Origin of the sequence: uncultured Ilumatobacter sp. (genome assembly GCF_963980585.1) — a bacterium.
GTDB lineage: Bacteria > Actinomycetota > Acidimicrobiia > Acidimicrobiales > Ilumatobacteraceae > Ilumatobacter_A.
This window is the reverse complement of the sequence record NZ_CAXCAM010000013.1, coordinates 1-55998: the sequence shown is the minus strand read 5'-3', so window position 1 is coordinate 55998 and position 55998 is coordinate 1. Positions and strand designations below refer to the sequence as shown.

56 protein-coding genes and 1 tRNA gene (1 of these 57 only partly in view) are annotated in these 55998 nt (G+C 63.6%); 34 read left to right on the top strand and 23 right to left on the bottom strand.

Annotation, left to right across the window (positions count from 1 at the left end; all coding sequences use genetic code 11):
* A protein-coding gene (locus tag ACH2DW_RS06300; RefSeq protein ID WP_394928873.1) for a PEP-utilizing enzyme crosses the window boundary here: on the top strand, positions 1 to 1261 show its 3' portion. The gene continues 491 nt to the left of window position 1, outside the view; only the last 1261 of its 1752 coding nucleotides appear in the window; its start codon lies off the left edge, out of view; its stop codon occupies positions 1259 to 1261.
* Between the two features lie 72 nt (positions 1262 to 1333).
* Here ACH2DW_RS06300 and ACH2DW_RS06295 read toward each other — a convergent pair whose 3' ends face one another.
* The 4 genes from ACH2DW_RS06295 to ACH2DW_RS06280 all read right to left on the bottom strand — a co-directional run bounded on the left by ACH2DW_RS06295 (position 1334) and on the right by ACH2DW_RS06280 (position 5977).
* Positions 1334 to 2590, bottom strand: a complete 1257-nt coding sequence (locus tag ACH2DW_RS06295; RefSeq protein ID WP_394928872.1) for an acyl-CoA dehydrogenase family protein — start codon at positions 2588 to 2590, stop codon at positions 1334 to 1336.
* A 109-nt stretch (positions 2591 to 2699) separates the two neighbouring features.
* A complete protein-coding gene (locus tag ACH2DW_RS06290) occupies positions 2700 to 4553 on the bottom strand; it encodes an amidohydrolase (RefSeq protein ID WP_394928871.1) in 1854 nt (617 codons plus the stop codon).
* Positions 4554 to 4586: 33 nt separating this feature from the next.
* Positions 4587 to 5174: a carboxymuconolactone decarboxylase family protein gene (locus ACH2DW_RS06285; RefSeq protein WP_394928870.1), complete on the bottom strand. Its 588-nt coding sequence runs from the start codon at positions 5172 to 5174 to the stop codon at positions 4587 to 4589.
* On the bottom strand, positions 5174 to 5977 hold the full coding sequence (locus tag ACH2DW_RS06280) for an esterase/lipase family protein (protein WP_394928869.1): 804 nt from the start codon (positions 5975 to 5977) through the stop codon (positions 5174 to 5176). The genes ACH2DW_RS06285 and ACH2DW_RS06280 overlap by 1 nt, the downstream gene beginning before the upstream one ends.
* A gap of 66 nt (positions 5978 to 6043) precedes the next feature.
* Here ACH2DW_RS06280 and ACH2DW_RS06275 point away from each other — a divergent pair, with 66 nt between their 5' ends.
* Positions 6044 to 8368: an arylsulfatase gene (locus ACH2DW_RS06275; protein ID WP_394928868.1), complete on the top strand. Its 2325-nt coding sequence runs from the start codon at positions 6044 to 6046 to the stop codon at positions 8366 to 8368.
* A gap of 3 nt (positions 8369 to 8371) precedes the next feature.
* Here ACH2DW_RS06275 and ACH2DW_RS06270 read toward each other — a convergent pair whose 3' ends face one another.
* The gene (locus ACH2DW_RS06270; protein ID WP_394928867.1) at positions 8372 to 10144 is read right to left on the bottom strand and encodes an aminotransferase class V-fold PLP-dependent enzyme; all 1773 of its coding nucleotides are present in this window, start codon (positions 10142 to 10144) and stop codon (positions 8372 to 8374) included.
* Positions 10145 to 10308: 164 nt separating this feature from the next.
* Between ACH2DW_RS06270 and ACH2DW_RS06265 the strand changes: the two genes are divergently transcribed.
* Positions 10309 to 11682 carry a glutamate decarboxylase gene (locus tag ACH2DW_RS06265; RefSeq protein WP_394928866.1) on the top strand — a complete coding sequence of 458 codons (1374 nt, stop codon included), beginning with the start codon at positions 10309 to 10311 and terminating at the stop codon, positions 11680 to 11682.
* A 41-nt stretch (positions 11683 to 11723) separates the two neighbouring features.
* On the opposite strand, the gene ACH2DW_RS06260 is transcribed toward ACH2DW_RS06265, so the two are convergent.
* Positions 11724 to 13382, bottom strand: a complete 1659-nt coding sequence (locus tag ACH2DW_RS06260) for a wax ester/triacylglycerol synthase family O-acyltransferase (RefSeq protein ID WP_394928865.1) — start codon at positions 13380 to 13382, stop codon at positions 11724 to 11726.
* A gap of 119 nt (positions 13383 to 13501) precedes the next feature.
* Here ACH2DW_RS06260 and ACH2DW_RS06255 point away from each other — a divergent pair, with 119 nt between their 5' ends.
* The 12 genes from ACH2DW_RS06255 to ACH2DW_RS06200 all read left to right on the top strand — a co-directional run bounded on the left by ACH2DW_RS06255 (position 13502) and on the right by ACH2DW_RS06200 (position 24973).
* Positions 13502 to 14095, top strand: a complete 594-nt coding sequence (locus ACH2DW_RS06255; protein ID WP_394928864.1) for a hypothetical protein — start codon at positions 13502 to 13504, stop codon at positions 14093 to 14095.
* A gap of 128 nt (positions 14096 to 14223) precedes the next feature.
* On the top strand, positions 14224 to 15342 hold the full coding sequence (locus ACH2DW_RS06250; RefSeq protein WP_394928863.1) for a phosphate/phosphite/phosphonate ABC transporter substrate-binding protein: 1119 nt from the start codon (positions 14224 to 14226) through the stop codon (positions 15340 to 15342).
* A gap of 93 nt (positions 15343 to 15435) precedes the next feature.
* Positions 15436 to 16212 (top strand): phosphonate ABC transporter ATP-binding protein, encoded by a 777-nt coding sequence (phnC, locus tag ACH2DW_RS06245; RefSeq protein ID WP_394928862.1) that lies wholly within the window; start codon positions 15436 to 15438, stop codon positions 16210 to 16212.
* A gap of 10 nt (positions 16213 to 16222) precedes the next feature.
* The gene (gene phnE, locus ACH2DW_RS06240; protein ID WP_394928861.1) at positions 16223 to 17041 is read left to right on the top strand and encodes a phosphonate ABC transporter, permease protein PhnE; all 819 of its coding nucleotides are present in this window, start codon (positions 16223 to 16225) and stop codon (positions 17039 to 17041) included.
* Positions 17041 to 17931 (top strand): phosphonate ABC transporter, permease protein PhnE, encoded by an 891-nt coding sequence (gene phnE / locus ACH2DW_RS06235; RefSeq protein ID WP_394928860.1) that lies wholly within the window; start codon positions 17041 to 17043, stop codon positions 17929 to 17931. The genes phnE (ACH2DW_RS06240) and phnE (ACH2DW_RS06235) overlap by 1 nt, the downstream gene beginning before the upstream one ends.
* Before the next feature lie 3 nt (positions 17932 to 17934).
* A complete protein-coding gene (locus tag ACH2DW_RS06230) occupies positions 17935 to 18594 on the top strand; it encodes a hypothetical protein (RefSeq protein WP_394928859.1) in 660 nt (219 codons plus the stop codon).
* Between the two features lie 61 nt (positions 18595 to 18655).
* Entirely contained in the window at positions 18656 to 19441 is a 786-nt protein-coding gene (locus tag ACH2DW_RS06225) for a VIT1/CCC1 transporter family protein (RefSeq protein WP_394928858.1), read from the top strand.
* Positions 19441 to 20640: a phosphatidylserine/phosphatidylglycerophosphate/cardiolipin synthase family protein gene (locus ACH2DW_RS06220; RefSeq protein ID WP_394928857.1), complete on the top strand. Its 1200-nt coding sequence runs from the start codon at positions 19441 to 19443 to the stop codon at positions 20638 to 20640. The genes ACH2DW_RS06225 and ACH2DW_RS06220 overlap by 1 nt, the downstream gene beginning before the upstream one ends.
* A gap of 38 nt (positions 20641 to 20678) precedes the next feature.
* On the top strand, positions 20679 to 21917 hold the full coding sequence (locus tag ACH2DW_RS06215) for a peptidoglycan DD-metalloendopeptidase family protein (RefSeq protein WP_394928856.1): 1239 nt from the start codon (positions 20679 to 20681) through the stop codon (positions 21915 to 21917).
* A gap of 72 nt (positions 21918 to 21989) precedes the next feature.
* The gene (locus ACH2DW_RS06210; RefSeq protein WP_394928855.1) at positions 21990 to 22391 is read left to right on the top strand and encodes a CBS domain-containing protein; all 402 of its coding nucleotides are present in this window, start codon (positions 21990 to 21992) and stop codon (positions 22389 to 22391) included.
* A 6-nt stretch (positions 22392 to 22397) separates the two neighbouring features.
* On the top strand, positions 22398 to 23330 hold the full coding sequence (locus tag ACH2DW_RS06205) for an ATP-binding cassette domain-containing protein (protein WP_394928854.1): 933 nt from the start codon (positions 22398 to 22400) through the stop codon (positions 23328 to 23330).
* Positions 23327 to 24973, top strand: a complete 1647-nt coding sequence (locus ACH2DW_RS06200) for an ABC transporter permease (protein WP_394928853.1) — start codon at positions 23327 to 23329, stop codon at positions 24971 to 24973. Before ACH2DW_RS06205 ends, ACH2DW_RS06200 begins: the two co-directional genes overlap by 4 nt.
* A 31-nt stretch (positions 24974 to 25004) precedes the next feature.
* Here the strand turns inward: ACH2DW_RS06200 and ACH2DW_RS06195 are convergent, their stop codons facing one another.
* Together ACH2DW_RS06195 and ACH2DW_RS06190 are read right to left on the bottom strand one after the other, a co-directional pair.
* Positions 25005 to 26168: an acyl-CoA dehydrogenase family protein gene (locus ACH2DW_RS06195; RefSeq protein WP_394928852.1), complete on the bottom strand. Its 1164-nt coding sequence runs from the start codon at positions 26166 to 26168 to the stop codon at positions 25005 to 25007.
* Between the two features lie 55 nt (positions 26169 to 26223).
* Positions 26224 to 27276 carry a phosphotransferase family protein gene (locus ACH2DW_RS06190; protein WP_394928851.1) on the bottom strand — a complete coding sequence of 351 codons (1053 nt, stop codon included), beginning with the start codon at positions 27274 to 27276 and terminating at the stop codon, positions 26224 to 26226.
* A gap of 120 nt (positions 27277 to 27396) precedes the next feature.
* Between ACH2DW_RS06190 and ACH2DW_RS06185 the strand changes: the two genes are divergently transcribed.
* A complete protein-coding gene (locus ACH2DW_RS06185; RefSeq protein WP_394928850.1) occupies positions 27397 to 28905 on the top strand; it encodes a N,N-dimethylformamidase beta subunit family domain-containing protein in 1509 nt (502 codons plus the stop codon).
* Positions 28906 to 29054: 149 nt separating this feature from the next.
* Positions 29055 to 30569, top strand: a complete 1515-nt coding sequence (locus tag ACH2DW_RS06180; RefSeq protein ID WP_394928890.1) for an SDR family NAD(P)-dependent oxidoreductase — start codon at positions 29055 to 29057, stop codon at positions 30567 to 30569.
* Here ACH2DW_RS06180 and ACH2DW_RS06175 read toward each other — a convergent pair.
* On the bottom strand, positions 30548 to 32131 hold the full coding sequence (locus ACH2DW_RS06175) for a glutamate synthase-related protein (protein ID WP_394928849.1): 1584 nt from the start codon (positions 32129 to 32131) through the stop codon (positions 30548 to 30550). The two genes, ACH2DW_RS06180 and ACH2DW_RS06175, sit on opposite strands and share 22 nt — an antisense overlap.
* Positions 32132 to 32314: 183 nt before the next feature.
* On the opposite strand from ACH2DW_RS06175, the gene ACH2DW_RS06170 reads away from it, so the two are divergent.
* Positions 32315 to 33406 carry a pyridoxal-phosphate-dependent aminotransferase family protein gene (locus ACH2DW_RS06170; RefSeq protein WP_394928848.1) on the top strand — a complete coding sequence of 364 codons (1092 nt, stop codon included), beginning with the start codon at positions 32315 to 32317 and terminating at the stop codon, positions 33404 to 33406.
* Positions 33407 to 33433: 27 nt separating this feature from the next.
* Here ACH2DW_RS06170 and ACH2DW_RS06165 read toward each other — a convergent pair whose 3' ends face one another.
* From ACH2DW_RS06165 to ACH2DW_RS06155, 3 genes are all read right to left on the bottom strand, one after another.
* The gene (locus ACH2DW_RS06165; RefSeq protein WP_394928847.1) at positions 33434 to 34651 is read right to left on the bottom strand and encodes a CaiB/BaiF CoA transferase family protein; all 1218 of its coding nucleotides are present in this window, start codon (positions 34649 to 34651) and stop codon (positions 33434 to 33436) included.
* A 160-nt stretch (positions 34652 to 34811) separates the two neighbouring features.
* Positions 34812 to 35210, bottom strand: coding sequence for a hypothetical protein (locus tag ACH2DW_RS06160; protein WP_394928846.1), 399 nt, complete (start codon positions 35208 to 35210; stop codon positions 34812 to 34814).
* Positions 35180 to 35677, bottom strand: a complete 498-nt coding sequence (locus ACH2DW_RS06155) for a phytanoyl-CoA dioxygenase family protein (protein WP_394928845.1) — start codon at positions 35675 to 35677, stop codon at positions 35180 to 35182. The genes ACH2DW_RS06160 and ACH2DW_RS06155 overlap by 31 nt, the downstream gene beginning before the upstream one ends.
* A gap of 50 nt (positions 35678 to 35727) precedes the next feature.
* On the opposite strand from ACH2DW_RS06155, the gene ACH2DW_RS06150 reads away from it, so the two are divergent.
* On the top strand, positions 35728 to 36618 hold the full coding sequence (locus ACH2DW_RS06150) for a MaoC/PaaZ C-terminal domain-containing protein (RefSeq protein WP_394928844.1): 891 nt from the start codon (positions 35728 to 35730) through the stop codon (positions 36616 to 36618).
* Positions 36619 to 36670: 52 nt separating this feature from the next.
* The gene (locus ACH2DW_RS06145) at positions 36671 to 37477 is read left to right on the top strand and encodes an LLM class flavin-dependent oxidoreductase (RefSeq protein ID WP_394928843.1); all 807 of its coding nucleotides are present in this window, start codon (positions 36671 to 36673) and stop codon (positions 37475 to 37477) included.
* Positions 37478 to 37479: 2 nt separating this feature from the next.
* Here the strand turns inward: ACH2DW_RS06145 and ACH2DW_RS06140 are convergent, their stop codons facing one another.
* Both ACH2DW_RS06140 and glsA read right to left on the bottom strand, forming a co-directional pair.
* The gene (locus tag ACH2DW_RS06140) at positions 37480 to 37707 is read right to left on the bottom strand and encodes a hypothetical protein (RefSeq protein ID WP_394928842.1); all 228 of its coding nucleotides are present in this window, start codon (positions 37705 to 37707) and stop codon (positions 37480 to 37482) included.
* A gap of 29 nt (positions 37708 to 37736) precedes the next feature.
* The gene (gene glsA, locus ACH2DW_RS06135; RefSeq protein WP_394928841.1) at positions 37737 to 38705 is read right to left on the bottom strand and encodes a glutaminase A; all 969 of its coding nucleotides are present in this window, start codon (positions 38703 to 38705) and stop codon (positions 37737 to 37739) included.
* Between the two features lie 105 nt (positions 38706 to 38810).
* Between glsA and ACH2DW_RS06130 the strand changes: the two genes are divergently transcribed.
* The 3 genes from ACH2DW_RS06130 (at position 38811) to ACH2DW_RS06120 (ending at position 41822) form a co-directional block, all read left to right on the top strand.
* Complete coding sequence (locus tag ACH2DW_RS06130; RefSeq protein ID WP_394928840.1) at positions 38811 to 39761, top strand: phosphatase PAP2 family protein; 951 nt, start codon at positions 38811 to 38813, stop codon at positions 39759 to 39761.
* A 77-nt stretch (positions 39762 to 39838) separates the two neighbouring features.
* Positions 39839 to 40336, top strand: coding sequence for an ABC transporter permease (locus ACH2DW_RS06125; protein WP_394928839.1), 498 nt, complete (start codon positions 39839 to 39841; stop codon positions 40334 to 40336).
* 103 nt (positions 40337 to 40439) lie between these two features.
* Complete coding sequence (locus ACH2DW_RS06120) at positions 40440 to 41822, top strand: phytanoyl-CoA dioxygenase family protein (RefSeq protein WP_394928838.1); 1383 nt, start codon at positions 40440 to 40442, stop codon at positions 41820 to 41822.
* Between the two features lie 42 nt (positions 41823 to 41864).
* Here ACH2DW_RS06120 and ACH2DW_RS06115 read toward each other — a convergent pair whose 3' ends face one another.
* Complete coding sequence (locus tag ACH2DW_RS06115; protein WP_394928837.1) at positions 41865 to 42188, bottom strand: hypothetical protein; 324 nt, start codon at positions 42186 to 42188, stop codon at positions 41865 to 41867.
* A gap of 211 nt (positions 42189 to 42399) precedes the next feature.
* Here ACH2DW_RS06115 and ACH2DW_RS06110 point away from each other — a divergent pair, with 211 nt between their 5' ends.
* Complete coding sequence (locus ACH2DW_RS06110) at positions 42400 to 43347, top strand: oxygenase MpaB family protein (protein WP_394928836.1); 948 nt, start codon at positions 42400 to 42402, stop codon at positions 43345 to 43347.
* A gap of 79 nt (positions 43348 to 43426) precedes the next feature.
* Positions 43427 to 43765, top strand: coding sequence for a DoxX family protein (locus ACH2DW_RS06105; protein ID WP_394928835.1), 339 nt, complete (start codon positions 43427 to 43429; stop codon positions 43763 to 43765).
* 23 nt (positions 43766 to 43788) lie between these two features.
* On the opposite strand, the gene ACH2DW_RS06100 is transcribed toward ACH2DW_RS06105, so the two are convergent.
* Positions 43789 to 44163, bottom strand: coding sequence for a DoxX family protein (locus tag ACH2DW_RS06100; protein WP_394928834.1), 375 nt, complete (start codon positions 44161 to 44163; stop codon positions 43789 to 43791).
* Positions 44164 to 44327: 164 nt separating this feature from the next.
* Between ACH2DW_RS06100 and ACH2DW_RS06095 the strand changes: the two genes are divergently transcribed.
* The 4 genes from ACH2DW_RS06095 to ACH2DW_RS06080 are packed head-to-tail and all read left to right on the top strand — an operon-like array spanning position 44328 to position 47005.
* Complete coding sequence (locus ACH2DW_RS06095) at positions 44328 to 44561, top strand: hypothetical protein (protein ID WP_394928833.1); 234 nt, start codon at positions 44328 to 44330, stop codon at positions 44559 to 44561.
* On the top strand, positions 44558 to 44752 hold the full coding sequence (locus ACH2DW_RS06090; RefSeq protein ID WP_394928832.1) for a hypothetical protein: 195 nt from the start codon (positions 44558 to 44560) through the stop codon (positions 44750 to 44752). The genes ACH2DW_RS06095 and ACH2DW_RS06090 overlap by 4 nt, the downstream gene beginning before the upstream one ends.
* Positions 44753 to 44762: 10 nt before the next feature.
* Positions 44763 to 45968 (top strand): lycopene cyclase family protein, encoded by a 1206-nt coding sequence (locus ACH2DW_RS06085; RefSeq protein ID WP_394928831.1) that lies wholly within the window; start codon positions 44763 to 44765, stop codon positions 45966 to 45968.
* A gap of 5 nt (positions 45969 to 45973) precedes the next feature.
* Positions 45974 to 47005: a Brp/Blh family beta-carotene 15,15'-dioxygenase gene (locus ACH2DW_RS06080; protein ID WP_394928830.1), complete on the top strand. Its 1032-nt coding sequence runs from the start codon at positions 45974 to 45976 to the stop codon at positions 47003 to 47005.
* A gap of 15 nt (positions 47006 to 47020) precedes the next feature.
* On the opposite strand, the gene ACH2DW_RS06075 is transcribed toward ACH2DW_RS06080, so the two are convergent.
* Positions 47021 to 47812, bottom strand: coding sequence for a B12-binding domain-containing protein (locus tag ACH2DW_RS06075; protein WP_394928829.1), 792 nt, complete (start codon positions 47810 to 47812; stop codon positions 47021 to 47023).
* Between the two features lie 115 nt (positions 47813 to 47927).
* Here ACH2DW_RS06075 and ACH2DW_RS06070 point away from each other — a divergent pair, with 115 nt between their 5' ends.
* Both ACH2DW_RS06070 and ACH2DW_RS06065 read left to right on the top strand, forming a co-directional pair.
* The gene (locus ACH2DW_RS06070) at positions 47928 to 48746 is read left to right on the top strand and encodes a bacteriorhodopsin-like (RefSeq protein ID WP_394928828.1); all 819 of its coding nucleotides are present in this window, start codon (positions 47928 to 47930) and stop codon (positions 48744 to 48746) included.
* 78 nt (positions 48747 to 48824) lie between these two features.
* Complete coding sequence (locus tag ACH2DW_RS06065) at positions 48825 to 49181, top strand: WhiB family transcriptional regulator (protein ID WP_394928827.1); 357 nt, start codon at positions 48825 to 48827, stop codon at positions 49179 to 49181.
* A gap of 11 nt (positions 49182 to 49192) precedes the next feature.
* Here the strand turns inward: ACH2DW_RS06065 and ACH2DW_RS06060 are convergent, their stop codons facing one another.
* Positions 49193 to 50392 (bottom strand): hypothetical protein, encoded by a 1200-nt coding sequence (locus tag ACH2DW_RS06060; RefSeq protein WP_394928826.1) that lies wholly within the window; start codon positions 50390 to 50392, stop codon positions 49193 to 49195.
* 70 nt (positions 50393 to 50462) lie between these two features.
* Positions 50463 to 50693: a GDP-mannose 4,6-dehydratase gene (locus ACH2DW_RS06055; RefSeq protein ID WP_394928825.1), complete on the bottom strand. Its 231-nt coding sequence runs from the start codon at positions 50691 to 50693 to the stop codon at positions 50463 to 50465.
* 187 nt (positions 50694 to 50880) lie between these two features.
* Here ACH2DW_RS06055 and ACH2DW_RS06050 point away from each other — a divergent pair, with 187 nt between their 5' ends.
* Together ACH2DW_RS06050 and katG are read left to right on the top strand one after the other, a co-directional pair.
* A complete protein-coding gene (locus tag ACH2DW_RS06050; RefSeq protein WP_394928824.1) occupies positions 50881 to 51330 on the top strand; it encodes a Fur family transcriptional regulator in 450 nt (149 codons plus the stop codon).
* 26 nt (positions 51331 to 51356) lie between these two features.
* Entirely contained in the window at positions 51357 to 53516 is a 2160-nt protein-coding gene (gene katG, locus ACH2DW_RS06045) for a catalase/peroxidase HPI (protein WP_394928823.1), read from the top strand.
* Between the two features lie 108 nt (positions 53517 to 53624).
* Here katG and ACH2DW_RS06040 read toward each other — a convergent pair whose 3' ends face one another.
* Together ACH2DW_RS06040 and metA are read right to left on the bottom strand one after the other, a co-directional pair.
* Positions 53625 to 54170 (bottom strand): hypothetical protein, encoded by a 546-nt coding sequence (locus tag ACH2DW_RS06040; protein WP_394928822.1) that lies wholly within the window; start codon positions 54168 to 54170, stop codon positions 53625 to 53627.
* Between the two features lie 291 nt (positions 54171 to 54461).
* Entirely contained in the window at positions 54462 to 55361 is a 900-nt protein-coding gene (gene metA / locus ACH2DW_RS06035) for a homoserine O-succinyltransferase (protein WP_394928821.1), read from the bottom strand.
* Between the two features lie 6 nt (positions 55362 to 55367).
* On the opposite strand from metA, the gene ACH2DW_RS06030 reads away from it, so the two are divergent.
* Positions 55368 to 55631, top strand: coding sequence for a hypothetical protein (locus tag ACH2DW_RS06030; protein WP_394928820.1), 264 nt, complete (start codon positions 55368 to 55370; stop codon positions 55629 to 55631).
* Here the strand turns inward: ACH2DW_RS06030 and ACH2DW_RS06025 are convergent.
* The gene (locus tag ACH2DW_RS06025; RefSeq protein WP_394928819.1) at positions 55628 to 55864 is read right to left on the bottom strand and encodes a hypothetical protein; all 237 of its coding nucleotides are present in this window, start codon (positions 55862 to 55864) and stop codon (positions 55628 to 55630) included. The genes ACH2DW_RS06030 and ACH2DW_RS06025 overlap by 4 nt on opposite strands.
* A 56-nt stretch (positions 55865 to 55920) precedes the next feature.
* Positions 55921 to 55993, bottom strand: a tRNA-Arg gene (locus tag ACH2DW_RS06020).
* Between the last annotated feature and the right edge of the window lie 5 nt (positions 55994 to 55998).

Genomic DNA, 55998 nt, shown 5'->3' with positions numbered 1-55998 from the left:
CGACCTCGCATCGATGAGCGATCAGGAGTTGCTCGACTACACACTCTCTCTCGCCGACGAGCACTTCGAGAAGCTCTTCACCGAGCACATCTTCATCTCATTCCTTGCAACGTTGCCGATTGGCATCATCACGGCTGTCTGCACTGCAGTCGGCAAGCCCGAGGCCACGTTGAAGCTGCTCGCGGGGCTCGGTGACGTCGAATCTGCCGCACCGTCGATGCAGATGTGGAGTCTCGGCCGCCTCGTCGTGGAGTCGAACGAACTGATGGCGATGTTCGACGCTGGTTACACCGGCCTCAACGCCCGTCTGCGGGCGAGCGACAGCGAGGCTGCGCTCGGGTTCGTCGCTGCGTTCGATTCGTTCTTGTTCTCGTACGGCTGCCGCGGTCCGAACGAATGGGAGGCGCGCTCTCCCACCTGGGAGACCGAGCCGGATCTTGCACTCGCGGCCATCGATCGGATGCGCTTGTCGGACGCATCTGCTGCGCCGCAACTCCACAACGACGACCGGCGCGCCGAACGCGAGTCACTCGGCGCCGAGATCGCCGCGATGGTCGAGGGCGATCCGGAAACCCACGGACAGTTCGTTGCAGCGCTCAACTCCGCAACCGTGTTCATGCCCGGTCGAGAGCGGACCAAAACGAACAACATCAAGCTCGTTCACGAACTGCGTGTCGCCTTGCATGAGATCGGCCATCGTCGCGTGCAGGCGGGAACGTTCCACAAGCACGACGACTTCGGCTTGTTGACCCGGCCCGAGCTCAAGAACGAGGTGGCGAACCCGGGCACCTACACCGACCAACTCGCCGATCGCGAGGCGTTGCTGGACGAGGTTGCAGCGCTCCAGGAACCCTTCCTGTTCCACGGCGGCCGTCCCGACATGGCCACGTACCCACGTCGCGACGCTGTTGAAATTGTTCCGGTCGTCGGGGGCGAAATCATCCAGGGCGTCCCCGGCTGTCCCGGTCAGTACGAGGGCATCGCCCGCGTCGTCACCGACTCACACGATCCAACCGCACTTGATCCGGGCGACATCCTCGTTGCCCCGATCACGGATCCGTCGTGGACTCCTCTGTTCGTGCCAGCCGGCGGAGTGGTCGTCGACGTGGGCGCACCGTTGAGTCACGCCATCATCGTGAGCCGCGAACTGGGCATCCCGTGCGTGGTGTCGGCAACCGACGCCACCAAACGCATCCCCGATGGTGCGACCATCCGAGTCGACGGCGACACCGGCGCCGTCACCATCCTCGCGCTGCCCTAAGGGCTGCCCCTCAACCAACGCGTCGGGCCGTTGCGGCCTCGCCAGGTAATCAGAACGAGTGGAGAGCCCGGACTATCCCTTGGCGCGGCCGGTGATGCCGAACAACTTGCCAGCGACTTTGCGGATCTGGATCTCGTCGGACCCTTCGGTGATCCGGTAGCGACGGTGGTGCCGGTAGATGTGTTCGAAGGGCATGGCCCGGTTGTACCCCATGCCGCCACAGGTCTGCATGGCTTGGTCTGCCGCATCGCAGGCGAATCGGTTGGCGCGGTAATTACACATGGCTACCTTGTCGGTGATCTCCATATGGTCGACGCCGCTGTCGAGTTGCCACGCCGTCTTCCAGATCAGCGCGCGGAGCATTTCGGCTTCGGTCGCGAGTTCAGCGAGCGGAAACTGGATGGCCTGGTTGGTCGACAGCGTTTTGCCGAACACGGTGCGTTGGTTGGCGTAGGCGACCGCTGTGTCGATGCAGTGCAGTCCAGCGCCGAGCGACGAGGCCGCTTGGCGAATCCGGTTTTCGTGCACGAACAGTTGAGCAGTCATCAGCCCGAGGCCCTCGTCGCCGAGGATCGTGTCGTTGTGGACCCGCACTTCGTTGAGCTTCACGTGCGCATGGTCGGTCGGCATGTTGAACGTCCACATGAACTCTTCAATCTTGAAACCGGGTGAATCGGTCGGCACGATGAAGCAGGTGATGCCGCGACCGTCGCCGGGGTTGCCGGAGGTCCGGGCGAAGATGTAGTCGTGCGTTGCGTGGTGCAGCCCGGTGTTCCAATACTTCTCACCGCTAATCACCCACTCGTCGCCGTCGCGGGTCGCCGTGGTCTCCATCCACGTAGCGTCCGAACCATGCAGTGGTTCGGTCAACCCGAATCCGATGCGGGCCGTGCCCCCGAGCATCTTGGGGATCCACTCCGCCTGCTGCGCAGGTGATCCGTACTTCTCCATCATCAAGACGGTGACGAGGTTGCCGACGATCGAGCTCTCGTTCTGGAGGTCATTGTGCAGCCCAAGGCCCTTGCGCGCGAGGTGCTCACGAACGATCGCCATTTCGAGACTGCCAGCATCCTTGCCGCCGAATCGTTCGGGCAGCTGGTGTCGGTAGTAGCCAGCCTGGTCTGCCGCGACTCGCATCCGTCGCAGGAGGCCTTCCCACTCGGCGTTGGGGAGACCGTCGCGATCCCAGTCGGTACGACTGTCCTCGCGTCGATGATCGAAGAACCGGATGTTGTCGTCTTCGCCCTCCATCGGCTTGATCACATCGATGATGAACTGGTCAAGCTCTCCGAGGAACTGCTGCGTCGAAGCCGGAATGTCAAAGTCCATCGCCCGAACGTATCGGTCGACTCTCACCCAGCTTCCACTGAGCCCGCACCCGCCCGGGTCGCGATGACGTTGACCCCCGCCAGCGCGGGTCAACGTCATCGCGACCGGGTTAGGCGATGGAGCGCAGCACGGCGCGGGCGACGTCGCAGATGCAACCGGCACCACCGTGATCGTCGTGCGCGCCGGAGCCGGCGATGAGCTGCAGCGCACCGGGACCACGCGATGCAGCCGCAGCAGCTCGCTCGCGGACGTCGTCGGGGACGGCGAACCACTCGCCACGGAACACGGTGCCGATCACCTCGATCTCGTCGAGTCGGATCGGTGCAGCATCAAGCGGGTTTTCGTCGACGACGGTGAAGTTGGCGATCTTGCCGACTTTGATCGAGCCCAGGTCATCCTCCTTGCGCCACGAGTGCGCGGCATCGATCGTGACGGCTCGCAACGCCTGCTCAATGGACAGCCGTTGCTCGGGTGCAGCGACGCGACCGGACTGCGTGACGCGGTTGACCGCACACGACATCATGCCGATCGGATCGCTGCGACCCATCGGCAGGTCGGAGTGAAAGGACAGCGGCACACCGCGCTCCAACACCGACCGATTGCGCGTCATCAGGTCGGCACGCTGAGGGCCGAGGCCGACCTCGCCGAACTTGTCAGCGAATCCGACGGGGTAGTACGGGTTCGAACTGACGATGCACCCGAGCGCAGCGATGCGATCGACCTGTTCTTCAGTTGAGTTGGCGAAGTGCACGATGACCGTCCGGTGGTCGTCGCGCGGCGTTTCGGCCAGCCGCCGTTCGACCATGTCGAGCACCATGTCGAGGCCAAGGTCGCCATTGACGTGGACGTGGATCTGGAATCCGGCGTCCCAGTACAGCTTCGAGCGTTCCTCGAACATGTCTGGCGGCATGATCCACTCGCCGTGGTGATCGGGATTCGCATTGCCGTCGCGATCGAGGTAGGGATCACGCATCTGCATCAGCTGGCTGATGATCGCACCGTCAGCAAACAGCTTGACCTGCTTCGGGAAGAATGCGAGCCGGTCAGTGTGGTCCGGGCCGTCGGGGGCCATGGCGTACTCGCGCTCAGCTCGAGCGAGCGTGGTGTCGTGAGCCATCTGCTGCTCGGCGGGGCCACGACCGTCGGTGAGGAAGTAGCTGAAGAACGGAGTGTCGTCAGCTCCGAGAATCTCTTGGTACAGCTCCCACGCTCCGGGCACAAGAATTGCGCCGGGCTCGTTGAATGCCGTCACCCCGTTCTGGTGGAGGTAGCGGACCATCTGATGCAGGCCGTGGATCAGCCGTTCGGGGCTGAACAGCATCGGGGTGAGTTGGCGGAACAACAGGTTGAAGAAGCCGCGCTCCCAGAAGTGGCCTGACTCGACGTCCGCGGTCGCGAGGACCTCGGGGTCGATACCGTCGCCCCAGCCGTCGTCCAGAATGCCGAGCGACTGGAGGCCAGCGGTGTTGAGGTAGAACTCGTGGCACGAGCGTTGCCACACACCGATGGGACGAGTGGCGCTCACCGAGTCGAGGACCTGCCGACTGAGGTCGCCGTGCCAGAGCTGGTGATAGCCCCACGAGAACAGCCAGTCGTCGTCGCCTGCGCCGTCGGCTCGGGTGCGCTGGTCGGCGCTGCGTAACGCGTCCACGTACTCCTCGTGGGTGTTCGCCGCCGGGTAGGTGCGATCGGGCAGCACCCAGTCTTCGGTCGCGATCACCTCCGTGGCCAACGTCGTCGCCCCGAGGATCGGATGGAGGTGCTGGTCGATCAGCCCCGGCAGTACCACTCGATCGGCGAATGTGTCGTCGATGACATGGGGGTGATCGCCGACTGCGGCCTCAACGTCGACACGACTCCCCACCGCGACGATGCGGCCATCTTCGACGGCCACTGCCTCGGCGCTCGGTTGCGTCGAGTCCATCGTGACGATGGTGCGAGCGGTGAAGACGGTAACGGTCACCAGTCAAGCCTCGCGGATCGAAGGATCAGATCGTCAGGCGTGGTTGCCAGGTGTCCAGCCACGATCGGCGAGCACGGAGTTGCCGAAGTTTGTCGGGCTTTCCTCAAGCGTGGTCGCGATGGTGTCGTTCCACCGGTTGAGGTACCCGAAAAACGAAGCAACTGCCACGATCGCGGCGAGCTGATCGTCGGTGTAGTGCTCGCGAGCAGCGGCAAACATCTCGTCGGTTGCCCCGTTCGGCACACTGCCGCTGCCCTGGGCAATCCGCAGGGCAGCCCGCTCGGCCTCAGTGAACAGGCTGCTGGTTTCGTACTCCCAGATCACCGCAAGCTTCTCGCCGTCGACGCCATTGCGTTCTGCGGTGTGACCCGTATGCGCCTGGCAGTACTGACAACCGGCAGCTGTGCTCGCAACGTGGGCGACCATCTGACCGAGTTCGCGGGAGATGAGGCCATTGCCGAGCACTGCCGCGCCGAGCCCTTGGAACGCTGGGAGCAGGCCGGGCACGCGGGCCATCGTGAACATTGAATTGGGGACGAACCCCATCATCTGCTCGACCATCGCGAAACCGGCCTCATGTGCGGCCAACTCGTCGCGCGGAAGCGGCTCGATGCGCGCCATCAGGCAGCGCTTCCCGGTAGCCGCGTCGGGTCAAGATTGTCTGCCGGCGGGTAGGCGCCACGCAGCAGCAGCGGAGCCCTGAAGGACCGCCACGACCCTGCGGGCTGGGCAAGTCGGTCAGCGACCGCGTAGATCACCGAGGTGTTGAACCCGAGCCCGATGTGGCTCCCGACGACCCGGATGTTCTCGGTGGTCGCGGTCTTGCGAACCAACGACGATTGCCAGTTCACGACGCCGTCGGTCCGCGAGTAGACCGACGTGGCGGGGACTTCAAGGTGGGGGCGGAACGCTGCTCGAACATCGCGCGTGAAGGTCGGCGAGTGCAGCGGACGAAGCCGTTTCCAAATCTGCTCAGCACCCGACGAGTCGTTCTCAACCATTTGGATCGGCGAGCCCAAGGTGATCACTTGGCGAACGGCATGCGGCGCGGCGCGGGCCAACTCGCGCGCATAGATACCACCGAGGCTCCAGCCAATGAGTGTGATCGGAGCGCCCGCTTGGCGGTGTACTCGCTCGAGGAGGTCGCCAAGGCCACCGAGGATCTCGTGGGTCGGGCCCAGGTTCTGGCCGAGGCGCCATCCGTGGGCGTGATATCCGAGGTCACGCAAGAGATGGCGCAGAGGTCGCGTCGACCCGTCGCCGGCGGTAAATCCCGGAAAGACGATCACGTGATGACCGTCGCCCTTGGGCAGCCGGCGCAGCAGCGGTAGTGCCGCCGTCATCAGGGCGCGTTCGTTGAACGCTCGGACTTCCAGTACGGACATCCATGATGGTGGCGCCGCGATTGCAGTCTTTTCGCTCATCTGTCCCCCCAGATTGCGGTCCGTTGGACCATGGCGTGTGACCGTAGTAGCTGTCACGCTAGGACGATGAGTCATACACCAGGCCTTCCGATGGATCACCTTCCACCCGATCCGGTTCCGTTTGGTGGCGTGGTCGCCAACACCTACGCGGAATCGACACCGGATTGGCCGCCACCGGTCCGGCCACCGGCAGGTGCACCGAACATCGTGTTGATCATGGTCGATGACCTTGGCTTCGGTCAGCTGTCGAGTTTTGGCGGACCAATCGAGGCCCCGCACCTCTCTGAGCTCGCCGCCAACGGTCTGCGGTACAACAACTTCCACACGACTGCGTTGTGCTCACCGAGCCGCGCGGCACTGCTCACGGGCCGCAACCACCACTCGGTTGGTTTCGCGACGATTGCCGAGATGGCCAGCGGCTTCCCCGGCGCCAACTCGTTCCTGCCGAAATCGGCGGCGTCGATCGCCGAGGTGCTGCGCCAGACGGGCTACGCCACCTACTGCGCCGGCAAATGGCACCTGACACCGACGAGCGAGCAGACCGCTGCCGGCCCGTTCGATCGTTGGCCGCTCGGGCTCGGTTTCGAGCGGTTCTATGGATTCCTTCCTGGCGAAGTCGACCAATGGCATCCGATGATGACCGTCGACAACCATCGGATCGAGACGCCGACACATGGCCGTCGAAACCCGGACGGGTCAACGAACGATTACCACGTCAGCGAAGACATCGTCAACGCGTCCATCAAGATGCTGCGCGACCAACAGCAGGTCGCGTCCGGGCGTCCGTTCTTCCTGTATCTCCCTTTCGGCGCACCCCACTGTCCGTTCCACGCGCCGCCCGAATACATCGACCACTACGCCGGACGATTCGATGACGGCTGGGACGTCCACCGCCAGGCCACCTACGAACGGCAGCTTGAGATGGGCATTATTCCGGAGGGCACCGATCTCCCACCGCGCAATCGTGCTGTCTCGGCGTGGGAATCCCTCGACCCCGAGGCGCAACGGCTCTATGCGCGCCTCCAGGAGACGTTCTGCGGTTTCGTCGATCACACCGACGCACAGATCGGTCGGCTGATGGATGCGCTGCGCGAGCTCGGTGTGTTCGACGACACTGCGGTGATCTTTCTCAGCGATAACGGCGCGTCATCGGAGGGCGGCCAGCACGGCACGACGAACACCGAGCGGTTCCGGAACCTCATGTTCATGGAGGTCGACGAAATGGTCGACGACATCGACCACATGGGCAGCCGCCACACCGACCCGCACTACCCGATTGGGTGGAGCCAAGCAGGCAACGCCCCCTTCCAACGGTGGAAGCGCGACACCCATCGTGGCGGCAACACCGACCCGATGATCATTCACTGGCCCGCGCAGATTGCCCCGGAGGATCGTGGGTCGATTCGTAGCCAGTACCACCACATCACCGACCTCTTTCCGACACTGCTCGATCTGGCCGGGCTTCCTGTGCCGGGGCGAGTCAACGGTGTCGACCAGCAGCCGCTCGAAGGGGACAGCTTCGCGGCCACCATCACGAACGGCGACGCGCCGAACGTGAAGGCCACCCAGTACTACGAGATGCTGGGGAGCCGCGCGATCTGGCACGAAGGTTGGACGGCGGTGACCTGGCACAAGCCCGGAACGGACTGGGCCGACGACCCGTGGGAGCTGTATCACCAGGACGCGGACTACAGCCAGGCTCATGACCTCGCCGCCAAACATCCCGAGAAGCTCGCTGAGTTGATCGAGTTGTGGTGGGAAGAGGCCCGCGAGCACAACGTGCTGCCACTTGACGATCGCGGCCGCGAACGGTTCATCGATCCCACTCGTCCGGCGGCGAGCGAAGATCGCGAGGTGTACCGCTACTACCGCGGGACCACTCCAATCCCGAATCCGTCACTCCCCGTCATCCTCAACACGCCGCACACGATCACTGCGCGCCTCACCGCGCAGTCGGGCGATGAAGGAGTGCTCGTGTCCCAGGGTGGCGAACTCGCGGGCTGGGTGTTGTTCGTGCAGGATGGCCGAGCGCACTACATCCACAACGTGCTCAAGATCGAGATGACCGAGGTGGTCAGCGCTGAACCACTTCCGACCGGGCGCGAGATCGAACTCGCCGTCGTCTACGAGCCGATTGAACAGGGATGGGGCCGTGCGACGATGACGGTGGACGGTGTCGAGGTCGGCGTGAACGAGCGGATGCGGATCACCCCAATGGGGTACTCGATGGTGCAGGAAGGCTTCGCTGTCGGCAAGAGCTGGGGCACCCCGGTTGCCTTTGACCGCTATCAGGGGGTCTATGAGTTCACGGGCGATCTGCGCGTGGTCGAGATGCGCACCGACCCGTCGCGTCAGGTCTGGACCCCGCGACCCGAGTGGAAGATGTCATAACGGTCAGCCCGCGACGCGGTGGGCACGCCCTGACCGCGAGACGGAGTTGGGATACGGAAACCAGCGCAGCTGCTCGAAGTCATCGGTGGTTTGCGGTGCGGTCCAGTCCCCCACCGGATCGTTCGCTGCGGCGACGCAGTGGGCACGTGCCGTGCGCAGATGAGCGGAGAGGTTGCTGGGCCCACGCGTCCGTCGGTTCTCGTAACGCATCTGGCCGTCTGCATACGAGACGCCAAACAGTGACATCGCCGGGTCCGTCCGCGCAGCGCGGTGATGCCAGAGACCGGTGTCTGGCTCGAAGCGATACTCCGGCATCAAGGCCGCGCCGTGTTCGGCGACGATGTGGACGGCGTCGACGATGTACCGGAACGTCTCTTCGTCGATGAAGTAGTTGAAGTTCACACGCACCCAGCCGGGTTTGATCCCCTCGCAGCCACGATTGATCTCGCGTTGAAATGCGTGCGAGCGATCGATGTCGATGCCGAGCAGCCGGTGACCGTATGGCCCCGCGCACGAGCAGCCGCCGCGCGACTGGATGCCAAACAGGTCGTTGAGCAGTGCGACCACGAAGTTGTGATGGAGGTACTTGCCGTCGCTTCCGGAGCGGACGACGAAGGACACAATCGACAGTCGTTCCGCCTGGTGGTTGCCGAGCACCAGGACGTTCGAGTCAGCGTCCCACGAATCGATCGCCCGGCTGACAAAGTCATGTTCGCGCCGTCCGATTGCGCCAACCCCCACGGCTTGCTTCAGCTGGAACACCAGCCCGGCACGAATCGATTCGACGATGGCGGGCGTGCCTGCCTCTTCGCGGTGTTCAACCCCCGGGTGGTAGTCGTGTTCATTGGTGTTCACATAGGTGACCGAGCCGCCGCCGGGGACGTCCGGCACCCGATTCGCAAAGAGCGTTCGACGGGCCACCAACACCCCTGGTGTTCCAGGTCCGCCGATCATTTTGTGGGGAGAAATGAACACGGCGTCCTTGTACGCGAGTGACCCATTGGCGTCGTGCTCAATGGCGGCGGCACTGCCCATCTCGATCCCGACATATGGTGCTGCTGCCGCGAAGTCCCAGAACGCAAGGGCTCCGTGGCGGTGCAGCATCGACGACACAGCGTCGGCATCCGTGACGATGCCGGTGACGTTCGACGCTGCTGAAAACGATCCGATCTTCACCGGCCGTCGGGCATGACGGGTCGGCTCTTGCTCGAGGTGGTCGAGGCTGATGTGGCCGTCGGCGTCCTCGTCGATGATGATCACGTCGGCAATGGATTCCCGCCATGGCAGCTCGTTTGAATGGTGTTCATACGGCCCAATGAATACGACCGGGCGATCGTCCTCAGGGATCTGAGCGGACAGGTTCCAGCGGTCGTCGAGTACTGATGGGATCCGCAACCCGAGAACGCCGATCAACTTGTCGATGGCACCGGTCGCTCCGCTTCCACAGAAGAGCACGGCGTGTTCGTCGGTTGCGCCGACACACGATGCGATGATCGAGCGTGCCTCTTCACGGAAGCGCGTCGTCTGGAGTCCCGTCCCGGAAGCCTCCGTGTGCGTGTTCGCATACAGCGGGAGCACGATGTCTCGGAGGTAGTCCTCGATGAAGCGCAGCGAGCGACCTGACGCGGTGTAGTCGGCGTACACCACTGGGCGGGGTCCGAACGGGCCGTCGATGATCTCATCGCCACCGATGATCGAGTCGCGAATCGTCGACACCAGGCGGTCGGTCGCCCGCAGGTTCCGTTCCTCGGTCTCGTGGGGGCGATGGGCGTCCATGGCCCCATTCTGGCTGTTCCCCGAAAAGCGCCGACAGAGTCGGACGTCCTACCGAACTCATCGCGCGGACGGTCGCGGGCATCGACGGGGCACAGTCCTGAGCGAGCATCTACGGTTGCATCCTGCGCCGAACGATTCCGTTCGCCCATCCGAAGGAGCCACCGTTGGTCCACCGACACATCTCGAACGACGAAATGCTCGATCCCGCATACGCCGGCCGATTCGCGCACGCACCGATTCCCAAGAATCGGATGCCAGAGAACGAATCGCTGGCGGGATCCGTGTACCGGATGATCCACGACGAACTCCTGCTCGACGGAAGTTCGCGTCTGAACATGGCGACGTTCGTGACGACGTGGATGGAGCCCGAGGCCGAGCAGTTGATGGCCGAGACGTTCGACAAGAACATGATCGACAAAGACGAGTATCCGCAGACGGCGGAGATCGAGCGGCGTTGCGTGAACATTGTTGCGGACCTGTTCCACGCGCCGAATAAAGGCGATGCCATCGGAGTCTCCACAATCGGGTCGAGCGAAGCGGTGATGCTCGGCGGACTGGCCATGAAATGGAAGTGGCGTCAACGCCGGGAGGCGGCGGGTCTCTCTCTCAGTCGGCCAAACATGGTGATGGGATCGAACGTTCAGGTCGTGTGGGAGAAGTTCTGCCGGTACTGGGACGTCGAGCCCCGTTACGTTCCCGTCACTGCCGACCGGTTCACGGTGACGCCTGACGACGTCATGCAGCGCGTCGACGAGAACACGATCGGTGTGATCCCGATTCTCGGCACGACCTACACCGGCGAGTACGAACCGGTCGCCGAGATCCACGACCGCGTGGTTGCGTACAACACCGAGCACGGAACGGATATCCCGATCCACGTCGATGCAGCGAGCGGAGGGTTCGTCGCCCCATTTCTGGATCCCGACCTCATCTGGGATTTTCGTCTCCCTCAGGTGAAGTCGATCAATGTCTCGGGCCACAAGTACGGCCTCACCTACCCCGGCATCGGGTTCGTGGTCTGGCGATCTGCCGACGACTTGCCTGAGGAGCTGGTGTTCCATGTGAACTACCTCGGTGGTGACATGCCGACGTTCACGCTGAACTTCTCACGGCCCGGCAATCAGATCATTGGCCAGTACTACAACTTTGTCCGGCTTGGACGGGACGGGTATCGGCGAATCATGGAGTCGCTCCGGGCCACCGCGCTCCATCTCTCCTCGGCCATTGCAAAGCTCGGCCCCTTCGACGTCGTCAGCGACGGTTCGGCGATCCCGGTTCTTGCATTCAAGATGAACGCGTCGGCCGGATTCACCGTGTTTGATGTCTCTGACCGGCTGCGGGCCAACGGCTGGCAGGTTCCCGCGTACACGATGCCGGCTGACGCCGAGGACGTCGCCGTGCTGCGCATTGTGGTGCGCGAGGGGTTCGGGATGGACCTCGCTGACATGCTGCTCGACTCGATCGGCAAAGCCGTCGACCACCTCCAGCAGTACCCGCCTCCGCACGCGCAGTCCGAACCCGGCTTCAACCACACCTGAACCGGCCGGCTCACCGCCGTCTCGGGTGATGACTGCGGTGGTTACTTCTTTTTCGCGGCCTTCTTCTTCGCCGCAGCTTTCTTGGCAGGAGCTTTCTTCGGCGAAACTGACCGCCGCTTGGTGACCGCCCGCTTGACAGCGACGCGTTCTTTGATCTCTTCGCTGCTCGGCTCGACCGGGTCGACGCCGTCGCCACCGTGACGCATTGGTGGCGGGGGCTGCGGGACGGCCCACTCGGCGCCGGTTGCCTCGAAGAGACGTTCCACTTCGGCGATGTGGAGATCGACGAGATGCCACAGATCAGGTATCAGCTCTCGATCGGAGATGAGTCCGAAGTCCATCCGGTCGGCGTATGAATGCACGGTGATGTTGAGGCCGACCCCATCGGTGATCGTCGACACGGGGATGTAGGCGTCGAGCTTCGCTCCGGCGAAGTACAGCGGCTGCCGGGGCCCTGGGACGTTCGAGATCACCACGTTGATGGGGCTGTTCACGCGGTCGGCCAGCTTGAGTCGCGAAACGAGACGGATTGCTGACGCGGCGACGACCGGGGAGGTGTAGTCGGTGGCTTGGCCAAGCGCTTCGGCCGGCATCAGGTCGAATTGGTGCTTACCGACATTCATCGCTTCGCGGCACAGCGCTACTCGCTCGATCGGGCCCGCGCAGTTCGTCGGGAGGTCAGCGACGATGGCTGAGACGCGGTTGGTCCACGGGTCTTCTTCGTCGCCGGTTCGAATCGACACGGGCACCATTGCTCGGAGCGGCACATCAGGCAGTGCATCGTTTTCGATGAGGTAGGAGCGCAGTGCACCGGTACAAATGGCCATCACGACATCGTTGAGCGTGCCGCCGGTTGCGTCCTTGAGTCGCTTGAGGTTCTCGAGTGATGTCGACCGCATCGCGAAACGACGGTCCGGGGTCACTGACGCGTTCCACGGTGTGGGCGGTGCCGACGTCAGTGGCAACGACACCCGCTCGTTGGACCGGTCGCTGGTGGGGTCCGAGCGGCGCGCGATCGCTCCGAGCGTTGAACGCGCTTGGGTCGCGATCCCACTGACACTGGTGATGCCGGCAGCATCGGCGAAATCGCGCACCACATTCAACGACAGTCGCACCTGTCGAATCGGGTTGATTGCGAGGTTCTTGGCGGCGGTCTGCAGCATGTCGCTGCGACTCGGCGGCTCTTCACCGACCCACTCGCGATGCTCGAGCGGGTAGATCGCGTCGGGCGAATCATCGGTGAACATTTTGAGCATGATCACGCCGGAGGCGCCGTCGATCGTGGCGTGGTGCGTCTTTTGCAGCAGCGCCCAGCGGCCATCGGCCAGGCCCTCGATGACGTACGCCTCCCACAGTGGGCGCGAACGATCCATTTTGCGGCCGACGATACGAGCGACCTGCTCGGCGAGCTGGTCGGCTGCGCCGGGTGGGGCGAGGCCGATGTGACGTACGTGGAAATCAATGTCGAAGTCCGCGTCCTCGATCCAATAGGGACGGTCGAGTTCAAACGGCACCTCGACCACCTTGCGGCGGAGCGGCTCGAGGTGGCCGACCATGATGCTCAACCGGTTTCGCACCTCGGTGAACGGGTCGAAATCCGCCGACGGGCGCTCGTAGATGCTCAGCCCGTTGACGTGCCCGTAAGTGTTCGGCGTCTCCATCAGCAAGAAACTGACGTCGAGTCCGGTGAGCTGCTTCATGTGCGATCCCCTTCAGCATGACGTTGATCGATGAGCAAGCAGCCTCGCCGCCCGATCTGGCGAAAGTCAAAACCGACCGTCGTTGCAGGACTCTCGCGAAGAGCTGCCATCATGCGGTCGTGGCACGAACAAGACTCCGACTCGGCATCGATCTGGACGGCGTGGTGGCCGACTTCAACGGCGGGTGGACGCAGTTGCACAACAACGAGTTCGGCGGACGCCTCACCCCTGACCTGGTCACGTCGTGGGACGGTCTACACACGCTGGGCGGGTTCGATGACATGGAGGATTTCTGGGCCTGGGCTCGCGGCAACGACGAACGACCGTCGATCTTTCGCCATTTGGACCTGCTCCCTGGGGCACTTGACACACTCCGCGCGCTCGACGCCGAGGGACACCGGGTCGTGATCGTCTCGACAAAACCCGACTGGGCTGTCCACGAAACGATGCACTGGTTGGCTGACAACGAGATCCCCACACGTGAGGTGCACCTCACGTTCACGAAGTATCTCGTCGACTGCGACGTGTACCTCGACGATGCACCTGGTGTCCTCCCCGAGTTGGTGGAACACCACCCGGATGCACTGGTCTGCAGGTTCGTTCGCCCGTGGAACCAACCGGTTGCCGGCGCCGTCGATGTCCGCGATTGGTCGGAGTTTCATGCGATCGTCACCGAGCAGACACCTCGCCGCGCGACTGGTGTCGCCGATTGACCTAGCCTCGCAGTTGTCCTGCAACGACGGTGCCTGGGCGGGCCGTCGCGATCAGGGGGAGACAACATCCGCCTCGCTCCGTCTCACCACGGTGTCCCGCCCCTCAACTGCAAGAGAAAGATGTGAACATGACCCGATCACTGACGAAGCGTTCCTTCGTCGCACTCGCCGCAAGCGCCGCACTGGTACTCGCTGCATGCGGCAGCGATGATGATGCTGCTGACGCACCATCGACCGAAGCACCCGCTCAGACCGACGCACCGGCCGACGCCGCAGCACCGGTGGAGACCGACGCACCCGCTGACACCGCAGCGCCAGCCGATACCGCAGCACCTGCTGATGACGTCGACCGTGAAGGCTGGCCCGACAAGCTCGTCTTCACGCTCACGCCGAGCCAAGAGACCGGCGGGCTCATCGAGACCGCACAGCCACTCGCCGACATGCTCGGTGAGCGCCTCGGCCTCGAAGTCGAAGCACTCGTGCCGACGGATTACTCCGGCGTCATCGTCGCCCTCGAGTCTGGGCAGGCACAGGTTGCCGGTGGTCTCGGACCGCGCCAGATGGTGCAGGCCGAAGAGCAGGCCGGCGCCGAGCTGATCCTGCAGGCCGAGCGTTTCGGTTCGCTGCTGTACGTGACGCAGTGGTTCACCAACGACCCCGACACCTACTGTGATGACACTCCGGTGGCCGACGAAGACGGCTTCTTGTTCTGCAATGGCGTCCTCGACGCCGAGAGTGCAGCCGATGGCCCGATCGGCGCCGACAAGCTGGCGCTGCTGGAAGGCAAGACCGTGTCATTCGTCGACCAGGGTTCAACCTCTGGCTACGCCATCCCGGCCCTCCAGCTGGACGAAGCTGCCGTCGATCCGATCGACGGCATCAACGGCCTCTTTGCCGGCGGTCATGACAGTTCGGTCCAGGCCGTGTACGACGGTGATGCCGAAGTCGGCGTCTCGTTCAACGACGCCCGTGGCCAGATCGAAGAGACGAGCCCTGACGTCGGCGAGAAGGTCGTCGTGTTCGGTTGGTCCGGCCCGATCCCGAACGACGGCTTCGCCGTTGCCGGTGACCTCCCCGAGTCCCTCGTCGCAGCCATTACCGCTGCGTTCGTCGACATCGCCGCAACCGAAGACGGCGCGACTGTCCTCGACGAGCTCTACGAGATCGACGGCCTCGTGCCGGTGACCTCAGCAGATTTCGACGTCATCCGTGACCTCGAAGTCAAGCTCGGCGACGTTCTCGAGTGATCTGCTCGCCGGTGTGACATCTGGTGCCTGGCACCAGATGTCACACCGGCATGATCCTCCCGTCCGTTCCACTCGATCCAGGTCCTGCCACCCATGATTCGTTTCAGCAACGCCAACGTCACCTACCCCAACGGGGTGTCGGCAATGAAGGACCTTGATCTCCAGATCGATGACGGCGAGTTCGTCGTCATCGTTGGCCTCTCCGGGGCCGGCAAGTCCACGCTTATCCGCGCGATCAATGGCCTCGTGCCGCTGACAAGCGGCGAACTGGAGGTCAACGGGCATGAGGTCCACGACCTCAGCAGTTCCGGAATGCGCGAGCTGCGCTCCGATATCGGCATGATCTTCCAAGGTTTCAACCTGGTCGACCGCACCACCGTGTTGAAGAACGTCCTGATGGGTCGGCTCCACAAGGTGTCGACCTGGCGGACATTGATCGGCAAGTATCCGCAGGCCGACATCGACATCGCGGCCCGGGCACTCGCACGTGTCGAGATCATCGAAAAGACCTACACGCGCGCCTCTGACTTGTCCGGCGGGCAACGTCAACGCGTCGGCATCGCGCGCGCCCTCGCTCAGGAACCCTCGATCCTCCTCGCCGACGAGCCGGTCGCCTCGCTCGACCCGCCCACGAGCCACGTCGTCATGCGCTATTTGCAACAGATCAGCCGAGATCTCGGCATCACCACCATCGTCAACCTGCACTTCCTTGACCTCGCAACGGCGTACGCCGACCGAATCATCGGGCTGCGCGACGGGGCACTTGTTTTTGACGGACCGGGGAGCGAGTGCGACGAGACAGTGTTCGAGAGCATCTACGGACGCAGTCTCACCGCTGACGACACGATGGCGAAGCAAGCCGCTCTCTGAATCAGCCCGGATGACCATCGTGAACGAAACGGGCCCGACTGCGGTGCCTGAACTCCCGGCGAAGCCCGGTCCATCGGTGTTCGCCGTCGGCACGGCCATCGGTGCCATCGTGCTCACGATCGTCTGTGCCAGGAGCGTCGGGTTCTCCCTCAACGAAATCGTCACCAACTTCACTCGGAAGAACTCGGTGGTCGAAGGCCTCCTCAATCCCGATTGGGGCCAGATCTGGTCGCGCCGTTCGCGGTCCGCGTTCGTCGAAACGCTGCAGCTCGCCGTGCTCGGCACGGCAACAGGCGCAACAGCGGCACTCCCACTTGCGCTGTGGTCGACAACGTTCGGCAACCCCAACCGTTGGCTCCGACTCATCGTGCGCAGCTTCAACAACGTCATCCGGTCGATCCCCGACCTGCTCTGGGCGTTGCTGTTCGTCACCGCCGTCGGCATCGGCGCACTCAGCGGCTTGCTGGCGCTCTTCTTCTTCTCGCTGGCCGTGACCACCAAGCTCACCTCTGACACCCTCGATGGCATCGACATGGGGCCGATCGAGGCAGCCAACGCGGCCGGCGCGAATCTGAACCAGATGCTGCGCACTGCGGTCGTGCCGCAGATCCTGCCGTCATACACGTCCTTCGTGCTCTACAACTTCGAGCTCAACTTGCGCGCCTCGGCCGTGCTCGGCCTCGTCGGTGCGGGCGGCATCGGCGCGCGCATCGAGTTCTTCCGTGGTCGTGGTGACTGGGAGAAGTTGTGGGGCCTCGTCGTCATGTTCTTCCTCGTCGTGTTTGTCGTCGAACGCATCTCGGTCACGCTGCGCCGGAGGCTCGTCTGATGACGGAGTCGAAGTTGCGCGTCAGCTTGATGCCGACACCGCCAGAGGGTGTTGAGCTGCCGGACAAGCCCCGTGCGACGTTCCGCTGGGTCTCCACGGCGATCGTCATCGCGCTCGTGTGGTGGTCGGCGACGGGTATCGATGCGAAGTGGTCGCGCCTGCTCGAAGCCCCTGGGGACATGTGGACGCTGTGCCGCGTCATGTTCAGCAATATGGAGGCGAGCGACATCCCCGAGCTCGTCGCCGCAATGTGGGAGTCGATCGCCATTGCCTGGCTCGGCACGATCATCGCAGCGCTCTTCGCCGTTCCTATGTCGTTCCTCGCAGCCGAGAATCTGGTCGGCAAGCCAGTGGCGTGGATCACCCGCCAGATCTTCAACCTGCTGCGTGCGATTCCCGAGATCATCTTGGCGTTGGCATTCATTCCGATTTTCGGTCTCAAACCCATGGCTGGCGTGCTGGCAATTGGCGTGGGGTCGATCGGCACGCTCGGCAAGCTGTTCTACGAGATCATCGAAGGCATCAACAAGGGCCCGCTCGAAGCAGCGGACGCCGTCGGCGCGTCACCGCTCCAGCGGTTGCGGTGGGGAGTGCTCCCGCAGGTCACCCCAGAGATCACGTCGTTCCTGCTCTACCGTTTCGAAGTCAACATTCGCGCATCGGCCGTGCTCGGCCTCGTCGGTGCCGGCGGCATCGGATCCGACCTTGCAGAGGCGCTGAAGTTCAAGGACTTCGGCACCGCTGGTCTGGGATTGATCATCGTCGTGTTGGGCACCATCTGCGTCGACACGGTGTCGGGGGCGGTGCGGCGCCGCATCGTCAGCGGCAAAAAGGCGATGCTCGACGTCGAGCACGAGGCCTTGCTGAACGAAGGCCGCATGGGCGTCTGACGCATGGCCGACCTCACACCACTCCCAGAGTTCATTCTCGGCGTCGATCTCGATGGCGTGGTGGCGGACCATACGTTGCGCTTCCGCGAGATCATGGCCGAGTTGCGCGGCGTGGAGCCTGAGACGATGCCGCTCGAGCGGTCGTGGGATTTCGCCGAGTGGGGCTTCAAGCCCGACGAGTACGCGCACTACCACCGCATTGCGGTGATGGAACATGACATGTTCGCCACGATGCCGGTGATCGCCGGCGCGGCCGAGGCGCTCTGGCGCCTCAGCGACGCCGGAGTGTGGATTCGCATCATCACGCATCGGCTCTACGTGCACTGGGGCCACGCAAAGGCAATTGCCGACACCGCCACATGGCTCGACACGCACCGCATTCCATATCGCGACCTGTGCTTTCTGGGCAAAAAGCCTCAGGTTGAGGCGAGCGCGTACATCGACGACGCCCCGCACAACGTCGAACAACTGCGTTCGGCGGGCAACACGGTGATCACGTTCGAACAGCCATACAACCGCGACATCGATGGCTTACGTGCCGCGAACTGGAGTGAAGTCGAAGCAATCGTGACCGAACTCGCTGCTGGGCACGTCGGGCAATTTCATGCTCAGCTCCCAGGGATCGACGCCGGCTCAGACCGCCTCAACCGCAACCGGCCGTAACCAACGGCTCGGCGGGCAACGTCGATGTGGGACGCGCCGGTCTGCGGGTACCGTGTTGGTCATGTCCGCTGATGTCACCGATCATGACGCCGGGTCCGGTCAGGAAAAACACGTTCACGAACACGAACACTCCCATGGGTCGGGCCACAGCCACATGGTCCATCGCCACCGAGACGTCACGGGCGGCACAATTCGTGCTGCGGTGTTCGGCGTCAGCGATGGCCTGGTGTCCAACGTTGCGCTCATCCTCGGCGTCGCTGCTGCCGCTTCGACACGCGAGAGCGTGCTCATCGCAGGTGTTGCCGGCTTGCTCGCAGGGTCAGCCTCGATGGCTGCCGGTGAATATGTGTCGATGAAGGCCCAGGCCGAGTTGGTCGAGCGTGAACTCGACATCGAACGACTTTCAATCGCCAGGCAGCCCGAGATGGAACAACGCGAGCTTGCCGCGATCTACCGCCAACGTGGTGCAGACGCGGAGACTGCGCGCCGAATGGCTGAACAAGTCCACGAGAATCCTGAGGTGGCACTCGACGTGCACGCTCGCGAAGAGCTTGGCGTCGATCCCGACGGGACCGGGAACGCCGGCTCCGCCGCACTCAGCTCGTTCATCGCCTTCGCTTTCGGCGCGCTCATTCCGCTGTTCCCCTGGTTCTTCTTCGAGGGCAATGGCGCCGTGATTGCTTCGGCCATTCTCGGGCTGGTTGCAACAGCCTGCGTGGGCGCAGTGCTCGCACGCTTCACCGAACGATCGATGATCCGCACAGCCGGCCGCCAGATGAGTTGGGCGATTGGAGCGTGCACGATCACGTGGGTCATCGGTAGTTGGCTCGGTACCGCGGTCGGTTGATGAGTCGGGCGTCGTCGACCACCGGCCCGGCGCTGGCCAGCGCCGGTGAATGGGCCGACCGCGTCCATTCGCTGCTCGGTCTCCACGCGACGGAGGGCAACACGGTCGATGTCCTGCGCAACGGCGACGAGATCTTCGGTGCGATGCTCGATGCCATCGATGGAGCTGAACAGACGGTCGACATCGTCACCTTCGTCTTTTGGAGCGGCCATGTCGCGGACCGCTTCGCGCAAGCACTGGTCGGTGCGGCAAACCGTGGATGCCGGGTCCGGGTATTGGTCGACGCGCTTGCCGAACGCAAGCTCGATTCCCAGGTGATCAACACGATCAAGGGCTCAAGCTGCGAGTTGCGCTGGTTCCGGCCGTTCACTGACGAGAAGATTCCGCAGCTGAACGGCGCGAACAACCGCACGCATCGCAAAATCCTTGTGGTCGACGGCACCGTTGGTTTCATCGGCGGCGTCGGGATTGCCGACGAGTGGTCCGGCAACGCACGCAACGAGCACGAGTACCGCGATACGCATCTGCGAGTCCGCGGGCCGGCAATTGCGGGGTTGCAGGCCGGCTTCATCGACAACTGGGCCGACCACAACCACAGCGGCTTCGACCCGATGTCTGAGTCGGTTATCGACTCGCGTCCCGCAGGCACGACGGCGTGTGCTGTTGTGCAGGCTGCTGCCGAAAACGGATCCAACGACATCTGGCGGCTGATGATCACGCTCATCGCGTGTGCACAGCAACGAATTCGTATTGCATCGGCGTATTTCAATCCGGGCGAACAGCTCACTCAGGCATTAGTCGACGCTGTGGAACGTGGGGTCTCGGTCGACATTATGCTTCCCGGCACGCACGCTGACAAGCGCTTCATTCAGATCACCGGTGAGGCGTCGTACCAGCGTCTGCTGCAAGCCGGCGTGGTGTTGCGTACGTACGAGGTGTCGATGATGCACGCCAAGGTGATGACGGTCGACGGAACCGTCGCTTCAGTGGGTTCAGCCAACTTCAATCAGCGGTCGCTGCGTCACGACGACGAGGCGAACATCGTTGTCTTCGACCCCGACGTCGTCGCGGTGCTCGATCGTCACCTCGACGAGGATCTCGAACACTGCGTGCTGCTCGATCCACAGGAATGGGCCGATCGTGGGCTCTTCCAGCGAGTTGCTGAACGAGTCACCGAAACCGTCAACCACTGGCTCTGACGGACACCGCCTCGCGCTGCGCTGTATCGTCGCGTTCCGTGACGTCGCCCCGCTCGCTCTGGTCGCGTCAGTCGACGCGCCGCCTCGCCGCCGCAACGGTGGTGCTGACGCTCGGGCTGTCTGCGGTGGGCTCGACCATTCCGGTCGAGGCGCAGACCGACAGCGAGGCAGCCCGGCAGGCCGCGCGCGAGATCCAAGCCGCCCGCGATCGAGCCAACGAGGCCGCACAGGCGTTGTTCGATGCTGAGTCGTTGATCGACACGCTGAGCCTGGAGATTGCCGAGGCCCAGCGGGAACTGACAGCAGTTGAAGCCGAGTCAAGTGAGATGCGCCGGTCACTCGAAGCATCTGCGGTGCGTCGCTTCACGCAGTCAGGAGGGTCCAGCTTCATTCTGCTCGGCGACCTCGACGAGGCCAACGACGAACTGACTGCCGAAGTGCTGACTGCAGTCACTGTCGAGGCCGCAACGGTTGAACTCGACGACTTCGATGCCGTGATCAAGGAAGTCGACGAAGCCCGCACCCGCCTCGAACGGCGTCAAGCCGAGGCGGAACAGGCGTCAATCGACTACGCCGCCTTGCAGCAGCGAACCGAAGACGAGATCGCCCGACTCATCGAAGTTGAGGAACGGCGGCAGATCGACGAAGCAATCGAACGCGAGTTGCAGCGCCAGCGCGAGGAACGGGCGCGCCAGGATGCAGCCGCGGCCCAGGCCGCAGCCGATCGTCAATCCGCCGCATCGGCCGCGGCGGCCAGTTCGAACAGCAACTCGGGATCATCCGGATCATCGGGAAGCTCCGGTTCGAGCGGCGGAAGTTCCGGCGGCAGTGCCGGGAGTGGCAGCTCGGGTGGAAGCGCCCCACCGGCGACTTCGCCGCCATCAAACGCTGGTCGGGGGATGACCTGCCCGATCCGCGGCAACTATGCGTTCGCGAACACGTGGGGAGCCCCCCGCTCCGGTGGGCGCCGCCATCAGGGTGTCGACATGATTGCGCCATCAGGCACCACGCTCGTGGCGGCTGAATCAGGCACCGTTCGATTCTCCACCAACCGCCTGGGCGGCAACGCCGCCTGGGTCACCGGCAACAGCGGCACGAAGTACTACTACGCACACTTGCTGGGCTTCACAGGCGGCAACCGCTCTGTCTCTCAGGGCGAGCAGATCGGCACCGTCGGCCAGACCGGCAACGCGGGCACACCTCATCTCCACCTCCAGATCCATCCCGGCGGCGGCACTGCTGTCAACCCGTACCCATACGTCCGCGCCGTCTGCTGACACCCGCCGCTGACACACGGACAGGACCTTGTTCTCTGGCCGCGGGTCGGCGACATATTGCATCATGGAGTCATGAGCGACGCAGAGATGTTCTTCGCGGTGCGCCCCGTGAAATCGGTGGCGAGTGACCGCATCACAACAATCGATCCGGGGGCAACGCTGCGCGCTGCCGCTGCATCGCTCGCCGAGGATGACGTGAGCCTCCTCGTCGTCGGGACGCGCGACGCCGTCGAAGGGGTGGTGTCCGAACGCGACATCGTCCGAGCGGTCGCTGACGATGTCGACCTCGACACCGCAACCGTTGCATCGATCGAGAGCGACCACCTTCTTTGGGCAACGGTTGATTCGACGATCGCCGACGTCGCGGCGGAAATGATGGAGAACTACATCCGTCACATTCTTCTGCGCGATGAAACCGGAGCGCTGTACGGCATCGTCTCGATGCGCGACCTCCTCGTCGAGTTGCTCGACTAGTTGACGATGTCCGACCCACGCGGCGCCGACTCGGCGATCATCTCGTTGGTGAACGTCGCCAAGGCCTTTGGCCCGACCCGAGCACTTGACGGGCTTGATCTCCGCGTCGAGCCAGGCGACGTCCACGGGTTTCTCGGCCCGAACGGGGCCGGCAAGACCGTCACGATTCGCGTGCTGCTCGGGCTCCTTCGGGCCGACAGTGGCGTGGCCCGGCTGTTCGGCGCGGACCCGTGGGCTGACGCCGTGGAGCTCCATCGCCGCCTCGCTTATGTCCCTGGGGATGTGAATCTGTGGCCCGGGCTGTCGGGCGGCGAGATCATCGACCTGCTCGGGCGGCTGCGCGGTGGCATCGATCATCGACGCCGTGATGAATTGATCGCGCGATTCGCACTCGACCCGCGCAAGAAGAGCCGCACCTATTCCAAGGGGAATCGGCAGAAGGTCGCACTGATCGCTGCGCTGTCGTCGCGCGTCGATCTGCTGCTCTTAGACGAACCCACATCGGGCCTCGACCCGCTGATGGAATCGGTCTTTCAGTCGTGCATCCTCGAAGCCACTGCCGACGGAACGACGGTGTTGTTGTCGAGCCACATCCTTGCCGAGGTGGAGGCCCTGTGCGACCGCGTCACGATCATCAGGCAGGGTCGAGCGGTACAGCACGGCACCCTCGATGAGCTTCGTTCACTCACCCGCACCAGCATCGATGTACGCACGCGGGTGCCACTGACGGACTTCGACACTCGAGCGGGCGTCCATCGGGTCCGTGTCGACGATGACCGACTCCGCTTCGACGTCGACGGGAGTGCGATCGACGAGGTGATGCGACAGCTCGGAGAGGCCGGAGTGGTCTCTCTCGTCAGCCAACCGCCGACACTTGAAGAACTGTTCTTGATGCACTACTCGGACAGCAACGGCCAGGACACGACAGCAACGCCATGACCGACACCGCAGTCGCTCCGATCGCCGCGCCTCGACTGGGCTCGACCAAGCGAGACGGTCAGCTCAGCGGATTCGGTGCGCTCCTTCGACTCAGAATGCGGCTCGACCGGGTGCGGGTCGTCTGGTGGTTCGCCGGCATCGTTGGACTTGTCGCTGCCACGACGCAGAGCATCGTCGGCCTGTACGACACGCAAGCCGACCTCGATCAGTACGCCGAGCTCGTTGACGGGAACGCGGCGCTGATCGTGCAGGCGGGGCCCGGGTACGGCCTCGACACACCGACAACGGGTGCGGTGGTGATGAACGAACTCAGCATCTGGACGCTCATCGCCGTGGCGCTCATGAGCATCTTTTTGACGGTGCGGCACACTCGGACTGAAGAGGAGACTGAGCGGATCGAGTTGATCAGAGCTGCGCCGATCGGCCGCCATGCCCCACTCGCTGCGACGTGTGTTCACGTGATTCTCGTGGTGGTCGCTGTCGCCGCCGGCGCGGTGGCCGTTCTGCTGGCGGCCGATCTGCCGACCGCAGGCTCGCTGGCCTTCGGTGCTGCGATGGTCGGCATCGGCGCTGTCTTCATCTCGGTTGCAGCGATCGCTGCGCAAGTGGTCGGCGGGGCGCGCGCTGCGCTCGGGCTCGCATCAACGGTGCTCGCTGTGATGTTCGTCGTGCGCGCTGTCGGTGACGTCACGGCACCGGCGCTCTCGTGGGGGTCACCCATCGGGTGGGGGCAGGCCATCCGGGCCTTTGCTGACGAACGCTGGTGGGTACTCGTCATTCCGGTGGGAGCGTCGGCCGGACTCCTCGCCCTCGCCATCCACTTGCAGTCACGTCGAGATGTCGGTGCCGGAATGCTGCCGCAGCGAATCGGCAATGCAACGGCTGGTCCACGGCTCGGTTCCACCTTCGGTCTTGCGGTGCGTTTGCAACGCGCCTTGGTTGCGGGGTGGCTCGTCGGCCTGGCGCTCTTCGGTTTCTTTTATGGCATCATCGCCGATCAGGCCGAGACGCTTTTTGCCGATAATCCGGAGATGGCGGACTTCTTCGAGCAGCTGGGTCAAGCGTCGCCGACCGACGCGTTCCTGTCGACGGCGCTGTTCATGCTCGCCTTCATCGCCTCAGGGTTTGCGATCTCGTCCGTCCTTCGACTCCGATCCGAAGAGGCAGCGACGCGCGCCGACTGGATACTCGCCACTCCGACCGCTCGGCACACATGGGCGATGAGCCACCTCGTCGTGGCAACCGTCGGGGTGACGGCCATCATGGCCGTGTCGGGTGTCGCTACCGGAGTGGGCTTCGCCCTGGTCAGCGGTGACGTTGGACAGATCGCGCGCATCGTGGCCGGTGCCCTCGTGCTGACGCCCGCACTCTGGGTGCTGTGCGGCGTCACGACACTGCTCATCGGTTACTCGAGACACGCGGCGAACGCGGCCTGGGCGGTGCTGGCGGCGCTAGTCGTGATCGGTCTTTTCGGGCCGCTGCTCGAGCTCCCCCAGTGGGTTCGCAACCTGTCGCCGTTCGAACACGTTCCGGCGCTTCCCGGTAGCAGTTTCGACATCGTGCCGCTGGTCGTGTTGACCGCGTTCGCTGTCGTCGGTCTCACCGTCGGCGTCCGCGCACTGGCACGTCGCGACATCGGTTGAAACCGGTCCCAACTGCCCGCTCGACGTTGTCTCAGTAGGACTTGGGGAGGCCGAGGACGTTCTGGGCGATGTAGTTGAGCGTCATCTCTTGGCTGACGGGCGCAAGTCGTTGCAGCCGAGCCTCGCGCCAATACCGCTCAACGTGATATTCGGTGGCGTAGCCCAAACCGCCGTGCGTTTGGATCGCTTGATCGGCAGCGAAGAACGACGCCTCGGCTGCCAGGTATTTGGCGGTGTTGGCCTGCTCGCCACATTCGAGCCCGGCGTCATAACGCTCAGCGGCCACCAGCATCATCGTGTACGCCGCCTGCAGGTCCATGTGAGCCTTGGCCAACGGGTGCGAGATCGCCTGGTTCTTGCCGATGGGGCGACCGAAGACCTCGCGCTCTTGGGCGTACGCGATGGCTCGCCGCAGAGCGACCTCCCCGATCCCGCAGGCCATCGAGGCAAGCAGAATACGTTCGGCGTTCAGTCCGTGCAGGATGTGGTGGAATCCGCGGCCGCGTTCACCGACGAGGCGCCAGCCTTCGACCGGTAAATCGTCGTAGGCCACCTCACACGACGCCACCGCATTGCGCCCGAGCTTCGGGATCGGCGCGATGTCGCAATACTGCGGGTCGAGGTCGACAAGAAACAGTGACAGACCGCCGAACCCTTCGCCTGGCGTTCCGTCGGTGCGGGCGAGCAGTAGGCAGACCTCAGACTCGAGTGCCTTCGACGTCCAAATCTTGCGACCCGAAATGATGAAGCCACCCATTCCGTCGTCGGTGGCGCGCGTCGAGATGCGACTCGTGTCGGTCCCAGCATCCGGTTCGGTCACCCCGAAGGCAACGTGGAGATCGCCTGCCGCTGCTCGGGGAAGAAAGGTGTCCTTGAGTTGGTCGTTGCCAAACTTGATGACCGGGGCGAGGCCGAACATCGTCAAGTGCAGCGCGGTCGAGCCGTTCATTGCAGCGCCCGACGCTGCGACACGATTCAAGACGAGTGCACCTTCGGCAATCCCCTGGCCGCCGCCGCCGTATTGCTCGGGGATCGCGATGCCAACCCATCCACCGGCGGCCATCGCGTTGTAGAAGTCCCAGGGAAACTCATGGTCGCGATCCTTCTGCGACCAGTAGTCATCGTCGAAGTCAGCACAGACGCGATCAACACCTTCGGCAATCGCGGCACGGTGTTCATCGTTATCGAGTGTCATCGGGTACCGAGCTTGGCAGCCAGCGTCCTCGATCGACGAGCGCACGACATCGGTGTCACGCGTCGAGCAGTGATTCGAGGTCCAACGCGTCGATGGCTCGTGCACACCGCCGGTTCATCGTTTCGATCAGCGCGAACTGACGTGGGTCGTCGAAGTCCATCCCCCGGGCGGCAACGATCGGATAGACGAGACAGAACAACGCGGCCAGCCGGTAGTCCTCCCACAGACGATTGGTTTCGGCAGGCGATACGCCTGCAGCGTGGAGCGCGGCGATATACCGATCAAAGAGGGCTCGCTCGTGGGCGACCGCGACGTCAGGCAAGAGGCTCTGGGTGACGAAGTAGGCCAGATCGTAAGACGGCGAACCGAGACCGGTCAGCTGGAAGTCGAGGAGGACCGTGCGGCCATCTGCAGCGAAGAAGATGTTGTCAGCGCGGTAGTCGCCGTGAATCACCGTGGTGGGCGATGTCGACAGCGTCGCCAACATCGCGGGCATCGCCTCTGCCCAACGTGGTGCCACGTTGGCGATCGCTGGCTCAACGTCCATCAGCGAACTGACCTTCTCCCAGCCTTCGGCGAAGACGACGGGCAAGACGGCGAGGTAGATCGGGTCGGCCAGACTCACCGCAGCGCCGGTCTCGACGAACCGTTCCGCATCACCCCAGAACTCTGCGTGCCAGAGAGCGAGTTCGTCGACGGCACGCTCGGCATCGGCGATCTCCATCCCTTCGATCTGGTCGACGACTCGATGCCCGCCTTCGTCTTCCATCAGGACAAAGTACGAAGCTCCGTCCTCTGACACGGCACCTCCGAACCCTTGTGGCGCGTCGATCGGCGAGCGCTCCCGGAGCTCTTCATAGAACTTGACCTCACGCTCGTACATCCGCAGCATCGAGCTCGTGAACACTGCCGCTTCGTCAAGCGCCGGCAGTTTCAGCACCAGGGTCTTGGGAACGTCGGTGCCACTGAGGTGCAGGCGGTAGACGGCACTACTGACGCCAATACCGACGCCAATGATCTCGGCGTCGAGTCCGGTGACGGCGAGTCCGGTGGCCGCGGCCAGCCATTCGACAGTCACTTCATCGATCGTGGCGGGAATCTTCGTCATGGGCACTCCATCCGTCGTGCCGCCGCGCAGCGCGGCGGGTTGACTCAGATGCTCGCATATCATCGACGTGACGCCCGACACGGCCGAAGGGGCCGGTGGACCATGTGCCAGGATCAGTCCATGGCGATCGAAACTGTCACCGGGTACTGCTGGCCCCAATCCATCACGGCGGGCGCAGGCGTCGCACTGCATCTGTCATCTGCGGGCGGCCGACCGGTCGACGTCGAGATCGCCCGTCTCGGCGCTGAGCGGACGGTGCTGTGGACCGACACCGTCGATGCCGGTGACCACGCGACGCCGCGCGACGCTGACGCCCACGGCTGCAACTGGCCGGTTGCGACAACGGTGACCGCCGACGATCAGTGGTCATCGGGGTACTACGAGGTCCAACTGACGATTGATGTCGACGGCAAGACTCGACAGAGCCACGCGTTCTTCGTCGTGCGTCCGAGCGCCAATTCGGCCAACACGATTCTGTTGCAACTCGCGACAAATACGTGGCACGCCTACAACGACTTCGCCGGCCGCAATCTCTACACCGGCAACACCCGTGCCTCCCTGCAACGTCCGATGGCGCGCGGGTACCTGTTCAAACCCGCCGGAGCAGGTCGTCGAGTGACCACGACCAACCCACCCGACCGCGACATGAATGCCCATGTCGGCTACATCCGGATGAACCATCTCTCCGGGTGGGCGGGATCGGCTGGGTGGCCGGACTGGGAGTGGCCGTTCCTCGCCTGGGCCGAGCGCAACGGCTACGGCATTGATGTCATGACCAACGCCGACCTCGAGGAGCATCCGGGCATCGTCGACAGGTACCAGCTGTTGTTGTCGGTCGGACACGACGAGTACTGGTCCGGTCCAATGCGCGACACGGTCGAATCGTTCATCGCTGGTGGTGGCAACGTCGCATTCTTTTCGGGCAACACCGCGCTGTGGCAGGTGCGGATGGAAGACCCTGACAACGACGGCCCAGCGACGGTGATGGTCGGGTACAAAGGGCAGTTCAAGGATGATCCGGTGTATGGAACGGACCGCATCGGTGAGCTGACGAGCATCTGGTCCGATCATCTGATCGGCCGCCCTGAGAACCAGATGACCGGGGTGAGTTTCACCCGTGGCGGCTATCACCGCATCGGCAAGCGCGTCACCAATGGTGCTGGCGGCTACACGGTGTATCGCCCCGAGCACTGGATGTTCGACGGCACGGAGATCGACTACGGCGACGTACTCGGCGCAGCTGCAACCACGGTTGGGTACGAATGCGACGGCTGTGAGTACACCGTTGTCGACGGGCTGCCGCACCCGACGGGCGTCGACGGAACGCCTGCCTCGTTCGAGATCTTGGGCATGGTTCCTGCTGCCCACTTCACGCGGACGACTGCCGGTCGGCCCCCGAAGCCGCATGAGCCATCCGAGATCGAGTTCCTCGCGTCACGGGTGTTCGACTCTCGGGATCCAGCGGCGGTCAAGAAGATCGCTGCTGGCCAGGCGATGCTCGGGAGCTACGTCTCCCCCGGCGGCGGCACGGTCATCACTTCGGGCTCCACTGATTGGGCCCACGGCCTCGCCGGGCGGGACGAACAGATCGAGCAGATCACGCGCAACATCCTCGACCGCCTCGGCTGACTTCCCTCCAGGTCTCCCCGTGGACCCGGCGCGCACGCGGTGGGAGGGAATCTCGTGGAACGGATGTGGCGCCCGCTCGCCGGTAGGTTTCGGGAGTGACCGGATCCGAGGGAGCGAACGACGAGGTGCGCCGGCGCTTGCTTGATGCGATGGCGGTGCTGCGCGAGGTCATTGCTGCTCCGGAAATGGCCAACGAACTCCACGCTGACGAAAAGGCCGACTTCTTCAATGCGGCCGGTGATGTGTTCTGTCCCGATCCGGAGATTCGCCGGCGGCGCACCAAGCTGCTGCAGCAGCAGCGTCGCAACGAGCGCACTCAACGAGATGACGACGTGCTCGGCGAAACCGGCATCCGTACGCTGCGCAGTAAGCCGGTGTTCACCACGCCCGACGTGTTCGCACCGGGCGACTTTGAGCAGCGCGACGTCGCCGATGATCCGGACCGGCCAGCGTTTCGTGAGACGCTCGAGCCTCAGCACTGCTACATCTGCAAGGTCCGCTATCACGAAGTGCACCACTTCTACGACCAGCTCTGCCCCAGCTGTGCGGCGCTCAACTACACCAAGCGCGGCGAACTGGCCGACATGTCGGGGATGGTCGTGTTGCTGACCGGTGGCCGCGTGAAAATCGGGTACCAGGCCGGCATCAAGCTGCTGCGCTGCGGAGCCGAGCTGATTGTGGCGACGCGCTTCGCGCGTGACGCTGCGGAGCGGTACGCGGCAGAGCCCGACTTCGCCGACTGGGGCGACCGACTCGAAATCTTCGGGCTCGACCTCCGCCACACCCCAAGCGTGGAGGCCTTCTGCGCACACCTCCTCGCGACGCGCACGCGACTTGATGCCATCGTCAACAATGCGTGCCAGACCGTGCGCCGACCGCCAAGCTTCTACGAACACATGATGGACCGCGAAACAGCGGCCCTCGAGTCGCTGCCGGCCGATGTCCTGCAACTCGTCGGCTCGTACGAAACACTCCGCAACGCCGCGCCCTCCCTCCCGCTCGGCGACGACAGATCAGCTGCGCTCGCACCCGCCGCCGAGGCCACCGACGTTCCGGGCCTCACTCGCGCTGCCGAGCTCTCCCAGGCGATGCTGCTGCCCGAGGACCGCCCGACTGTTGCTTCGCTCTTTCCTGCGGGCCAACTCGATCAAGACCTGCAGCAGGTCGATCTTCGTGGCCGAAACTCATGGCGACTGCAGCTCCACGAAGTGTCGGCGGTCGAACTGCTGGAGACGCAACTGGTCAATGCTGTGGCGCCGTTCGTGTTGAACGCCCGACTGAAGCCGTTGATGGAGGCAACCCCCGGAGATCACAAACACGTGGTCAACGTGTCAGCCGTCGAGGGTCAGTTCTACCGGCCGCGGAAGACCACCAAGCACCCGCACACCAACATGGCAAAGGCCGCGTTGAACATGATGACGAGGACGTCCGCGACCGATTATCACGACTCGGGCATCAATATGAACAGCGTCGACACCGGCTGGGTCAGCGACGAGGACCCTGTTGCCATCGCCGAGGCCAAGACCGCTGAGCAACGGTTCCATCCCCCGCTCGACATCGTCGACGGCGCAGCGCGCATCGTCGATCCGATCATCGACGGATTGAACACCGGCACTCATGTGTGGGGCCAGTTCCTCAAGGACTACACGTCAACCGACTGGTAGCCCGCGAAGCGGACACCGCTGAGCTTGGCCATCTTGTCATCCCAGGTGGCGAGGTCGTTCTGGTTCAACTTCGACAGGTGATCGTGGCCGCACGCACGCGCCATCACCGACATGAGTTCGACCGATGCACTGAAGAACGTTGCGAGGCGTTGGGCCGATGCTGCGACGTCGAGTCGGGCTCGGAGTTCTGGCTTCTGGGTTGCGATCCCGGTCGGACAGTTGTTGGAGTTGCACATTCGAGCACCCACGCAGCCGATGGCCTGCATGGCTGAGTTCGACAGCGCGATGCCATCGGCGCCGAGAGCGAGCGCTTTGACGAAGTCAGTGGGGACGCGCAACCCGCCGGTCACGATCAACGTGACGCGCCCGCTTGCCCCTGCGTCGTCGAGGAAGCGGCGAGCCCTGGCGAGGGCTGGAATGGTCGGAACGCTGATGTGGTCGCGGAACATCGTCGGTGCGGCGCCGGTGCCACCTCCGCGGCCGTCGAGGATGACGTAATCGACTCCGGAATCAAGTGCGAATCCGAGATCCGCCTCGACGTGATTGGCGCTGAGCTTCATACCGATGGGAACGCCGCCGGACAGCTCGCGCACGCGGTCACCGAATCGACGAAAGTCATCGACACTGTGCAGGTTGGTGAAGGTTGGCGGCGACACGGCTGGGTGTCCCGGTTCGATGCCGCGGACCTCAGCAATCTTGCCGACGTTCTTCGACCCGGGCAGGTGTCCGCCCGTTCCGGTCTTCGCGCCCTGGCCGCCCTTGAAGTGGAAGGCTTGGATGGACGACAGGAGTTCTTCTCGGTAGCCGAACTGGGCACTGGCCAGTTCGTAGAAGTATCGGCTGTTGGCCCGCTGCTCTTCGGGAAGCATGCCGCCTTCCCCCGAGCAGATTCCCGTCCCGGCCAATTCGGCACCCGTGGCGAGAGCGACCTTGGCTTCTTCGGACAGCGCACCGAAACTCATGTCCGAGACGAACAGGGGGATGTCGAGGTGGAGCGGCCGCTCGGCCTCCGGCCCGATGACGAGTTCGGTGCCGACGGTGACGTCGTCGAGCAGCGGCTTCGTGGCCATCTGCGCCACCATGATCTGGATGTCGTCCCAGTGCGGGAGGTCCTTGCGTGGCACCCCCATCGACGTCATCGTTCCGTGGTGACCGATCTTCGTGAGGCCGTCTCGAGCCAACTGGTGAATGAACTCCACGGTGGGCTCCTCGGGCGTCGAACGAGCCGTCGGCGCCGCTCCCGAGCCGGACGGTGGCGGTGTAGCTGCAGCTGCGGCGGCGGCTGACCCTGTCGTTCCGACCTGGACGGCGGTGATCTGGGCGTGGCTGCCATCGCAGTAGGGCGCGTTGCCCGTGCGCTTGCACGCGCAGAGGTGGGCAGCACCGTCGGTTTCCGCTGTGAACGCCTTGGGCGTGAAATCGGTGCCAACGTGTGAACCGTCGCAGAATGGCTGATTGCTCGACCGACCGCAGGCACACCAGTGGTATTCCTCTCCAGCCGTCAGGTCAGCAACTGCCGGCTTGTTGTCGGCAATGGTCGGGTCGGTCGTGTTCTCTGACATGTGGCGTGTCTCCTGACGATTCGGGTTGCGGGCGTGAGTGTAACCGGTTCTTGTTATTGCAATTATTGTGGATGCAGTCACCCCACGCCTTCCGGTCAGGAACGATCGACCTACTCACCCAGTTGGACTCAATCGTGCGCCCAGGCTCGCGTTGCACCGCGGCCAACGCATATCGTCGGCGACATGACGTTGACCGATCGCATCCTCATGGGCCCCGGCCCGTGCAACCCCTATCCCGAGGCTGTGCAGGCGCTCGGCAGGCCAATGCTCGGTCACCTCGACCCGGAGTTCATCGCCCTGCTCGATGAGACCAACGATCGGCTGCGCACGGTATTCGGCACCACGAATGCGTTGACGTTTCCCGTGTCGGCAACCGGGTCTGCCGGGATGGAAGCCGCCATTGTCAACTTCGTCGGACCGGGCGACACCGTCGTGGTCGGCGTCAATGGCGTCTTTGGTGGGCGGATGGTCGACGTGGTCAGCCGCACCGGCGCCGACGCCATTGCCGTTGACCACGAATGGGGCCAACCGGTCGACGTCGAACGAATGCTCGCCGCACATCCCAACCCTGCGATGTACGCAATGGTGCATGCCGAGACCTCGACCGGCGTGCAGAGTGACATCGCAGCAATGGGTGCGGCCAAAGGCGATGCGCTGCTGCTCGCCGACTGTGTCACCTCGCTCGGCGGTGTCGATCTGCGCATCGACGAGTGGAGCATCGACATCGCCTACAGCGGTACGCAGAAGTGCCTCGGCGTCGCTCCGGGTCTGGCACCTTTGACGGTGTCAGATCGAGCGATCGAACGAATTCTGCCGAAGCCGCAGTCGTGGTATCTCGATCTGAACATGATTGCCGGGTACGTCACTGGATCCGGCGCTCGGGCGTACCACCACACCGCACCCATCTCGATGATCATGTCCTTGCACGCCGGCCTCGGCGCCGTGCTGGACGAGGGTCTCGACGCGGTACGCGCCCGCCATCAAGCGGCCGGCGACGCGGTCAAGATTGGCATGCAGCGGCTCGGGTTCGAGTTGTTCGCCGCCGAGGGCCACCGGCTCGCACCTCTCAGCTCGATCACGATTCCGGAGGGACGCCTGGGCGACCAATCCGAGGCACAGGTCCGCTCTCGGTTGCTCGCCGAGTACGGCATCGAGATCGGCGGTGGACTTGGACCCGTCGCTGGCAAGGTCTGGCGGGTCGGCACGATGGGCCATACTGCGCGGTTGCGCAATGTCACCACCCTGCTGGCTGCGCTGTCCGCCATCGTCGACTGAGTCAGTGCTCGGCGGGGCGGTTCAGACTCACTGTTCGGCGACGTGCCCATCGGCAACGAGCCGGTCAACCATCGCATCGTCGAAACCCGCGCTGGCGAGGACCGAGCGGGTGTGTTCGCCGACTCGTGGCGATGAGTGTTGTGGCGAGATGTCGACGTCACGAATGCGCATCGGGGCTCGAACCGTCCGGTACTCGCCGTGCTCGTCGTGCTCGATGGTCGGGAAGAGACCAATGGCCTCGGCCTGGGGATCGGCGGTGACTTCGTGGAGCCCCAGGACCGGGCCCCAGATCAACCGATGTTCGTCGAAGATCGGACCCCAATCGTCTCGCGGCTTCGCTGCGAGCGCAGCGTCGACGGTCTCGACCAGTTCGGCCATGTTGTCGAAACGGCCTTTGATGTCTTGCAGGCGGTCATCATCGAGGAGGTGGTCGAGGCCGAGCGCGGCGCAGAAGCGCGGCCATGCACTGGCCTCGGGCATGTTGAACACGACCCAGTTGCCATCCGCGCACGGGTAACGGTTCGCGGTCGCGACGATCTGTTGCTGCCGGGAGCGACGGCGCACGGGTGCCTGATCGACGGCGGTGATTCCATAGTCGGTTGCCAGCGTCCATGCCGCCGTTTCGAACAACGATGTCTCAATGACCTGACCCTTGCCGGTGCGTTCGGCGAGGCGCAGCGCGGCGAGGATGCCGCTGACCAGCGCGAGGCCGGTGGTGTGGTCGCCCTGTGCCGGCCGCGCCATCGGAACCTGTCCTTCGGCACCATCGCGCATCGAGTCGTAGAGGCCGGATCGCCCGAAAAAAGCGGTGACGTCGTAACCGGGGCGCCAGGCCTCGGGGCCGTCGGTGCCGTAGCCCGTGAGGGTCGCGTGAACGAGTTTGCTGTTCGTGGCGAAAAGCTGCTCCGGCGCCAGGCCGAACTTTTCTTGTCGACGCTGCAACAGGTTGCACAGGAACACGTCTGCTGATTCGCACAGGCGGTGCACGATGTCGCGACCCGTGTCAGACCCCAGGTCGACAGCAATCGACCGCTTTCCACGGTTGTCCACATCAAACTGGAAGTCGTAGCCCTTGAAGGCACCCTCGACCTTGGCCGGGCGAGTCGTGTTGCGCATCGGGTCGCCGGTGAGCGGCTCGATCTTGATCACGTCGGCGCCGAGGTCGGAGAGAATCGCTGCGGCACTTGGCGCTGCCATCCAGCTGTCGATCTCAATGACGCGAATGTCGTCGAGTGGCAGTGTCATCCGACGACCTCAATGCCGGTGCCAGTGCCAATGCCAATGCCAATGCCAGAGAATGGGCCAAAGACAGGGACAGGGACAACGCGAAGGAGTTGCATCGGCGCATCTTCTCAGACGGGAGACAGGCTGAGAAAGAATCTGTGTGCGTCGGTCCCGTTGGACATCACGGCAATGTCCCGATTCGTTCGATCGCGGCGTCCAACGCGGTGACGGCAATGCGCCCGGCCTGCGACACGGTCAGCAACGCCCCTGCAGCCTCGTAACCATCGACCGCGTCGCCAAGCGCGGCAGTCAGCGCGTGGCTGGCATTGCCGCGCGGTCGATGACCATTCGCAATCATCGAGCCGACCAACTTCGCGCCGGTCTTCGCGTCGCCGCTGCGGATCAGCGCGATCGCCGCGACGCCGAACAGGTGGCTGACACCGACGTAGTAGTGCTGGTCGAGCGCTGCTTGCACGGCATCGCGGCAGTGATGCAGCACCTCGCCCAGTTCGGCGCGCTCGACGCTGAAGTGGAGGATCAGCCCATCGATCACCGGTTCGACGAGATGGTCGCGCGGCATCGAGTGCGGCCATTCCAGTCCATCGGTCCAGATGTCGAGCGCAGCGTCGATGTCGACTGGAACCACATGCTGGCGTTCTGCGTGCCCGACACGTTGTAGTACGGCTGGTCCTGGTGCCAGGGCGTGCGCTGCTTGGTTCCCGGCTCCTTGACCAGCACATGGTCGTGGTAGAGCCGACTCGTGTCCGAGCCGCTCAGTTCCGCAGCAATTTCAGCGCCGGGTGACCTCCTGATGAATCGTTCCATCGAAGGCAGTCGGGACCAGTTGCAGAAATCTTCGATAAATGCGCCATCTCCTGCGGCGCTCGCACGCTTCGCGCGCGGCGAGAGATCGGCGAGGTTGGCATCGATGGCGGCACGAGCCCATTCCATCTGATCCGGCGTGAATGCTTGGCGGACACACACCGCACCGTCAGCGGCATAGTCACCCTCGATCGTCCACCGGCCCATGCGCGTCCAGTCTCTCATCTGCGATGTCAGTTCCATCGACCACGGCCGGCATTACTCTCGGTTGAGCGATGCCTGTTCCCACTGCACTCCTCGACCTCGCTGTCGATCCTGTTGTCCACGACGTCGACCTGCGCTGGACGATGGCCTACGCCGCCGCGCTCGGCGATCACAACGATCGCTACTTCGACACGATGCAACCCGACGCTGTCGTTGCCCACCCGCTCTTCCCCGTCTGTCCAGAATGGGAAGCCATCGTCGCGTCACGGTCGAAGTCGTCGACCATCGGCATGACCACGGCGGAGGTCCTCACTGGAGTTCACGCCGCACACGACATCACGATTCACCGCCTCGTTCGGCCAGGCGACCGGCTGACCACGCAGCTTCAGATTGTGGCGCTCACCGACATCGGCCCGGGCGCAAAGGCAACAACCCGCCTCGTCACCGTCGACGCTGACGGGCAACCTGTTGCCACCACGACACAGGACGCCATCTATCTCGGTGTCCCGACCGATGACGTCCATCAGCTCGACCCGATGCCACCGGCCGCCATCGCCGGCTCTGAACGAACCGGTGCCCCGTCGACCTTCAGCCTCGACATCGCTGCAGGCGCTGCGCACACCTATACCGAGTGCGCTCGGATCTGGAATCCCATCCACACCGATCGGGCGGTGGCGCTGGCCGCCGGACTTCCCGACATCATCCTGCACGGCACCGCCACATTGGCTCACGGCGTCACTGCCGTCGTCGACGCCTGCGCTGGCGGGCGTCCTGAGTTGGTCCGCCGGATCACTGGTCGGTTCGCCGCGATGGTGGCGATGCCCTCGACGATCACGATCAATGTGTGGCCCGGCACGCTGACTCCAGATGGCACCACGACGGTTCCGTTCGAAGTGCTGAACGCACAGGGCGATGCAGCCGTGAAGGACGGCCTGATCGTGCTCGGTGCGATCGACGGGTGACCCTTGGGGTGGCCTCCCTCGACCCGCACGGGTGTGATGGGAGAATCTGTCGATGAAGCACGCCTTGTTCCTGCCGCCATTCGGCGCGCTCGCTGACCCCGTACGACTTGTTGAGCATGCCGTTGCCGCCGAGGAGGCAGGGTGGGATGCCGTCTTCCTGTGGGACCACGTGCTTCGTCGACCCGGTGAGCCCCAAGAGATTGCCGACCCCTGGGTCGCAATGGCCGCTATTGCGGCCGCCACCACGCGTCTTCGGATCGGTCCAATGGTCACCCCAATCACTCGTCGACGTCCGATCAAGCTCGCTCGGGAGACAACGACGCTCGACCATTTGTCGAGTGGACGATTGACACTCGGCCTCGGGCTGGGAGTCGACACCAGCCGCGAGCTGAGCGGCTTCGGCGAGATCGTGGACCCGCGGATTCGCGGCCAACGACTTGATGAAGGCGTCGAGCTGCTCTGCGCGCTCTGGACCGGTGAGGAGGTCAACTTCCACGGGGAGCACTTCACTGCTGACTCGATCGTTGCACTCCCGCGCCCGGTGCAGCAGCCACGTATCCCGCTGTGGTTTGCCGCGCGCGGCGAGGCCCGTAAACCAGTTGCACGCGCCGCCAGGTTCGACGGCCTCTTTCCCATCGAGGTCGATGCAACTCAACTCGGCGAAATGCTCGATGTCGTGCGTGCCGAGCGGGGCAGCTTGGACGGGTTCGATGTGATCGTCAACCCGAGTGAGAAGATCCCGTACGCGACGCTCGCTGACCATGGCGCGACCTGGGCGATTACGGGCCCAGCGCCTGGCGCCGAGGGCACCTTTGAGATGGCGTCATCGCCGCCCGAAGACACGTTCGGGACTCGCTGATCTCAGTCCGTCGATCGGTGCCGCCGGATCCGTGATCGGACGAACATCACCGGGCCGACAATGACCACGGCCAGACCGACGGCGACGAGCACCAACGCGATGGTGCCAATCTCCCCTGCCGCGCCGTCAGCGCCCTCGTCGACCTGACTGATGACGATCGACCATGTGGCGCCGGCACTTCCGGCCCCCAGCAACACCACGAGCAATGTGGCGATGATGGCAGCTGGCACCAGACGCTGGCTCTGGTGACGGCGGGGGTTCACGCTCTGGTCCACGGGCGATCGAAGTCGAAGAGGTGCATATCGAACTCTTCGGAGAGTGCCTCGAACACTCGAAGACCTCGGACACTGTTGCCGTGCTCGTCGAGCCGCGGCGAGAACACCGCGACCGCACCGGCCCCCGGGATGATGCCAACGATCCCACCGCCCACACCGCTCTTTGCCGGGATGCCGACCGTGTACGCCCACTCGCCTGCGTAGTCGTACATCCCGCAGGTGAGGGCCACGGTCAGCATGTCGCGAGCAACTCGCGGTGACACGATCTGTTCTCCCGACACTGGGTGAACTCCGCTGTTCGCGATCGTGGCGCCGATCATTGCGAGGTCACGAGCGGAGACGAGCACCGAGCACTGCGCGAAGTAGACGTCGAGCGTCTCTTCGACCCGGTCTTCGATGATGCCGTGGCTGAGCAGCAGGTAGGCAATGGCGCGGTTGTGGTTGCCGGTGGCACGTTCGGATTTCCACACAGCGTCGTCGATCTCAGGGCGCCGTCCGAGGTACCGCTCGAACATCGCAGCAATCCCCTCGATGCGTTCTTCGCGCGACCCGCCCACCATGTCAGTGATGGCAATCGCGCCGGCATTCACCATGGGATTCGGCGCCCGATGCCGTTCCTCGTCAAGTTCGATGGCGTTGAACAAATCCCCCGTCGGCGCCACCCCCACGCGCTCGAGCACGGCTTCACGGCCGTGTGTTTCGAGCGCCAGGCCATAGAGCAACAACTTCGAGATCGACTGAATGGTGAACAGGTGGTCATGGTCGCCGGTGAGTTGTTCCTGACCATCGAGAGCGACCGCTGCGATCGCAAAGAGATCGGGGTCGACGTTGCTCAACTCAGGAATGTAGGCAGCAGGTGCGCCCTCGGTGAGGGGACCGAACTGCTCGTGGAGCCCAATACAGACCTGTCCCAGCCACTCGATTCGTCGCTGCCGTTCGTCATCTTCGACCATCGAGCCGACCCTACGACACGCGTGCAGCGATCTCCGTGTAGCCGAGCTCGTGTGGTAGCCAATGTCGATGTTCATCGTCCAGCAGCACCGGAGGGTGACCGCTCCATGTCTGCGGTCAACGTGATCGACGGGCCGCCCCCTGAGTCGCCAACGGCGACACCGGTGCGCAGCCGGCTGTCATTGCTGTTCGCCGTGGTCGCCGGGTCGATGGCCGTGTTTTTCGGCAACTACGTCTTCTTCGTCCGCACCACCCTCGGCCAGGAACTCGACAACGCTGCGCTCGTCGGCGCGGAACACGAAACTCAGGGGGTCATCACCGAGGCATGGGACCTCCTCGACATCATCAGTGTCGCCTCGCTCGCATTGGCGTGCGTGGTGATTGGCATGGTCGCGTTGTTGCGCAAACGGGTCGCCCTCGCGTTTGCGGCGCTGACAACGATCGCAGTCGCCAACGTTGCAACCCAACTTCTCAAGCGAGTCGCCCTCGAGCGTCCTGATCTGATCGGAGCAGGCGACGTGAACAGTCTTCCGAGCGGTCATGCAACGGTCGCCACGACCGTTGCCGTCGGTCTGGTGATGGTCACAGCCCCGCGCTGGAGGTCGGTCGTGGCGCTGGTGACGGTTGTCTTTCCGATTGGGGTCGCTGTCGCAGTGGTGACCGCTTCGTGGCATCGGCCGTCGGACTCCATCGCTTCGTTCTGCGTCGTCTTGGGCATTGCCGCTGCCAGCCTCGCCGCGGTCGTCGCTGTGTTCGGCTTCGACGCCGGCGAACGACCGCCACGATGGGTGCGTCGCTCTGCTTTGGCCTTCGCCAGTGCAGCGATCGTCATCCTCAGCGCCGTGAGCCTCGTCGGTCTGTGGGCCGTCCGAAATCGTCTGCGAGATGGCCAACTTGACGCTCGCTGGGAGACGGTTGCGTACACCGCCTCAACGGCTGGCATCGCCGCCGGCGCCCTCGCCGTCATGCTGTGTCTCGTCCTTGCGTTGCGCGGCGTCGCCGTCGGCCACGGCGGATGGAACCGCACCGCTGAGGGTGCCACGGCGGTGGACCACTAGGTCTGCTCAGGTCTCGCTGGGAGATCCTGGTCTGACAACCCCGGCCTCGTAGGCCAGCACGACGGACCGACCCAGCAGTGCTGACCGCCGTACTCGACCAGGTCTCGGCGCAGTTTCCGCAGGCTGACGTCGAGACCTCTGAACAGTTCCGGGATCGGATCGAAGGGTTCGTCGACGAGGCGCTCGCCATCGTGAACATCATGGTTGCTCTTGCGGTGATCATCGCCCTCATCGGCATCGCCAACACGCTGGCGCTGTCGGTGTTCGAACGGACCCGTGAACTCGGTCTCGTTCGAGCTGTCGGGATGAGCCGTCGGCAGCTCCGGCGAATGGTCCGCTTCGAAGCGGCGCTCGTCGCCACATTCGGTGCTGTGTTGGGCGTCGCCATCGGCTTGCTGTTCGGTTTCGGCGTGGTGCAGGGTCTGCCCGATTCCTTCGCCTCCGGCGTGAGCATTCCGGTCGGTTCGATTCTGACGCTGGTTGCCGTCGCCGCCGCCGCCGGAGTCGTTGCCGCCTGGCTCCCGGCCCGACGGGCTGGGCGTCTCAACATTCTGGATGCCATTGCCGCCCAGTAACCGCATCAGATCACTGCCTGTTGACGGCTGGTCGAACACCTCGGGGTTGGACGCGCCAGACTCTCAGCAGTTCTGAACCATCAACCTCTGGGGAGCCACCGACATGACGGCCACGGATTCAACAGCAACGCAACGACCATTGCCGGCCGACCTCGCCGAACGGTTCATCCGCGACGGCTATGTCGTCGTCGACGATCTGGTCACGGCCGAGGAACGTGCCCGGATTGTCGACGATGCCGCTGGGTTTACCGACGGCACCTACCCGGTGAGCAATCCACCTGATGACGGCGACATCTTGGCCGTTCACTTCCCGCATTGGGTGAGTCCCGTGGCTCAGGATGCAGTGGTGCATCCGGGGATTGCTGAGGTCGTCGGCACCATTGCGGGAGCACACCTGCCAGGGTGGGATGGCCGGACGAAGTGCATGCAGTCGATGCTCTTCTTCAAGCCGCCCGGGTTGCAGGGTCAGGCGTGGCATCAGGATGAACGATTCATTCCGACGCGGGACCGGTCGCTCGTCGGAGCGTGGATCGCACTTGACGATGCCACGGTCGACAACGGTTGCCTCTGGGTGCTCCCTGGGTCACACCGCACGGGGATGATCCATCCCACGCGGGCTCACGGCCAGGTCGAGGAATTCGATCACAGCGACGAGGCATACGGGTTTGACGACGCCGAGGCCATTCCTGTCGAGGTTCGGGCCGGTGCGGTGGTCTTCTTCAACGGATATCTGTTGCACCGCTCGTTTCGCAATCGGTCGAACGGGACGCGCATGGCGTTGGTCAACCACTACATGAATGCCTGGTCGCTCCTACCGTGGCAGGTTGGCAAGGGCATCGAGGTCGGGACTGCGGACACGCGGGCGATCGTTCCCGTGACCGGGGACGACCCGTACGCGCACAAGGGCATCGACGAGAGTCCTGGCGTCACGTTTGTTCGGCCGCGCGTGACGCCAGCCTCGGCGCAGTTTCGGGATCCTTCTGCGGACGCGTTCAACCGCTCCTCGGATGCTGCTGCCACGGCCGATGGCGACGGTCCCGTGCTCCGGATCGACACTGGGCTCGCGATTGCAGCACCTGTCGCAGACGTGTGGAAGGTGCTGACCGACCTCGACCGATACGGCGATTGGAACCCATATGTCGTGGATGCGCAGGGCGCCGGCACTGCGGGATCCACGGTGACGGTCACGACACGGCCGACGGACGCCGACCGCGAGACCACCTACGACGTCGACGTGGTGGCCGTCGGCGCGCCCCACCGGCTTGAGTGGCAGGGCGGCTCACCGGATCGTGAGCGGTTCCTCACCCGACATGTGTGGACACTCACCGAGACGCCCGACGGTACCGATCTCCACCACTACGAGACCTTCCACGGAACCGATGCGCAGGCAACCTTTGACATGATCAAGGTCGGTCTCCGACGCGACTTTGAACGCTTCAATAGCGGGCTCAAGGCTGCCTGCGAGAACGGAAACCGCCTGGCCTGAGCAGAGAGTGAGCAGCGGGTCGACGGCCGCGCGGCCGTCGACTCAGAATCCGCGGTTGTTTTCGCGCTTCTTCGGCGGCGCCTTGAACGGTGCCTCGATGAGCATCTCGAACCGCGCGTCGTCGGGTTGGTTCGGCTCATTCATGTTCTGGAGGTACTTCTTGAGTGCGGCGCGACCAGCGGTGACGTGATCACCCTTGGTTCCGACTGAACGAGCGAGCGCATCTTTGGCCTTGCCGACTCGTTCCTTGCGGGTGGCCTTCTCGGCCTCGCTGAAGATACGTGGCTGCTTGTTGACCTTTGCAGCGGCTGCTGCGCGCCGCTTCGCTTCGGTTTCCTGCAGTGGGGTCAGCTTCTGGTTCGCCATGGGTGTCCAAGGTACAAGCGTGGTGATCCAAGTTGTCGAAAAGGGCGGCGGGATCAACGCAGAAGCCCACGCCCCTAATTCACACTAAAGAAAGCTAAGCTACGGGCCGGTCGGACGTCGACCGGACAGCAATTGCGAAGTGCACCATGTTCCCCGTCGACCCCACTCCACCCACCGAGCAGATCAATCGAATGCGATCGGGAAGGGCAACGTGATCAATTACCTCCGCGATCAGGTCGTGTCCGCCACCACGTCGCTATTCTCCCACGGTCCGTCACCGCTCGAGAAGACGCTCGACTATCAGGGCGACCCCGGCTTGCTCGGCCCCGACTCGATCTCGTGGCGCGTGATCGGAGACACCGCGGCGTTCGTCGGTGGGATCCGGGCGCTGCTCGTTCAGGCCGCCCATCCCGAGGTTGTTGCCGGCGTCGAGCAGCACTCTCGTTACCGGAGCGATCCGTTCGGACGCCTCAACCGGACATCGTTCTACGTCACCGAGACCACCTACGGCGCCCGCCCAGAGGTGGAAGCTGCCGTCGCGGAGGTGCGTTCGGCGCACCGTCCTGTCCGGGGCCAGTCGGCACGAGGCAAGCAGTACAGCGCCGCACATCCCGAACTGGCCGCGTGGGTGCACAACGTGTTGACCGACTCGTTTCTCGCTGCGTATCAAACGTTCGGTCCAGAGCAGCTCTCGGTGCAGGAGGCAGATCAATTCGTCACCGAGCAGGCCACGATCGGAGCCCTGCTCGGGGCGTCTCCCCTTCCGCTCACCGCGCGTGAACTGTCGGCGTGGGTTGCTGATCACCCGGCACTGTGCGCATCAGACGATCAGGCCAGCGCGACGGCGTTCCTCCGCGATCCGCCGCTCCCGCTCGGCGTGAAGCTGGGTTACCGACTGCTGTCCGACGCGGCGGTGTCCATCATCCCGTCGCGGATCACCGACATTCTCGGCTTGCACCCGTCACCAGCGCGATCCCGCATCGGCGGCAGCGTCGTGAGCGGTCTGCGTTGGACACTGGGATCATCGCCGTCCTGGCACCTGGCGCTGGTCCGGGCCGGAGCTCCTGTGCCGAGCGGCCTGTTTCGCCAGCCGCTTCCACCGGGTGCGGCCGAGGTTCTGCGCGCAGCCGATCCCAGCAGTGCCGAGAGCCCAGATTGATGGCAACCGGATGCAGAACCCGACGAATGTGTTGGCACCTTGGCCGCATCGGTGACGGAGCCAGACAGTCAGCCGTCGCATGCTCCTGGTAATTCTCGCTGCGGTCTCCGCACTGGCGTTTTTGTACTACGGGGCCGAGACGTTGTTCGCCGCTCGGCCGCGCCGTGAGTTCGAACGGTATGGCATGCCTCAGTTGCGAGTGTTCGTCGGCTCAATGCAGCTGTTGGGTGCAGCAGGAGTCCTGATCGGGATCTTCGTGGCCCCAATTGGAGCCGTTGCCGCCGCTGGGCTCACGATCATGATGCTGCTTGGACTCGTTGCCCGGTACCGGATTCACGATGCGCCGCGGCTGATGATTCCTGCGAGCAGCCTTGCGCTGTTGAACGCAATGCTGGTGTTCCTGTTCGTCACGCAGTGATCTGCGCGACGGCAAGGCTGTTGTCAGTCGCGTTCGGCAGTCAGAGCCGCCACGGTTGACAAGGTCAGGACCGTGATTGCGGGCATTGAACGCTTGATCGGGTCTTTCACCTTGACGTGCATGCCGATTGCTCCGAGCATGAACAAGGCAAGGCCGGTAGAGGCGGGGCGGACGAGCTTGGGCACTGCGTGTCCGGCGAGCATGAGCGTGGCGAGGCTGACCTTGGCGGCGCCGACGGCGTACATCTGGTTTTTCGAGAAGCCGTACTCCTCGAATTCTTCTTGCATGTTGGTCGCGCCGCCACCGCGGTAGCCGGTGTCTTTGTTGAATCTGTTGAACCAGACGTTGAGGATCCAGAGAGCTGCGACTGTCTGGGCGATTCGGCCGACAATTTTCATACGGCGATCTTAGGCGCGGGGACGCCTGAAGGCGCTTCGAGCTCCGGCGTTTTGCAACACCCGCCCGCTCGATCATCAACTATCGCGATCGTGGCATGCCCGTTCTCCCCTTCGGTTTTATTCATGCTATAGTGTGATAAATAATCTCAACCGAAGGACGACCCATGAAATCCCTGTTCAACAACCTGCCACCGGACTTCCGTCTGAAGCTTCCATTCCTGGCTGCTGGCTTCTTCTCGTTCCTTTTCTCCGTGTACCTCTACTTCGTGCTCGGCGAAGAGAACGCCGGCATCTTCGTCGGCCTCTGGGTCCCGTCGATTCACTCCCTCGGCACCCTGATCGTCGCACCGGCCAAAGTCCCGGTCGCGGTCGCCGAGCGCGAGAAGGTCGACTCATGAGCCTCGTCATCTTCGGCGTTGGGGTCTTCGTCTTCTTCCTCACCGTCTACGGCACAGTGGTCGCGGGCGGTTTGCAGCTCACCAAGAAGCAGATCGAGACGAGCCCCGAACTCTCTCCCAGTCTCGATACAAATCCCGATGACCCCGACGATGGCCTTTCGACGAGCGACATCGTCCGGGCCGACTTTTAGACCCTCACCCATGAATGCGGTCGACGCCGATCTGATCATCGCCGGCGCCGGCTGCGCTGGGTTGAGCGCGCTGTGGCAGGTCATGCAGCGACCCAACGAGCATCGCAAGGTCATCGTGATCGACCGCGACTTCGAGGTGGGCGACGACCGCACCTGGGCATTCTGGGGGACGCGTGACGCCCCCTTTGCTCACCTGGCCGACCAAACGTGGGATCAGTTGCGGGTCCGGTTTCCCGGCTGGGAGACCGTCGGCAGACTCCAACGCCCGAACGGCACATCGCCGAACGGCCGCAGGGTGTACAGCCGGGTCCGCCAGCGGGACTACGACGCGGCCATTCTCCACGATGCGGCCCGGCACCCCAACATCCGATTCGTGGCCCAGGACATCATCGGTTTTCGTGACGACCACACAGGCGGAGTCGTTGAACTCCCCGAAGGCGAGCTGCGCGCACCGCTCGTGTTGCAAAGCACGCGACTCTCGCCGTCCAACGATGCCGTGCCCGCACGCCATCCGCTGCGGCAACACTTCGGCGGCTGGGAGGTGCGGACCCAACACCCGATCTTCGATCCCCAAGTCGCGACGCTGATGGACTTCGACACCGACCAGTTTGATGCCACGGCGTTTTTCTATGTTCTTCCTGAAGCGCGTGATCGGGCCTTGGTCGAATTCACCATGTTCTCCCCTCAGCCTCGCGACCCTGCGTTCTACGACATCCAGCTCCGTGACTATCTCGAGCGACGCGGCGCGGGCGCGGTCTCGATCGAGCGCACTGAGTACGGGGTCATTCCCATGGATGATCGTCGCCGCGACCAGCAATGGGGCGAGCATGTCTGGAATCTCGGCACGGTTGGAGGGATGACCAAGCCGACGAGCGGATACACGTTTCAGCGGATCCACGCGCAGGCGCGCCATCTCATCGATCACTGGGCACACGGCACGACGCCGACGCCACTCCCCTCGCCGCCACATCGGTATCAATATGCGGACCGCACTCTGCTCAACATCTTGCATCACCACCCGGAGCGCGGCCGGCCGATATTCGAGCGTCTGTTTGCAACGTCGTCGATCGATGACGTGCTGACGTTTCTGGATGAAGACAGCACGCTCGGTAACGATGCCCGAATGTTGACCAAGCTGCCCTGGGCGCCGTTTCTCCGGGCGGCCGCCACAGAGTTCGGCGCCGATTTGTTGGCCGCCGTCTCCGGCCGGCGGTGACGACGGTGACGTCGACGGTGGCCACCACCGCCACTTCCCACGTCGAGGCACAGCGGACTCCGATGTCGCCGGGCGTGTTCCGAGTGGTCGTGGCAATCACTGCGGCGGTCACGGTGGCGGCAGTCGTTGCGCCACCGAGCGACACGGTGTCGGTGGCAGTGGTCATGGTGGTTGTTGCAGTGCTCGGCATCCCTCACGGGGCAGTCGATCACCTCGTCGCAGCAGCGCTCGGATCGACCGCCCCGACTCGACTCACACGCAGTGCGGCCACGCCGATCCGCCCGCTGCGCTTCCACCTCGCCTATCTGGCCGCAATGCTCGCCTACGGCCTGGTCTGGCTCGCCATTCCCGCGGTCGCACTCGCCGGGTTTCTCCTCCTGTCGGTACACCACTTTGGACAGAGCGATCTCGCGTCCTTGCAATTGGATCGTTGGCGCCAGGGTGCAATTCAGCTCTCTCGAGGACTCTTTCTGGTCGGACTGGTGCTCGTGGCCAACCTCGCGGCGGTCAGCCCGGTGATCGACCGGATGGGCGGGTTCGATCCATCCGCGTGGGCATGGCTTGCCGGACACACCGCTGCCTGGTCTTTGGTATTGGTTGGTCAGCACCTCGTCATCGGACTCATCGTCGGCGCGCAGGTTCGCGACCGCGAGATCATCCGGCGAGAGGCCATCGCCGTCATTGCATTGACCGCGCTGTTCGTTGCAGCTGATCCCCTGATTGGGTTCGCTCTCTATTTCGGCCTGTGGCACTCGCTGAATCACCTTGGCGTGCTCGCCGAGGTGCTCGGACATCGTTCTGGCTCTGCAGCATTAGCCCCGCGACAACTCGCGCGACTTGCCGCTCCTCGCAGTGTCGCGTCGCTCGCTGCGCTGGCAATACTCATCGGTGGCGCGGCGGCGCTTGATCAAACCGAGTTGGTCGTGCCGGTCGCACTGATTTTCATCAGCATGCTGACCTTGCCGCACATGATCGTCGTCGAACGATTGTGGAAGGCGATTCGCTTGGAGACGCCGTCGGGCCAACGCCCCATCTGATCAAGTGGCGTGTGATCAGGTGCTGGCGTCGGCTGCCAGTTGGACATCGTCGATGAGGCCGCCGAGTGTCTTGCCCGCCCCACCAACGAGAGTGGGTGTTCCTGCGGCGCGGATCTGAACTGCGGCTTGTTCGGCTTCGTCTGCCGCATCCGGGTTGGTCAGCGAGATCACCACAACGTCGATTTCATCGTGGGCGGCACAGAAGCCGACGAGTTCATCGCCGGGCATATCTGCGCCGAGGTGATGCACGTGCCAATTGGCCTCGCGGAGCGCGACCGTGGCCATGGTGGTCGGCAGGGAGTGCAGGTCACCAGAGACCGCAGCGACCATGACGGTGCCTCGCCGCCGCCCGCGCGGGTTTGGCAGCAGATCTCCGAGCGCGCGCTCAACGATCGCCGATGCTCGATGCTCGACCCAGATCGTCAGGTTGCCCTCGTGCCAGGCCTGACCGATTGCACGCAACGGTGGCGAGATCACCTGCTCGACCAGGTCCACGATGGTCGTGCCTTCGTCGACAAGCCGTCGGGCAATCTTGCGGACCTCGGATTCGTCGCCCTCGAGGAGTGCCTGATGCATGCGCTCGGACTGGCGCTGCAGACGGGCAGGGCTTGGGGCCGCAGGGGTCTGCGGAGCTTCGCGTTGGGCGCCAACCTCGGCCACATCGTGCGGCGAGACGAGGTATTTACCGCCGGTGAGCTGTGCGGGGAGGCGACCGCTACGAACCCACCGGTACGCAGTTTGGTAGTGCACACCGAGCGCGTCTGCCGCTGACTGCAGCTCCAACATCGTCTCGGACTTATTGCTCATAACGGCATTGTACGCAATCAGGAATAAATATGCACTAACTCACACTAATTCGTACTAAAGCTTGTTAAAGTTGAGGCGTCCGCAACAGTGCGGTCACTTCACAAGGAGAAATTTGATGGAGCTCACGTTGACCGAGGCGCAATACAACCTCGTCTACAACTCGTTCTCATTCGTCATCGCCAGCATGGGAGCAGCACTGCTGTTCTTCTTGCTGGTCAGAAGTCGAGTGGCCCCGCAACACCGCATGGCAATCACGCTGTCCACACTTGTCGTGGGCATCGCCCTCTACCACTACGTCCGAGTTTTCGGATCTTGGGAAGACGCCTTCAGTTACGTCGGCGGCGAATACGTCCAAGATGGCAAACCCTTCAACGAGGGCTACCGCTACGTCGACTGGCTGCTGACAGTTCCACTTTTGCTCGCCGAGCTCGTGGTGGTCCTGAAGCTGACCAAGGGCAAGACGCGCAGCCTGATCGTTCGACTCACCATTGCTGCCGTTGCGATGATCGCACTCGGCTACCCCGGCGAAATCGCTGCGGCCGACTCTTCGGCTCGCACCGTGTGGGGCGTCCTGTCGACCATTCCATTCTTGTACATCCTGTATGTCCTCTTCGTCGAGCTCGGCAAGTCACTTGAACGTCAGAGTGGCAGCGTCAAGAAGCTGGTCGACGGCCTGCGCTACATCATCCTCGCCACATGGGGCATCTACCCGATCGCCTACATGCTTCCATCGCTGATCGACGACGAGGCCAACGCCGAAGTCGCCCGCCAGGTGATGTATTCCATCGGCGACGTGCTCGCCAAGCCGCTCTTCGGTCTCCTGGTGCTGGGTATTGCTCTCGCCAAGTCCCGTGAGGACGGCTACGTCGAGCCGGGCGGCCAGCCCAACAGCGCCGCAGCACCTGACGATGCGAGCGAGCTTCTCGAAGCCTGAATTCCTTCTGCCCGAACGCCCTGACGGGCTCGACGCCTTCCCCCCGGGGCGTCGAGCCCCCACTCGAAAGGATCAATGATGACCACCGCAACCATCCCAATGCTCGACATCGAGATCGAAGCCATCGACTCGGTCGTGGCTGACGCTGATTGGAAACTGCAGGCTGCGTGCCGCGGGCAGATCGAACTGTTCTTTGCCCGGAAAGCTGAGCGTCCTCAAGCCCGAGAGCGCCGCGAGGCGAAGGCCAAGAAGATGTGCGACGTCTGCCCCGTCAGCACCGAGTGCCGCACGACCGCCAGGGAAAACCGTGAGTACGGATACTGGGCCGGCGAATCCGAAGAAGATCGTCACCTGCTCGGCTTCCGAGTCACTGCTCCCATCGGCCTACGCGCTCGCCTCGCCGACGTCGAAAAGCGGCAGAGCCGCAGCGCCTGAGCTGCGTCAGGTCATTGCTGAGGCGCGAAGTTCCACACGTCGTTGTCGACTCGGAGGTAGTTCTCCGGGTCGGTGAAGTCGAAAGTTTCGCGGTCACCACCGACGGTAATGATCTCAGGGTCGCCATCGGCCCCGACGATGGTGGTCGAGTCGAAGTCGTACTTGGCTTCGGCAGAGTCGGTCACGTTCCACGGCGGTGTGTCCAGCTCGGTCCACGTTGCGCCGTCGGCGCTGCTCCACATGTCGGTCGGATTCGTGATGAGTCCAAAGCCGCCGAAGCAGACGATCTCGCCGACTACTTCACACACGTGACCGGGGCGAGGTGACCATCCTGCTGACTCGGTGACGAGTTCCCAGTCTGCTCCATCGGTCGTGCTCCACACGTCGTTGAAGTAGGGCGCATCGCAATCGGGCAGCGGAGTGCAGGTGAAGCCGTCCTCGCCGCCGAGGAGGAACAGTCGGTCGCCGCGCACGACCGCTGCTGCTCCGGCTCTGGGCTCCCATGGCGCTGCGTCGGTCATCTGTTCCCAGTCGACGCCGTCGGTGCTGCGCCATACATCGTTGTAGTAGATCCGGGCTGGTCCGCCTGCTCCAATGATTGAGGAATCGTCGTTCTGTGATCCGCCGAACACATAGATGTGGTCGCCCAGCACTTCAGCCGACAGGCCGGCACGTCCGGACCAGGGTGCTGCTGCGGTGAGTTGCTCCCACACGACGCCGTCGGTGCTGCTCCACACGTCGTTGAAGAACTGCGATGTCGGCACAAATTCGGGGCACGGAGCGTCTGGGTCGATGCCCAGCCCGGGCGGCGGTTCGAGGCCCTGCTCAAGGAGGGCACAGAAAGGGTTCTCCTCGAGGCCGAAGTCCTGCCCGCCGAGCACCACGACGGCATCGTCTTTGACGACCGCCTGGAAGTAGGCGCGTGGCGGCCACATGTCGGGCTCGTCGCCGCTGAGCAGTGATTGCCACGTCGCGCCGGCGTCGTTGGACTCCCACACATCGGCCCAGATTTGGCTGTCTCCAGGAATCGTTGATTGATTCGGCGTGCGCCCACCGAGCAGGAGGAGTCGTCCGTCAAGATCCACGACGCGCAGTCCGGCGCGTGCACTCCACGGCGCGCTGTCGGTGCGTTCGGACCAGATGTAGCCGTTCAACTCCTCAGCGGTCGGGCCTGGGTCTGGCGGATCGGTCGATGGCGGGGCCTCGGTCACGACTGGCGGCGGGGTCGTCGGCGCTGCGGACGTCGTCGGCTCGGACGCATCCGGAGCTGGCGGTTCGGTCTCAGTCGACGCAGCAGTCGGCGGTGGCCCGTCCGAGCCGCTGGTTGCGTCCGAGCCGCCACAGGCTGCGATCAAGACGGCGAGAGCGAGCGCCGAGCGCGGACCGCGTGGACTCTGCCTTCGACTTTGATCGGACCGTGCCGACGACTTCGTAGCCTTGGCGCAGGAGCTCGGCGCCACAGTGTTGGCCGATGTATCCGGTAATTCCTGTGACTAACACACGTTCGGTCATGACTTCAGCTCACTTCAGTTGGGGTCGTCTGGCAACTCGCAGGTACGAAGCTACAGAGGTTTCATGACCGCAAGATGAACACTCAGCTTGGTGATGCGTTGATGTTCTCGCCGTTGGGTGAGCCCAAGGTCTCACCCAACAGCAACTGATTCTTGACAGAGTCCAGTATTGGTGGTTTGATGGTGTTGTGTCCGAGACAGCAGTGGAGCTCCTGCGCCAGCACGGCGTCCAGGTCACTGCTCAACGGCTCGCGATCATGCGCGTCGTGGCAGAACGTCCACACGCCACGGCCGACGAGTTGGGCGACGAAGTGCGCTCCCAACTCGGCGCAATCTCCCGCCAGGCGGTCTATGACTCGCTCGGCGTCCTCGTCGACAAGAACCTGATTCGCCGGATCCAACCCGCTGGCTCGGCAGCTCGCTACGAGAACCGCATCGGTGACAACCACCATCACCTCATCTGCCGGAGCTGCCGGGTGATGTTCGACATCGACTGTGCGACCGGCGAAGTGCCGTGTCTGACTGCCGACGACAACCACGGATTCGAAATCGACGAAGCCGAGGTTATTTACTGGGGCCACTGCCCCACCTGTCGTGCCGCAACGCAACAACAACACCCCACCCATCTCACCAAATAATCCCGTCAGAAACCGAAGGAGACATCATGAGCGACGCATCCGAGGCAAAGTGCCCAGTACTGCAAAGCCCGCACACCGCAACAGGCAGCTCGGCCAACCAACACTGGTGGCCGAACCAGCTCAACTTGAACATCTTGCATCAGGGCTCGGCTGCGTCGAACCCGATGGATGACGACTTCGACTACGCCGCGGAGTTCAACACGCTTGATCTCGCTGCACTGAAGGCCGACCTCACCGCCCTCATGACCGACTCCAAAGAGTGGTGGCCGGCTGACTACGGGCACTACGGCCCGTTCTTCGTCCGCATGGCCTGGCACTCTGCCGGCACCTACCGCACCCACGACGGTCGCGGCGGCGGCGCGTCAGGTCAGCAGCGTTTCGCGCCGCTCAACAGCTGGCCCGACAACGGCAACCTCGACAAGGCTCGCGCCCTGCTCGAGCCAATCAAGAAGAAGTACGGCCGGAAGATTTCATGGGCCGACCTGATGCTCCTCACCGGCAACGTCGCCATGGAGTCGATGGGGTTCACAACCTTCGGTTTCGCCGGCGGCCGCGAGGACGTCTGGGCTCCCGAAGAGGACGTCTACTGGGGCCCCGAGAACGTCTGGCTCGACGACCAGCGCTACACCGGCGACCGCGAGTTGGAGACGCCGCTCGGTGCCGTGCAGATGGGCCTCATCTACGTCAACCCCGAAGGCCCGAACGGCAATCCCGACCCCGTGGGGTCTGGTCGCGACATCCGCGAGACCTTCGGCCGGATGGCGATGAACGACGAAGAGACCGTTGCCCTGGTCGTCGGCGGTCACGCCTTCGGCAAGATGCATGGTGCGGGCCCAGAAGACCTGATGGGCGCTGAGCCCGAAGGCGCACCAATGGAACAGCAGCTGCTTGGCTGGAAGAACGGCTTCGGCAGCGGCAAGGGTGTCCACACCACCACGAGTGGCTTCGAAGGCGCGTGGAACTCCACCCCGACGCAGTGGGACAACAACTACCTCGAGACGTTGATGGACAACGACTGGGAGCTCACCGAGAGCCCGGCCGGCCACAAGCAGTGGACCGCTCCGGCGCTCGCCGGCACCGTGCCCGACGCTCACGACCCAAACATCACCCACGCACCGATGATGAGCACCGCGGACATGGCCATGAAGATGGACCCGATCTACGGTCCCATCTCGCAGCGCTTCCGTGACAACCCCGAACAGCTCGATGACGCCTACGCCCGTGCGTGGTACAAGCTGACGCACCGCGACATGGGCCCGAAGGTTCGCTTGCTCGGACCTGAAGTCCCTGCCGAAGAACTGCTCTGGCAGGACCCGATCCCGGCCGGCACCGCGCTCAGCGATGCTGAGGTCGCAACGGTCAAGGCAGCCATCATGGCTGCCGGCCTCAGCATCACCGAGCTCGTCGAGACGGCGTGGGCATCTGCGTCGACGTACCGTCAGAGCGACAAGCGCGGTGGCGCCAACGGCGGCCGTATCCGTCTCGCTCCGCAGAGTGAGTGGGCCGTCAACCGTCCCGATCAGCTCCGCCGTGTGCTCGGCGCACTCGAAGGTGTCCAGTCGAGCGTCGGCGTGTCGGTCTCGATGGCTGACCTCATCGTCCTTGGTGGCGCTGCTGCGGTTGAAGCCGCCGCTGCAGCCGGAGGCAATGCTGTGTCGGTCAACGTCAGCACCGGACGCGGCGACGCCACTGCTGAGCAGACCGACGAAGAGTCCTTCGCATGGCTCGAGCCGAAGAACGACGGTTTCCGGAACTTCCTGGGCAAGGGCACCAGCCACGTCGCCGAGCACCTGCTCGTCGACCGGGCACAACTGCTCGGCCTCGGCGCTCCGGAAATGGCTGCCCTCGTGGGCGGTCTCCGCGTGCTCGGTGTCAGCACTGACAACCATGGCGTGCTCACCGAGCAGGTCGGTGTGTTGAGCAACGACTTCTTCGTCAACCTCATGGATCAGGGCACTGAGTGGTCTGCTGCATCGGGCGCCGAAGACGCGTTCGAAGGCCGCGACCGAGTCAGCGGTGACCTCAAGTGGACCGGCACACGTAACGATCTCGTGTTCGGCTCGAACTCGATCTTGCGGGCCATTGCCGACGTGTATGCAGCCGATGATGCTGGCGCAAAGTTTGTCAACGACTTCGCCGCTGCATTCGCCAAGGTGATGGACGCCGATCGCTTCGACCTCGCCTGATCACCACAACTTGAGCCAGTCGTACTGAACCCGGTCTATGTCACTTCGGTGGCACAGGCCGGGTTCGGTCGTTTTCCGAGTGTTCTTCAGTCGGGTGATCGGGGCAAGTCACCGGGGCAGCGAGGTCGGAGTCTCGTCGTCTCCACTCGGGGCGGGCTCGGTGGCGTCCTCGTTGGTGCCGAGACGGTCATAGATGGTTTGCATCAACTGGCCGGCGACCATCATTGCGACGACGATCAGGATCACTTCGAGCAGATGGCCGAGCGAGACGTGCTCACCAAAGACGATGCCGACGACCTCAAGCATGACGAACTTGCCACCGAAGAGGACGAGCCAGGTCGTGAGCACACCGGCGAGCCGCCAGGAGTGTTTTTCGAAGAAATAGTGATGAATGCGTTGTTCGAATCTGGCAAGAATGCCAATCATCGTTGTGAGCAACACGGCGGTGAGCACCGAGATCCAGAACGAGTCAATGACGACTTCGTCGACGAACTCCACGAAGAGATTGAGCACCACGACGTTGGTCAACACGTTCAAGGCGGCGCCGGCAAAGATCTGCTGGCGGCGAGTCACGGTGGCCAGCTCAGCGCCGCGGAGCGACGCAAGTACCCGGGGCGAACGATCGTCTATAGCTACCTTCGTCGTTTCGTTCACAGTGGTGTCCTTTCCATCATCGTTGTAAGCGAGCGAGCGCCGCGCTGTTCCATGCTATTCGTGCGCAGTACTGAGGTTCCTTAATTCTTCGTCCCGACGAAACATTGGGTGCAGTCCGGCCAGTTCAAGCATCCTGCGATGCTCGGGTTCGGGGCAGGCATCGAACAGAACACTCATAAGGTCGGCAAGTTCGTCGACAAACGGGAGTTGCGGCTCGCAGTTACCTTCTTGGCGAGGTTCCCGAGCGCGTTCGCCGAACGGGCCTGACCGTCATCGTCGCGCAGCCCAAGCTTAGTCGAACGTGGTGGATTGATAAACCTGGTTGATCCAATTGCCGAACAGCAAGAAGGCATGTGAGCGCCACCGGTTGACCGGAGGACGGTTGGGGTCATCGTTGGGGAAGTAGTCGTGTGGGACCTCGATTCGCGCTCCTGCTTCGACATCTCGGAAGTACTCCTTGGCTAGCGTCGTGGAGTCGTATTCGATGTGGTTGAACATGTAGAGCCGGCGGCCCGCTGCCTCAGAGAGCAGGCAGACGCCCGTCTCATCTGATTCCATCAGCAGTTCAAGGCTCGGTACCTGCTCGATGTCGGCTCGGCGCACCTCGGTCCAGCGCGAGACCGAGACCAAGAAGTCGTCGGAGAATCCCGCGAGGTACGGCGATGCGGGTTGCAGGTTGCGGTGCCGATACACACCGAACGCCTTGTTATCCAAGATGTGTTTCGGGACGTCGTGGAAGTGCCAGAGGGCGGCCATTGCTCCCCAACAGATACTGAACGTGGAGTGCACGTTGGTTGTGGTCCAGTCCAGGATCTCGGTGAGTTCGGGCCAATAGGTGACCTCGTCGAAGGGAAGCGTTTCGATTGGGGCGCCGGTAATGATGAAGCCGTCGAAGTGCTGGTCCCTGACTTCATCCCACGTGCGGTAGAAGGTGATCAGGTGATCCTCGGAGGTGTTCTTCGATGCATGGGTACCGACCCGGACGAGGGTCAGTTCGACCTGGAGCGGCGTTGAGGCGATGAGGCGCGCGAGTTGGGTCTCGGTTGCGATTTTGTCGGGCATCAAGTTGAGCAGACCAATCCGGAGTGGCCGGATGTCCTGACGCACTGCGGTGGACTCGCTCATCACCATCACGCCTTCTCTTTCTAGGAGTGCTCGAGCCGGCAGCGTGTCAGGGATCTTGATCGGCATACAGAGATGCTATGGCGACTCGAGCGTCGTCGTTCGATGCGGGGCGTACAGCGCGATGACCTTCCGAAGAGCAGCCTCGAAAAGACAGCCCTCAAGATCAAGGAACGTGACTCGTCCTCAGCGGTTCGTCTGACTCGAGGACGACAGTTTCGGACCCTTGGACAACACTCACCACCCTGGGGGCAATTTGGTCACGGTGCCACGATCCCCCAGGACTTGCCCAAGTACGAAACAGGCTTCACCAAGCTCCTCGAAGCAAAGAACCTCTAAACCCTCGGGGCCATCGAGGCTTCCGCTGCCGCCGCCAAGGCGAACAGCACCAGCGACAGCTTCATCTTGGTGACGGTGATCATGGCATCGGTGATGTTCTTCGCTGGGGTCGGAACGAAGCTCAAAGGCAAAACAACCAGGCTCACCATGCTCATCGTCGCGGGCATTCTCTGCGCAGGAGCGATCGCAGCGATGCTTTCCTTACCGCAACGACCCGTGGATTTCTGATCCACCAGTCCTGACTGCGATTCAAAAACGCAGACAGGACTTTCGAATCAGTCTTTACAAGCGCCCCTGGCAGGGATCGAACCTGCGACACACGGTTTAGGAAACCGATGCTCTATCCACTGAGCTACAGAGGCGGGGA

Excerpts from the sequence above, each read along its gene's own strand:
- ACH2DW_RS06295 (WP_394928872.1), bottom strand. The coding sequence starts at position 2,590 with ATGGACTTTGACATTCCGGCTTCGACGCAGCAGTTCCTCGGAGAGCTT.
- ACH2DW_RS06285 (WP_394928870.1), bottom strand. The coding sequence starts at position 5,174 with ATGGCGCGCATCGAGCCGCTTCCGCGCGACGAGTTGGCCGCACATGAG.
- ACH2DW_RS06280 (WP_394928869.1), bottom strand. The coding sequence starts at position 5,977 with ATGAGCGAAAAGACTGCAATCGCGGCGCCACCATCATGGATGTCCGTA.
- ACH2DW_RS06275 (WP_394928868.1), top strand. The coding sequence starts at position 6,044 with ATGAGTCATACACCAGGCCTTCCGATGGATCACCTTCCACCCGATCCG.
- ACH2DW_RS06270 (WP_394928867.1), bottom strand. The coding sequence starts at position 10,144 with ATGGACGCCCATCGCCCCCACGAGACCGAGGAACGGAACCTGCGGGCG.
- ACH2DW_RS06260 (WP_394928865.1), bottom strand. The coding sequence starts at position 13,382 with ATGAAGCAGCTCACCGGACTCGACGTCAGTTTCTTGCTGATGGAGACG.
- ACH2DW_RS06250 (WP_394928863.1), top strand. The coding sequence starts at position 14,224 with ATGACCCGATCACTGACGAAGCGTTCCTTCGTCGCACTCGCCGCAAGC.
- phnC (WP_394928862.1), top strand. The coding sequence starts at position 15,436 with ATGATTCGTTTCAGCAACGCCAACGTCACCTACCCCAACGGGGTGTCG.
- phnE (WP_394928861.1), top strand. The coding sequence starts at position 16,223 with ATGACCATCGTGAACGAAACGGGCCCGACTGCGGTGCCTGAACTCCCG.
- phnE (WP_394928860.1), top strand. The coding sequence starts at position 17,041 with ATGACGGAGTCGAAGTTGCGCGTCAGCTTGATGCCGACACCGCCAGAG.
- ACH2DW_RS06230 (WP_394928859.1), top strand. The coding sequence starts at position 17,935 with ATGGCCGACCTCACACCACTCCCAGAGTTCATTCTCGGCGTCGATCTC.
- ACH2DW_RS06225 (WP_394928858.1), top strand. The coding sequence starts at position 18,656 with ATGTCCGCTGATGTCACCGATCATGACGCCGGGTCCGGTCAGGAAAAA.
- ACH2DW_RS06220 (WP_394928857.1), top strand. The coding sequence starts at position 19,441 with ATGAGTCGGGCGTCGTCGACCACCGGCCCGGCGCTGGCCAGCGCCGGT.
- ACH2DW_RS06210 (WP_394928855.1), top strand. The coding sequence starts at position 21,990 with ATGAGCGACGCAGAGATGTTCTTCGCGGTGCGCCCCGTGAAATCGGTG.
- ACH2DW_RS06205 (WP_394928854.1), top strand. The coding sequence starts at position 22,398 with ATGTCCGACCCACGCGGCGCCGACTCGGCGATCATCTCGTTGGTGAAC.
- ACH2DW_RS06200 (WP_394928853.1), top strand. The coding sequence starts at position 23,327 with ATGACCGACACCGCAGTCGCTCCGATCGCCGCGCCTCGACTGGGCTCG.
- ACH2DW_RS06195 (WP_394928852.1), bottom strand. The coding sequence starts at position 26,168 with ATGACACTCGATAACGATGAACACCGTGCCGCGATTGCCGAAGGTGTT.
- ACH2DW_RS06190 (WP_394928851.1), bottom strand. The coding sequence starts at position 27,276 with ATGACGAAGATTCCCGCCACGATCGATGAAGTGACTGTCGAATGGCTG.
- ACH2DW_RS06185 (WP_394928850.1), top strand. The coding sequence starts at position 27,397 with ATGGCGATCGAAACTGTCACCGGGTACTGCTGGCCCCAATCCATCACG.
- ACH2DW_RS06180 (WP_394928890.1), top strand. The coding sequence starts at position 29,055 with ATGGCGGTGCTGCGCGAGGTCATTGCTGCTCCGGAAATGGCCAACGAA.
- ACH2DW_RS06175 (WP_394928849.1), bottom strand. The coding sequence starts at position 32,131 with ATGTCAGAGAACACGACCGACCCGACCATTGCCGACAACAAGCCGGCA.
- ACH2DW_RS06170 (WP_394928848.1), top strand. The coding sequence starts at position 32,315 with ATGACGTTGACCGATCGCATCCTCATGGGCCCCGGCCCGTGCAACCCC.
- ACH2DW_RS06165 (WP_394928847.1), bottom strand. The coding sequence starts at position 34,651 with ATGACACTGCCACTCGACGACATTCGCGTCATTGAGATCGACAGCTGG.
- ACH2DW_RS06160 (WP_394928846.1), bottom strand. The coding sequence starts at position 35,210 with ATGCCGCGCGACCATCTCGTCGAACCGGTGATCGATGGGCTGATCCTC.
- ACH2DW_RS06155 (WP_394928845.1), bottom strand. The coding sequence starts at position 35,677 with ATGAGAGACTGGACGCGCATGGGCCGGTGGACGATCGAGGGTGACTAT.
- ACH2DW_RS06150 (WP_394928844.1), top strand. The coding sequence starts at position 35,728 with ATGCCTGTTCCCACTGCACTCCTCGACCTCGCTGTCGATCCTGTTGTC.
- ACH2DW_RS06145 (WP_394928843.1), top strand. The coding sequence starts at position 36,671 with ATGAAGCACGCCTTGTTCCTGCCGCCATTCGGCGCGCTCGCTGACCCC.
- glsA (WP_394928841.1), bottom strand. The coding sequence starts at position 38,705 with ATGGTCGAAGATGACGAACGGCAGCGACGAATCGAGTGGCTGGGACAG.
- ACH2DW_RS06130 (WP_394928840.1), top strand. The coding sequence starts at position 38,811 with ATGTCTGCGGTCAACGTGATCGACGGGCCGCCCCCTGAGTCGCCAACG.
- ACH2DW_RS06120 (WP_394928838.1), top strand. The coding sequence starts at position 40,440 with ATGACGGCCACGGATTCAACAGCAACGCAACGACCATTGCCGGCCGAC.
- ACH2DW_RS06115 (WP_394928837.1), bottom strand. The coding sequence starts at position 42,188 with ATGGCGAACCAGAAGCTGACCCCACTGCAGGAAACCGAAGCGAAGCGG.
- ACH2DW_RS06105 (WP_394928835.1), top strand. The coding sequence starts at position 43,427 with ATGCTCCTGGTAATTCTCGCTGCGGTCTCCGCACTGGCGTTTTTGTAC.
- ACH2DW_RS06100 (WP_394928834.1), bottom strand. The coding sequence starts at position 44,163 with ATGAAAATTGTCGGCCGAATCGCCCAGACAGTCGCAGCTCTCTGGATC.
- ACH2DW_RS06095 (WP_394928833.1), top strand. The coding sequence starts at position 44,328 with ATGAAATCCCTGTTCAACAACCTGCCACCGGACTTCCGTCTGAAGCTT.
- ACH2DW_RS06090 (WP_394928832.1), top strand. The coding sequence starts at position 44,558 with ATGAGCCTCGTCATCTTCGGCGTTGGGGTCTTCGTCTTCTTCCTCACC.
- ACH2DW_RS06085 (WP_394928831.1), top strand. The coding sequence starts at position 44,763 with ATGAATGCGGTCGACGCCGATCTGATCATCGCCGGCGCCGGCTGCGCT.
- ACH2DW_RS06075 (WP_394928829.1), bottom strand. The coding sequence starts at position 47,812 with ATGAGCAATAAGTCCGAGACGATGTTGGAGCTGCAGTCAGCGGCAGAC.
- ACH2DW_RS06070 (WP_394928828.1), top strand. The coding sequence starts at position 47,928 with ATGGAGCTCACGTTGACCGAGGCGCAATACAACCTCGTCTACAACTCG.
- ACH2DW_RS06065 (WP_394928827.1), top strand. The coding sequence starts at position 48,825 with ATGACCACCGCAACCATCCCAATGCTCGACATCGAGATCGAAGCCATC.
- ACH2DW_RS06055 (WP_394928825.1), bottom strand. The coding sequence starts at position 50,693 with ATGACCGAACGTGTGTTAGTCACAGGAATTACCGGATACATCGGCCAA.
- katG (WP_394928823.1), top strand. The coding sequence starts at position 51,357 with ATGAGCGACGCATCCGAGGCAAAGTGCCCAGTACTGCAAAGCCCGCAC.
- metA (WP_394928821.1), bottom strand. The coding sequence starts at position 55,361 with ATGCCGATCAAGATCCCTGACACGCTGCCGGCTCGAGCACTCCTAGAA.
- ACH2DW_RS06030 (WP_394928820.1), top strand. The coding sequence starts at position 55,368 with ATGCTATGGCGACTCGAGCGTCGTCGTTCGATGCGGGGCGTACAGCGC.